Genomic DNA, 57,671 nt, shown 5'->3' with positions numbered 1-57,671 from the left:
TCATTAGTAATTAGTCATTGCTAATATTGCTAGATTGAAAAGTTGACACCATTAAATCGACAAGAATAAGTGGATCGAAGGGCTTTGCTATGACTTGGCTGATACCAAGCTGGTAAAGCACTTGTAATTGGATGTTGTGGGGTAAAGAGGTCATTAACAGTATGGGAATATTTTGGGTTTTAGACTGAGAACGAAGTCGTCGTATCATTTCAATACCATTCATTTGAGGCATATAAATATCCGAGAGAATAATATCTGGAACTTCTCTTTGTGCTTGAATCAAACCTTCTTGACCAGAGGAGCTTAAAAGCACTCGCCATTTGGTTTCTTCCTCCAAGACAAACTCAATCAGAGATAAAATATCAATTTCATCGTCCACAACCAAAACGCACACTTCTTTTAGTTTCACACCTGATTCTCCAATCTATACTACTTCGTCAACTCCTCAACACCTCATTTCCTTATCCTCGATAGTTAACCCAATTTTGAGGCTTGAGGAATTCTGTTAACTTGGCTTCTGGTGTACCTGGTTGGGGTTGATAGCAATATTGCCAACGTACCAAAGGCGGTAAAGACATTAAGATCGACTCGGTACGTCCGTTAGTTTGTAAGCCAAAAATAGTACCGCGATCGTAAACTAAGTTAAACTCTACATAACGTCCGCGACGATATAGTTGAAAATTTTTTTCTCTGTCTCCGTATTTTGTACCTTGTCTGCGTTTGACAATAGAAACATAAGCAGGTAAGAAAGAATTACCGCAACTCTGCACAAAAGCAAACAAATCTGACCAATTACGAGTTACCCGACCCACTTGATTACTATATTCCGCAGCAGCACCATCGGGATCGGGACCGCAATAGAGAGGACTGTTGCCATCTTGATAATCAAAGAAGATACCACCAATACCCCGTGCTTCCTGACGATGTTTTAAATAGAAATATTCATCACACCAACGTTTAAAAGCGGGATAATATTCTGGATGATGGCGATCGCAAGCTTGCTTAATAGTTTGATGAAAATGCACTGCATCTTCGACAAAAGGATAGTAAGGAGTTAAATCCACACCACCCCCAAACCACCAAACGGGACCCGCTTCAAAATAGCGATAATTAAGATGTACGGTGGGAACATACGGATTACGAGGATGCAGCACCATCGATGTACCTGTAGCGTAAAAACCATGTCCTGCTGCTTCGGGACGTTGCACTAAAATTGAAGGAGGTAAAGTATCACCCCAAACTTCGGAAAAGTTAACGCCACCTTGTTCAAATACTCTACCGTTTCTAATGACACGGGAACGTCCGCCACCACCTGCTTCTCTCTGCCAACTATCTTCTCTAAAGCTAGCTTTACCGTCGAGTTGTTCTAAACCAGCACAAATATTATCTTGTAATTGCTGGACAAATTGTTTGACTCGTTCTCTTGAATCTGCGAGGGGTAAGTTTTGACACTTGGATACGACCCGATCTGCTGCTTTAATACTCATTACAAATTTTCGATTGACTTTAATTTGCGTTATTTAACTATATAAGAATATATTGAATATAAATTTATAGTTTACAAAACTTTATTGCTTTTTACGGTAGATTATTAGATAAAATATACTTCATCACTAATTAGTTATACATCCAAGCAATTATGACTACTGCTGTTTCTCAACCCGTTACTAAAAAAACCTCTACAAAAGAAACTTTGCTGACTCCGCGTTTTTACACTACAGATTTTGACGCGATCGCTAATATGGATATTTCCTCTCAGGAAGAGGAATTAAAGGCAATGATTGCCGAGATGAAAACAGACTACAATCGGGATCACTTTTTACGGGATGAGGATTTTAAACAATCTTGGGAGCATATTGATGAAAATACCCGTCGGGTGTTTATAGACTTTTTGGAACGTTCTTGCACTTCAGAATTCTCTGGTTTTCTGTTGTTTAAAGAATTATCCCGCAAGCTCAAAGGTCGCAATCCGATTTTGGCTGAAATATTTCATCTTATGGCACGAGATGAAGCGCGTCATGCGGGTTTCCTTAATAAAGCCATGAGCGATTTTAATATTTCCCTCGATCTCGGATATTTAACCAAACATCGCACCTATACATTTTTTAAACCAGAGTGGGTAATTTACGCCGTCTATCTTTCCGAAAAAATTGGTTATTGGCGTTATATCCTAATGTATCGTCACTTAGAAAGACACCCCGAATATCAGTTTTATCCCCTGTTCAAAAAATTTGAAAGCTGGTGTCAAGACGAAAACCGTCACGGAGATATCTTTAAAGCCTTATTGCGATCGCAACCATCCATGTGGCAAGGTTGGAAAGGCAGATTGAGGGCGCGTTTCTTCTTATTATCTGTATTTGCTACCCATACCTTAACCGTTCACGAACGGGCGGACTTTTACGCCTCTGTCGGCTTAGATGCACGAGAATACGATCGCGAGGTAATCAGAAAAACCAATGAAACTTCAGCACGAGCATTTCCTACCATTCTTAATGTAGATCATCCTCAATTCTTTAAACGGTTAGAAAAATGTGCAGACAGAAATGAAGAGTTAAAGGCTATAGAAGCAAGTAAAGCACCGAAAATATTTAAGTTTTTCCGTAAGTTACCTTTAATTACTGGCATCTTTTGGGATTTATTGGTTTTGTATTTGATTAAACCTATTAATGCAGAGGCTTTACGGGGTACTGTGCGTTAAAAGGATAAGACTATTTAAGAGAGGAATAATTTTCCTTCTCTTAGATTTACTAATAAACAGTAGCAATTCTTTGTAATGAATTGAAATTCTGAAAATTTACTTTGTTTTCTTTAGTTTTACTTTAGTTGTGGCATGAATAGCAATTTTTAGTCGCTATCAAACTACTTTATTATTAGAGATCGATTTAAAATGAAACAATACAACTGGTTGAATTTTTATAAATTAAATGCTTTTGCTACACTTGCAATAATTTGTTTATCTCCTCAACCCAGCAAAGCGATACCATCAGGAATTCCAAATCAACAATGTTCAACTATATCTAATCCTCGTCCTGGAGATTTATGCTACGTTGTCCACGAAAATCAGGGTGGTAAAGCTAATGCCAACGACTCTCCTAAAGGTGGTGAAATTATTATTCAGCCACAGGCAGGTTATTATGTCGTAGTTGAAGCTAGGAGTGAAGTAACTAGCCAAGCAGGTAACGGTGCACTTAGTAAAAGGGTTTTGTCCATTGGAGGGGGGACTGAATCGGTAAATGGCTACAAATCACAACTTGAAGAATTAGATAAACTTGTTTATGATTATGAAAAAAAAATAAATGCTAATCTAGATCTTATTTCTTTAGATGCTAAAAGCAAACTGAATTATTTAAAAGAAAAAAGAGAGCAATATGAAGAATACTATGTAACCGCAGTAAGTGCAGGAAAGGATGCACCTAAGATTCAGTTCTCATGGAGTGCCAGTTCTAGAAAATGTGGATGGGGTGGATTAGATACGTGTGGTTCTTGGCTCAACTTTAGAGTTTATGAAGTTAGGAGGTATTTAGGAAATCCTATTGCAGAATATAATAGATTAGTAGCCCCAGCCATAAACCAGTTAAACTCAGCTCTTCAAAATTCAAATCGAACGCAACAATCTTCTAGAAATCTTTTTCTTTATACAAATGGCAAATTTATAGAACAAGGTAATGGAAATTGGATTGAAGAAAGAACTAATGGTTGTAATAGTTATTTTGTTGAAACTTTAAGAACAGATAGCTATATTGAACTATATGATGAAAATCGAGATATTAAAGTACGTCTTTTAGAAAATCAGGCTTTATGGAGCTATGTAGGCGAAAATAACTGGTATTCGTGGTCAGGATCTGATGGTCATTGGGAGAATACCACAGACGGTAAAAACTGAAGCTTCGATAAAAGTTTATAGTCCAATTAGGACAAGACCAAATGCCATGTTTCAACATCAATATGAACAGAAACGTCGTTGTGTTCTCAGTCAAATGAGAGAAGAAATTAAAAATTTAACAGATTATCATTGGCTTAAATCTGGCTAGATTTATAGAACCCATTTGGTATTTTTTTCTACGAGAAATCAGTTATTTCAAAGTTGCTTATTTTGATTTGTCGAACAAGACAATGAGGTTTGAGCCAGTTATTTTGAAACATTTTAGGTGACAGTGTTTCCAATAGGCTTATGGTTACAGACAGAGATCTCAAGTGGGTTCTATAACCTTTACCAATTGGATTTAGTATTAGAAGGATAAAACGATCTAAGAGAGAGAAAATTATCCTTCTCTTGAATTTACTGATAAACACTACCATCGGTCATAATCGCTCCTGTCAGATCTGCATTATCGAGATTTGTTCCCGTCAAGTCTGCGTTCCGTAAATTGGCTTTTGACAAAATTGCACCACTAAGATTGGCATAACTAAGATCTGCGCCCTGTAAACTAGCTTCTGTTAGATCGGTAGCTAAGCTTCCTATACCACTACTCAAATTAGCACGACAAAGTTTTGCACCATCTAATTTTGCTTGATACAAAATAGCCATACTTAGATTGGCATAGCTAAGATTAGCATGGCTTAAATCTGCCTGACTTAAATTGGCAAGATAATCAGATGCAGGATGAAAATCAGCTTCGACTGCTAAAGCATGACACAATTTAGCTCCACTTAGATTTACACCATTTAAGGCAGTTTTTAACAAGTTAGATCCCTCTAAATTTGCTTGAGTAAGAATTGCTCCACTTAGATCTGCCTCTCGCAAAATGACTCTGTTTAGATTTGCTTCAGTCAAGTCAGTTCCCCAGAGAATTGACTCGCTCAAGTCAGCTTCTTGTAAACAGGCATAGCTTAAATTAGTTCTTCCTAATCGCGATTGTCGCAAATCTGCTGCGGTTAAATCTATTTTGCTGAGGTTCATCTTGACTAATTCTGCTTCTCGTAGATTTATCTTGGCAAAAGCTCTTTCTCCAGCACTGTATTGTTGTAAAAATTGTTTGACTTCCATTAATTTTAATTTTGGTTTTGTGGCGTATATATTCAGGTTCTGCTAACAATTGAAACTGAAGCAAATAGCAATAAAGGCAATTACGAAGGTAATTAAAACTTAAGAAAGCATGAAGTATTCTTAATTTTGCTAAATTTTAAGGTCTGTAATGTATGCTATTATATTAGTATATTACTATATCGCAATTTATTTATATAAAAATTGAAAACAAAATTTGTTTTGCCTGACGCTTTTTGTATATTGTTTTTCTTACTTGAGGTATCTATAATTATTAATAAATATTTTTATTTGTAATGTGAATGACCTTATTGGAATTAAAGTCGGGGAATTTAGCTGTAGTCAAGATAATAGAGCTAAAAAGCCACAAAAAGGAATTAGGTAGTAGGCTAGCAGCAATGGGTATTATTCCTGATAAGCAAATTAAAATTCTGCGTAAAGCTTGGTTTGGAGGACCGTTACATATTAGAGTTGGTTCAACTACAGAAATTGCGATTCGCCGTCGAGAAGCTGAAATGGTGCGAGTTCGTTGTTTAGATTCCCTTCAGTAAACTTCAATATGGGCTAAATAGAAGGTTCGTGTCATATGGTGCAGCCTCCTTCTAAAACCTTTGCACAGCAAAGAATACAGCGATTGAACTTCTTTTATAAAGCGATCGCTTAAATATAAATTACATAAATGTTTCTTGGAAACGCATCTATGGCAAAAAAAACTTTGCCTGAAATGGAGATTGGGATATATCAAAACACCTATACCAAAGCATTGTAACTTCGTCCTTAATTTAAAAAACATTGCCTAAAAGAGTGCAAACTAGGCAATGTTTTAATAAGTAATTTCGATTAAAAATGGCTTCAAATGGGGTTGACAAGAGTACAATGACTTCACCCTGCACTTCGTTGCACGAACCTTCTATTACCGCCGGGATATAGTTTTTGCATCTTTTGTTTGCTCTATACTCCCTGTTTGACTACAATAGCAACCCTTTGGAATGAATCAAAATCTTGGAAATTTACTTTGTTTTCTTTGGCTTTTTCTTTAATCTTGGCGTGGGTGGCAAGTTTTGGTTTTTATCAAATTGCTTTATTGTCGGGGTTTAGATAGTTATATCGAAAGATTAGTAAAATTTGATTGGCTTGTTGTGTAACGAAAAAATGTTGAACCTATAAACAAAACATTATTTGTATTTAACTGATAAACATCGCTATCTGAAAAAATTCGCATTAAAAAGCGAGCGATCGCTCGAAAATTTATTCATAGCGATCGCCATATTAAATCCTGAGATTCGATAGCCAACACTAACAGCCTTATAAACCCAAAMAAGCCGCTAAATCGGCATTGGGAGTCGTAATTGGTTGCAGATTATATTTTTCGGACAAAAGTTGCAACACATTAGGCGAGAGGAAAGCAGGGAGCGTCGGTCCGAGACGGATATCTTTAATTCCTAAATAGAGTAAGGTAAGTAGAATAGCTACGGCTTTTTGTTCGTACCAGGAAAGAATCATTGATAGAGGTATTTCGTTGACTCCTACTTCAAAAGCATTGGCTAGAGCGATCGCAATTTGAATGGCCGAATAAGCATCGTTACACTGTCCCACATCTAACAAACGCGGAATACCCGCAATATTGCCCATGTCTTTATCAAAAAAGCGGAATTTACCACAGGCAAGAGTTAACACCACGCAGTCATCTGGTACTTTATCTACAAATTCAGCATAGTAATTGCGGTCTGGTTTTGCCCCATCGCAGCCACCAACTAAGAAGAAGTGACGGATCTTTCCTTGTTTTACGGCATCAATAACTTTATCAGCGACTCCTAAAACTGCATTGCGAGCAAAACCCGTAGTAACATCGCGGTATTCTGATTCTGCTGCAAATCCTGTCAATTTCTGGGCTTTTTGGATAACGGGAGTAAAATCGATACTGCCATCTTCTCTAGCAGGAAGATAACTCAAGCCGGCATAACCGACAGGACCTAAAGTAAATAACTTGTCTTCATAGTGTTCGTGGGGAGGCATCAGGCAATTAGTGGTTACTACCACTGCGCCTGGAAATTTCGCAAAGTCCTTGGTTTGATTTTGCCAAGCCGTACCAAAATGACCGTACAGATGGGGATAACGTTCTTTAAGTTTGGGATAACCGTGTGCGGGTAGTAATTCACCGTGAGTATAAACGGTAATGCCCTTATCTATAGTTTGTTGTAAAATCGCTGCTAACTGCTTGATGTCGTGTCCCGAAACTAAAATCGCCTTACCTGGTTTGTGATTTAGGGGAACGGCAGTCGGTACGGGATGACCGTAGGTGCTAGTATGTCCCGCATCGATTAATTCCATCGCTCTAAAGTTAATCTTACCGATTTCCAGATTCAAGTTAACCCAGTCTTCCAAACTCAAATCCGAGCTATCTATAGCAGCCAAAATCTGTTGTACGAATTGATATACCGTCTCGTCTTCTTGTCCCAATTCGTATGCGTGAAAGGTATAAGAAGCAGCACCTTTGATACCATACAAGGCAGTAAGTTTTAGAGAAAAGATATCTATATTTGTTCCCGACTGACCGATTAACTCTAAATTGTGTTTTAGACCCTGTTCGACTAAGCTTTCAGTATAATCTGGTTCGTAATTGGAAATATCCGACCAACTACTAGCTGCTACAGACTGAATTTGAGATTTGAGATTTTCTCGTAGGGCGATCGCCCGTTTGATATATACTGTAAATCGTTTGGCATCAAAGTTTACATTAGTCATAGTGGCAAACATCGCTTCACAGGTAAAGCGATCGATTTCTCTCGAATTAATGCCTAATTCTTTTGCTTGTAGCACCACAGGAGCTAATCCCCGTAAGCAATAGACGAGTAAATCTTGTACTGCATTCACCTGGGGACTCTTACCGCAAGCACCCCATTGATGACAACCGTTACCACTAGCTGTTTGTTCGCACTGTTCGCAAAACATAATGAATTTCTCCTCAACTTAATATGTATAGGGATTGGGTGTAAGGGAGATTTGCAAATCGCCCCTACGGTCAAATTGTTTGATAAATTTCTTGTTCGCGATTAATAAAAATCTCGGCTAAAGCTTGATAAGCTTCCGTCCATGCCGTCATCACATCGTCTGTTGCTGCATCTCCCAATACATCTTTGATGGCTTGTAACAAACATTCCCCCACGATAGGATACTGTTCTGGTAAAACGTGAGTGGCAACATGACGATGAGCGATTTTATTCACTGCTTCTTTTAAAGCCCCAAGGTCGTCAATATGAATAGCATAAGCATATACCGCAGTTGCCAGTTTAGCTGGTTGAGTACCATTAGCTTGTGCTGACATATCGAATTGAGATTTTACTTCAGGATGACTGGCAAACATGATTTCGTACATTCGTGAGGTAATAGTTTGACCGTGTTGTTTAATTACGGGAGCGGTGGATTTAACAATATCGATAGTTTTTTGACTCACTTTTTTCTTAACTGGCAGATGTTCGGACAAAGCCAGAGTAAATGCCAGATTTTCTCTAGCTTGCAAAGCATGGGGCGCATTAGCGGGCATAAACACAAATACCCCTGGTGCTAAAGCAATATCTTTTTCTTCCAATTCGAGGTTTCCCTTTCCTTCTATTACGGTAATGACAGCATTGCGAGTGGAAGTGTGTTCTTCGATTTCTGTATTTTTTGCCAAACAAAACAAGCTGTACTGACTGTTATTATCCTTGAGTAAAACTTTGCTGAGAATGCCGCTAGAAGGATATTTGATTAAATCCTGTAAGGTAGTGGTAAAAGAGTTGTTGGATATTGTGACTGTCATAATTTTTCTTTGGTTATTTGTCTTTTGTAGTTTGTAGTGAGTAATAATTAATGTCTACTGACTGATAAAAACGATGTAACCGATGTTTTTGCCCTTTTGTTGAAAAACACGGCGCATTTGCAGGATTCTTTGGCGTAAATGGGGGTTAGTTAAAATATTCCATATAATTTTGACTGTTCCTAATAATCCTTCATCTCTTACCATCTGACTAAAATTGAGTAATCCCATTTTTCCTGTTTGCTGTTGCTCTATAGTTAAACCCGCATCTTTACAGGCTGTTGACCACTCCGAGACAGTTAAAGGATTAGCATTGACCCGAATAGATTCAGAGAGACTTTTACGCGCTTGTTCGGCATTGTCGCGGACAAACATTTCATGGGAAAGAAACTTACCCCCTGGTTTAAGACAGTTTCTAATTCCCGATAAGATCTTGGCTTTCCCTATATCCGACTGCATGGTTAAAATCGCTTCAGCCAAGACATAATCGAATTTGTCTGTAATCTTATCTAACCGAGAGATATCCCCTTCTATAATAGTTACTCGGTCTGATAATCCCGCAGCTTTAATATTTTCCCTAGCTTTAGCCACGCTGTCTGGATTTTTCTCGATTCCTAATACACGCACGTTAAATCTTTTTGCCAATTCGATCGCACTTTCTCCGAAGCTTGCTGCTAACTCTATTACTGTCTCTTCTGGTTGAAAATTAGCCCAAGCAAACAGTCGTTCCGTTGCTTTTCTTCCCCCAGGGCGTAATATCTTCTTTCCTGCTGCTGCTAATACTTGATGACCAGGTGCGGTGGCAAAATTAAGAGTAGTTGTCATGAGTCATATCCAAACTCGATAATCTTACTTTCTCATCAAGTTTTGGTTCCGTCTTTGAGGTAGCTCATGTTTGAGAGTAAAGTTTTATCGAGAACTATTAAACTGCTTTTACATAGAAAACTATAGTTTTATTCAAAATGATTGTGAAAGGTTACTCGTCTCTGGCTCAATTAAAACAAATATTGATTTTTCAAGATGTTGCTACCACACAACTAGAAAGCCTCGTTCGCTGTAGTTACGTTAGAGAATATCTGCAAGATGAAATAATAATGCACGAAGGAGATCGCATCCCCCAACAACTCCATGGTTTAATTAAAGGAAGATTAGAAATCAAAAAAACTGCCGACAACGGTAAAGAAACAATAGTGCGCCTCATTCCTCCAGGTGAGCTGTTTGCTGCGCCAGCCATTTTTGGTAACGAAATTTCTCCTGCAACCGTAATCTGCCAAGTAGAGTCGCAAGTATTAACTATCGATCGCGAAGCCTTATTACAGGTAATTTCTCAGTCGCCAGAAATTAGCTTAAGGATACTAGAAGTATTTAACCAGCGTCTACAACAACTTCACGATACAGTACACGGACTAATTTCCGAACGAGCAATGGTGCGTTTGGTTAGATTAATCCAATATTATGGCGATCGCGATGGTACTTATTCTGTACCCCAAGGCGATTGTTTAAATATTAAACTGCCTTACTATCAAATTGCTCGCAGTATTGGTATCACCTATGAAGAATGCGTACGGTTGTTTAAAAAACTGAAAGGAATAGCGATCTATCAAAGAGGCGGAACAATTATTGTTCGAGATTGGCAACGATTGGCAGTAGCAAGCAATTTGATAGATAACTAATGCTGCTATTTGAAGTTGCGATCGCTTGGAGATAGAGAAATAAATTCGTTATCTTTTATAACAGCAAACTCAAAATTGACTGCTATTGCTTTACTTCCCGCTTATTAACAGAATTATCCTTGAAAGACAACTCTGTATACCATTGATAGGCAAGTGAGCCAATAATAAATGCAATGATAAACAGAATTGGATTCGGTATTCCCAACACTAAAGCGGTAATGCCAGGACCAGGACAGTAGCCTGCAATTCCCCAACCAATACCGAAAATCGCAGCACCGAGAATCAAGGGTAGGTCGATATCTTTTTTGGTAGGTAAATAAAACTTATTACTGTAAATTGGATGCGGCAAACGCAGTACAAAGCGAAACGCAATTACTGTAACCCCAACCGCACCACCCAAGACAAATAACAGGGTGGGGTCCCAGTCTCCTGAAACATCTAAAAATCCCAATACGCGATCGCGATCGATCATTTGAGAAAGACTTAATCCAAAACCAAATAACAATCCAGATAAAAGAGCAATTAATTTCTGTCTCATTTTCTATGACTAATGACCAATAACCAATAACTAAACAACATGATGAGTAATAAATACCGTTAGAATAGCTGTAATTATAAAAGTAATTACCGCAATTAAAGAACGGAACGATAATCGACCCAAACCACAAACACCATGACCGCTGGTACAACCATTTCCCATCCGCGTACCGACACCGACTAGAAAACCACCAACAATCATCGCTACTGGTGCAAAAGAAGATACGGGGGTAGGATCTGAGTCAAAGACATATTCGTAGATCGAACCCCCTCCGAACATTCCTGCAATAAACAGCCACCGCCAATTCTCTTCTGACTGGAATTTGATTGCACCGTTAACCATGCTACTAATACCAGCAATGCGACCATCAAAAGCAAGCAAAATCGTTGTACTCAGTCCAATCAGCATCCCACCAATTAAAGCTGAAATCCAATTAACTTCTGCCATAATAGATACTACTATGTTTTTTTTGATTAAACAACTAAATAGTTATATATTAATATAACTTTTTTTTAAATAGAAAAAGGGTATAATATTGAGTTTCTAGCTCTTATATAGCTGTCCGCACCTTCGGATAGGATAAAAAATAAATCTGAATATCTTTATTTTTCCAACTCTTCACCTGCTGCTTTCCAACCTTCAATACTGGGAGGAAAACCCCGAACGTTATCGTATCCGAGCATTTGTAGAGCCATAACTCCCATTGCAGTTCGATAACCCGTAGAGCAGTAAAGTATTACAGGACGAGTTTTCGGAATGTGATCGAAATTATCGGTCAAACTGCGTAAAGGAAGATTAATTGCTCCTTTTATATGACCAGCAGCGTATTCCTTCGGCTCTCGAACATCTACTAATAGTGCTTGCTGTTCTTTCCCCAGAGTTTTAACTTTATTTATCTGTCTAACGGTGTAATAGTCGCGGGGTATAGAAACCAAAAACTGCTGTACGGTAGTTAGGTTGCGATCGCTTAATGCCTCAACTTTATCTGTGGTTTGAGTAATATTACTAGCAGCAAAAGTAGGGCTGACTGTTATAAAAGTACCAAAATAGAGCCAAATTCCCAAACAGAAGGGAGCTAAAAGTTTTTTCATTTACTATTCTATTCTTTATAAAACAAGGGGACTAAAATACTTTTAAAAACCATAATTTTTTACTAGTAAAATCAGCGAAATTTGCTATACAGATACAGCTAGATTATCCAGATTCGGTTTAGCACCCTTGATTTTACGCAGATCGCGCCATATTTGCGTGCCAGCTAAAGCCCCATCCCCTACAGCGATTGGCGTGAGCCTGTGCGCGGAGCGCAATCGCCACTTGATTAAGTCCGATTTTGAGATCCTCAATAGCAAAGATGCGGGGATGGGAGGTGCGTCCTGTTTTATCGGTGACAAGATAATCCCGTTCTTTTTCGAGATTGAAGTTAGAGAGATAGGTATGGTGGTAACGAGAACCCATTGCTAAAAGACCTGTTTCCAACTTCACCACCGAACTATCTACTAGTTCCACTTCAGTCATGTGATGATTTTCTCCTAGAAATTGCTTAATTGGGGTTTCCACCAGACGATAACCTAACTTTTGAGATTCAGTTTTCGACGAAGAAAACATCTAAACCCACCAGGGTTGTTTTCCTGTTCGGGGATCGGTTTCAGTCCAGGGAGAAATGCGAATATAATCTCCTTCAATGTTAATATAAGCCAGTCGCAAAGGTAGAGGCGCAGGACCTCTTACTACTCTACCTTCAGGGTCATAGCGAGAACCGTGACAGGGACATTGAAATTGAGCGTCATTTTCATTCCAAGGAAAAGTACAGCCTAGATGGGTGCAGTTATCCACGATTCCCCAAGGATGCAAAGTTCCATCTTTTCTAACGGTGAGATAGGTTGGTTCACCTGCTAGTCCCGCCACTAAAGCCCGAGTTTCAGGTGGTTCTGCTAAAATTTGACTGGCAGGAATTAGATTACCGTTTATATCTTTGGCAAAAATCGAACCATCTTCACCCACTTCAGAAGGCGGGACGAAATATTTACCCACCGGATAAAGGGCTGCACCAGCAGTAGCAGCAATAGCTGCCCCAGTCAAAAAATTTAGCAATTGTCTGCGGGACATAGATGGACTTTCTAAGGAAAGTCTTTCCTCCATTGGTTGATACCTCCTTACATATTTATTGTTTAGTTTTGTTGGAAATGACGAGTATTGATATTTAATAAGCCACAAAGCATACTAAAGCACCAATCGCTAAAACCACAGCAGCATATGCGGCGTTGTTTTGAAAAGAAAGTTTATACTATTTAAAATTAATTATATAACCATTTAGTAGTTTAATCAAGAGATGGACAAGATAAACTTTATTAAATCCAGAGAATCAATTAGGTTTTACAGTGAACTTTTTTGAAGTCAATTTTTGAATTCTTTGACGAATTTCGATATTCTGTTATTATCGCTATATAATTTATTGGTTATATAAACATAAAAAATATTTGAACGCACTAAACTAAAACAAGCCATTGTTTTTAAGCATTTACAGTTGCTTAAAAGTGCAGGTGTTGTCGCTTGTCGCCGAGCCGGTATCTGTCGTTATTATCGCTCTAGATTTACTCGATTTATGCGCCCTTTTGGCAATCGCCAAAAGGGCGGTGGGCTTTAGCCCAATCGCGATAGCGACTACCGAAATTCTTGCGTAGCGCACCCTTTAGGTAATAGATAAAGCCAGAATCCCTAATTCATCTTCTTTAATAACTTCTTTAACTTATAACTATATGGAACGTCCCCAACTACCTAGTCTCTTAGCTACTACTAAAGAATTAGGTTTAGTTTAGTCATTTATTGAAAACATATTTAGAACATCGAAAATGAAGCATTTTAACCGAATTTTAATGGGATTTGCCGTTATGGTGCTGCTGTTAATTGCGAATCCTTCTCTCGCTAACACTCAAACAGATCCCGTTCAGTTAGCTAAGGCGGTACAGGAAATTGAAAATCTCGATGCCATGCGCTCTGGATTAGCTTCAACCTTAAAAGATTCAACCACCGAACCGACAGGAGAAACCTTTAAAGAAATCTGTAAACCAGTAGGCATGAGAGCCAAACAATTGAGTAAAGAAAATGGCTGGCAAGTCAAACAGATTGCTACCAAGTATCGTAACCCAGCCCATGCACCTGATAATTTACACGCTGTTATGGCATTAGCAAAGTTTGAAAAAGATCCTGAGTTGATGGGATTTTGGGATTCAGAAACCATTGATGATCTACAAGGTACTCGTTATTATCGTCGCATTAACGTTGAATCTAGCTGTCTTGCCTGTCATGGCGGTGAAGATGCTCGTCCACAGTTTGTTAAAGATAAATATCCTCAAGATTTGGCTTTTGATTTTAATGTCGGCGACTTGCGGGGAATGTATTCTGTATTTATTCCCTATCTGGAAGCTGAATAATTTAGTAGTCATTGGTCATTGGTAACAAAAGACGAAGGACAAAAGACAAATTTAAACAGGTAATTTCATAATGTGGTATCGAATTCGCGAATTTTTATCTAAGCTAGTTTTGGCAATTGCTCTAGTCTTGTTAATATTTATCGGTTTGGATAACTTTACTATTCAACCAGCTTTTGCTTCGATCCGTCAGATGGAGGAAGCACCTGAACAAGTATTAATTTAATCTCGACATACATTAAAAGATAATCGCGGTACTGCTTGGCAAGTAGTGTTATTCAAACGCACCAAAGCAGATGGTTCGAGTACGATTCATTTGCGCTTAGTAGATTTTCCAGGGTTAGCAGATTTTGCCCACCAAGTTAAAGCCAGAGGACATAATGTGATGTCCTTTACTGGATTTATCTTAGAGAAACTGCGATCTGAATATGCTCCTGCTGGCACTCAGGATTTATTGGCTCAACTGGATATTTTAATTGATGGTGCTTATATTCAATCTTTAGCCATAAATTCTCCCAATTCTCTTTCTTCCAGCAATCAACGAGTTCATGTCTTTAATCCTAATTAGTTATTCATATTGGTATATAGTACAACCATTTAGTAATATGGTTAGTAAGATAATCGTGACTATAAGTTAGCTATATTTCAATTTTGTATTAAATTGCTCGATTAAACTTATGTCTAGTAAAGTAACTACAAAACCTAAAACCCAACCAGTCAATCCCTCTAATGACTGTGGAATTGCCAAGCTATCACCTGCTGCACTCGGTTTGATGGCTAACTTTTTTAAAGTTTTGTCTGAAGTTAGTAGGCTACAAATTGTCTGTAGTTTAAAAACTGGGGCAAAGAACGTCAGTGAGATTGTGGAAGAAACGGGTTTGGGACAAGCCAATGTTTCTAAGCATTTGAATATGCTCACTAAAGCTGGCATCGTCGCTCGCGAACAGCAAGGAATTTGCGTCTACTATCAAATTACCAATCACTTCTTATTTGAGTTGTGCGATTTAGTCTGTGATGCTCTCTCTGCTCAATTTCAGCAGCAGCATCAACAGTTAGAGATGCTTAAAACCCTACGTCAATAGCTAGTAGTCTTGTTGACTAATTTTAATTGGTTAACAAGTACTGCTTTGCTCTTTGGTTTTGGTAAAAGAACTTCTATCACTATCCTTTTGTAATAGTCGGTTAACGGGCTTAAAAATATCCGCTTCAAAGGATTTTCCTTTGAGCATCCGATGCCAATAAATCCAGGGTAGAGCGTAAGCTTTAGCGAGAAACATCGAGTAGCGTTCTTTGGTCGGATCGAGGGGAAAAGACGGAGCGGGATTGCCTTCATAATCAAACTCTGCCATAATTGCCGAATGATAGCCCGTAATCAAAGGGCAACAAGTATAACCATCATATTGTCCCTTCAGTTGCCGACCATTCATTAGAGCCAGCAAGTTCTGCACCACTATGGGAGTTTGTTTGCGGGCAGCAGCAGCAGTTTTGGAGATTGGTAAAGATGAGGCATCCCCCAAACCGAACACATTGGAATAGCGATTGTGTTGCAAGGTATATTTGTGGACATCAACCCAACCTTTATCATTGGCTAGAGGGCTTTGCTCGATAAAATCGGGTGCGCTCATTGGTGGAGTGATATGAATCATGTCGTAATGGATGCTGACTTCTTTTATTCCCTTGTCAGTAGTAACATCGAAAATAGCTTCTTGGGTATCGGCTTTGATTTCTTTGAGATTGTGATTGAATCTGGTAGTAATTCTCCGTCTTTCAATTACTTTTTCTAAAGTTGCGTTGTATGCAGGAATGCTAAACATTAACGAACCCGCAGAACAAAACATAACTTTAGTATTTACACCCACTCCGCTCTTACTTTTGAAGTAATCATCTGCCATGTACATCACTTTTTGCGGTGCGCCACCACACTTTATCGGGGTATTGGGATAGGTAAAAATCGCCGTACCGCTCTTAAAGTTATTGATGGTTTCCCAAGTGTATGGGGCGTAATCTTTAGAGTAATTACTGGTGACTCTACCTTTACCCAATGCTTCTTTTAATCCTCTAACTAGATGCCAGTCGATTTGGATACCAGGACACACCACGAGATAGTCGTATTTTATCTTTAGCCCTTGAGTCAAGATTATAGTGTTGCGATCGGGGTCAAAAGTAGTAACGTAATCTTGAATCCATTTTGCTTTTTGAGGAATCACATCTTTTTCTTGCCGAATAAACTTATCTATGGGTGCGACACCACCGCCTACTAATGTCCATCCTGGTTGATAGTAATGCTTTTCATTGGGTTCGACTATCGCAATATTAAGTTTAGAATTCTGCCTGAGTAGTTGGGCTGCGGTAGTAATTCCTGCTGCTCCTCCACCAATGATGATAATCTGATAGTGTTCGTCGGATGAAATGCGATTTTTTTCTCTTAATGGCGATCGCTTGCTTGATGTTGACACAATAATTTCCTCGTAATTTTAAGTTGAATTTGAAAACTAATAAATTAGTCTTATTTATATTACTTTTATTGTACAACTATTTAGTTATATAAATAATTAAAAAATGTTGAACTCAAATCATCAGTCTTGACTTAGACACAAAGTATATTACTATATAATAATATAATGTTTTAACTGGATTAAAGCGTCAACTTAGCTCGTAATCATTACCTTGGTTTTAATGGAGAAGTTAACTATGCTATTTCGTCAACTATTCGATGAAGACACTTGGACTTACACCTATTTGATTGCAGACCGCAAGACCAAAGAAGCTGTTCTAGTAGATTCTGTTTTAGAACAGGTAGAACGAGACTTTCAATTACTCAACGAGTTTAGTCTGAAGTTGAAATACTGTCTGGAAACCCACATTCATGCCGATCATATTACTGGTACTGGTAAATTACGAGAAATGACTGGCTGCATAGGCATTGTGCCAGACAATGCCCACGCTACCTGTGCCGATCGCTATATCAAAGATGGTGAGATTTTACAGGTGGGAGATCTCGAAATCAAAGCGATCGAAACCCACGGTCATACTGATAGCCATGTAGCATATCTGGTAAATAACACCCACGTCTTAACTGGTGATGCTTTATTTATTCGGGGTTGTGGACGTACCGACTTTCAAAGTGGAGATGCGGGGACTTTGTACGATCGCGTTACTCAAAAGCTGTTTACTCTACCCGATGAAACTTTAGTATATCCAGGACACGACTACAGAGGACAGACGGTTTCCACTATCGGGGAAGAAAAACGGTTTAACCCTCGTTTTGTAGGCAAAGACCGCGACAGTTTTATCAGTTTTATGGATAATCTCAAACTGCCAAATCCCAAAAAGTTTATGGAGGCTGTCCCTGCTAACGAGCGTTGTGGCAAAGTAGCTTCCGCAATTGGTTAATGCAGTAAATATTAAGATTAGGAGTTTAACTGGTGCTACAACAAATTACTGAAGAATTGGCAATTGGCAATGCTGCCGAAGTAGAAAAACTAGAAAAAATAGCGCAGCAAGGATATCGCACATTTATCGATTTATGTCCCGCCCAGGAAGGCGATCGACTCAATGCGAGTTTAGTAGAAGCTCATGGTTTAGAATATTGTAGCGTTCCTGTATATCGTAACGATATCGATCGAAAGTCCCTGGAAACGTTTATGCAGACTATAGAGTCAGTACCGAAGCCAATTTATACTAGATGCGCTTCAGGTACTCGTGCTAGCTTGATGACTTTACTCTCACTAGCAACTAAAGAAAAATGGACGGAGTCACAATTTTTTGAACGACTAGCATCAATTGGATTTGCCTATCCTCCTAATTCTCCTCACGAGCGCTTTGCTCGTGGTTATTTACATGCCCTCAGACAAACAGTAGCAGAGTAAAGGTAAAAAATTTGCTTCTAAAATGATGAGAATTGTTGGATATATATTAGCCTTGTGTATCGGACTGAGTCTGGGCTTAATTGGCGGTGGTGGCTCGGTCTTAGCCGTCCCAATTCTAATTTATGTTATGGGACTAACACCCAAAACTGCGATCGCTACCAGTTTAGCCGTAGTGGGTATGGTTAGTATTATTGGCGCAATCTCTCATTGGCGACAGGGTAATGTAAATTTCCAAACTGCTGCGTTTTTTGCTCCTACAGCCATGATTGGGGCTTATCTCGGAGCGCGGATTGCCGATTTCCCCCTGATTACGGAAACTTTTCAACTAATTTGTTTTGGATTAGTAATGGTCATCGCTAGTGTTTTGATGATCGGAAAGAGGGGGAAAACATCTGAAAATCGAGAAGAAATTGTTGCCAGCAAGAAATATGATTTGGCAACTAAAAGTCACTGGTTAGCAATTCCCCTACAAGGCTTGGAAATTGGTATTCTTACTGGCTTCGTCGGGGTAGGAGGAGGATTCGTTATTGTTCCTGCTTTGGTACTTTTTGGTGGTATCCCGATGAAGGAAGCTATTGGCACTTCTCTATTAATTATTGCTTTCAATTCTGCTACGGGGTTTTTAGGTTATCTTTCCCAGGTTGAGTTAAATTGGAATCTGGTAATTTCCTTTACTATTGCTGCTAGTTTTGGTACTTTTACAGGTGCATATTTAACTCGCTTTATCGATGCCAAAAAACTTCAGAAAGGTTTTGGTTACTTTGTGTTAGCTGTTGCTGTGTTTGTCTTAATTAAGCGGTAATTTTCTTAGCTGGAAAAGTTGTTTTGTTTACTTTTAGGTTTAATGCTAGGAAAGCTACCAAAAGTGCCAACTAAATTTTGAAAGTTTTGAATTAATGGATGAAATAAGAACTTATTAGAATATTGACTAAAATGAAGTAAAAATTACATCATTTTAGTCAATATTTACACTAGAAGAGTCGGAGAGGTATCTTTGCGACTTGGTTTTACTATCTCCCTATCAAAGATGATGAAGGTTCGGAATGATACATCGTCGCTTCTAGTTTGCACCCGCGATAAGCTAAAGTATAAAGTTCCTGCAAGTCTTTAATTAGTGGATAGCGAGGATTAGAACCAGTACACTGATCGTCAAAGGCTTGTTCTGCCAGTGCTTCAATTTGCTCGTAAAACTCTCTTTCTTCTCCTGGTAGGGCTTCTTTTATAGTCAGGGGAATGCCAATTTCTGCCTTGAGATTGTCGATCGCACTTACTAATTTCTCTACTTTCTCATCGTGAGTATCACCGCCTAAATGTAAGTAATCGGCAATTTCGGCGTAACGTTCTTTGGCATGAGGAAATTCGTATTGCGGAAAAATTGCCTGTTTGAATGGTGCATCGGTGGAGTTATAGCGAATGACGTGGGTAATCATCAGGGCATTGGCTAAACCGTGAGGCAAATGAAAACTAGAACCTAACTTATGCGCCATCGAGTGACAAATACCTAAGAAGGCATTGGCAAATGCCATTCCTGCAATGGTAGCAGCGTAGTGAACTTTTTCTCTGGCTTCGGGATCTTTGGCACCTAGTTTATATGCCCTGGGGAGGTACTCAAGCAGTAGGGCAATCGCCTGTAATGCCAGACCATCGGTAAATTCTGTCGCCAGTACCGATACATAAGCTTCTAATGCATGGGTTAAGGCATCAATGCCACCAAAAGCCGTGAGAGATTTGGGCATATTAAGGACTAATTCGGGATCGACAATTGCCATATTGGGGGTGAGGGCATAGTCGGCGAGGGGATATTTAATTCCCGTGCGCTCGTCGGTAACGACAGCAAAGGGTGTCACTTCCGAACCAGTACCAGATGTCGTAGGAATTGCTACCATCTGTGCTTTACTACCGAGAGTAGGCAATTCGTATACCCGCTTGCGGATATCCATAAATCTGGTAGCGATGCCTTCAAATTCTACTTCGGGGTGTTCGTACATCAGCCAGATGACTTTGGCTGCATCCATAGGCGATCCCCCGCCAAAGGCAATAACCACGTCGGGCTGAAAGGTGTTGACTCTTGCCAATCCCATTTCGATGGTAGAAAGATCGGGATCTGGTTGAATATCGTAAAAAACTTGAACTTCGAGGTTCATTTCCTCTAAAACATCGGTGACTTCCTTAATCATTCCCAAGTCGAACAAGGGCTTGTCGGTAATAATAAATGCCCGTTTTTTACCCGCTAAATCTTTTAAGGCGACGGGCAGACAACCATATTTAAAATAGACTTTGGGTGGAATCCGAAACCAAAGCATATTTTCCCGTCGTTCGGATACGGTTTTAATATTAAGTAAATGATGAACGGTGACATTTTCACTCACGGAGTTACCGCCCCAGGTACCGCAGCCTAATGTTAGAGAAGGATCTAACTTAAAGTTATACAAATCGCCGATCGCTCCTTGAGATGAAGGAGTATTAATCAGTACCCTGCCAGTGGAGACGTGAGAATCAAAATAGTCGATGCGATCGCTGTTGCTAGGAGCGGTATACAATACAGAGGTATGCCCCCTTCCTCCTAGTAAAATTAGCTCTTCGGCTTTATCTGTCGCCGCTTCAAAGTCAGCTACGCGATACATTGCCAACACGGGCGATAGTTTTTCGATGGAAAATGGTTCTTGGCTGCCCACTGCCTCGATTTCCCCGATTAAAATTTTAGTACCTTTGGGGATCTCTATTCCAGCTAGTTCGGCGATTTTAGCAACCGATTGACCGACAATTGCGGCGTTGATATGTCCGTCTTTAACTAAAACTTTACTAACTGCGGTTCGTTCTTCAGGAGAGAGAAAGTATGCCCCTCTGAGGGTAAATTCCTGCTTCACTACTTCGTAAACTTCATCGACAACTATTACCGACTGTTCCGAAGCGCAAATCATGCCGTTGTCAAAAGTTTTGCTCAATAAAATCGAACTTACCGCTAGAGGAATCTCCGCAGTCTCATCGATGACGGCGGGAGTATTGCCAGCACCCACCCCTAATGATGGTTTGCCCGAAGAATATGCTGCTTTGACCATTCCCGGTCCTCCAGTAGCGAGAATTAGATTGATATTGGGATGCTGCATTAGAGCCTGGGAAAGTGCTACTGACGGTTCGTCGATCCAGCCAATAATATCTTCTGGCGCACCTGCTGCGATCGCAGCATCTAAAACTATTTTGGCTGCGGCGATGGTGCATTCTTTGGCTCTGGGATGGGGTGAGAAGATAATGGCATTGCGGGTTTTTAAGGCGATTAAAGCTTTAAATATTGCGGTCGAAGTGGGATTAGTCGTCGGTACGATCCCAGCTAATACTCCTACTGGTTCGGCGATTTTTTTAATGCCGTAGTGAGAATCAGATTCAATTACGCCACAGGTGGATTCTTGTTTGTATTTATTGTAGATAAACTCCGAAGCAAAGTGATTTTTAATTACTTTATCTTCCACCAGTCCCATATTTGTCTCTTTGACGGCTAATTTAGCCAAAGGAATTCTCTGTTCGTTAGCTGCTAAAGCGGCGTGTTTGAATATTTTATCTACCTGTTGTTGAGTAAAACTAGCATATTGAGTTTGAGCTGCTTTTACTTTTTGAATGAGGAGATTTAGCTGTTCTTGATTGGTAACTGTCATAGTTTTTATTACTATTAATTAATTGTTAGTTATTAGAAGCCAGGAGACAGGAGAAAATATACTCTTTGCAAGCTTTACCTCATGACTTAGACTAGTCAATTGTTAAAGGATGAATGACAAAATACAAATAACAAAATTAATAAGCTTTCATCCCGTATTCTTGAAAAATGTTTTTAGCAGTGGCAACTAGTTCTGGTGATGCGGGAGGGATATTTTTTAGTTGATATTCATAACCCAACCGCTCCCATTTATACTCTCCCATTTTGTGAAAGGGTAGAACTTCGACGCGTTCGACGTTGTTTAAACTAGATACAAACTTAGCTAAACCTCTAATATTGTGAGGTGGATCGGTAAGATGGGGAACTAAAACAAATCGAATCCAAACTGATTTACTAATCTCATTTAAATAGCGTGCAAAATTGAGAGTTGGTTCGAGAGATACGCTAGTGACTTGTTGATAGATTTTAGGGTCAAAAGATTTAATATCTAGTAATACTAAATCTACATACTCTAAAAGACTTTTTGCTGTAGTTAAATTGACATAACCAGAAGTATCTAAAGCCGTGTGAATTCCTAATTCTTGACAACGCCGAAAAATCTCACCGACAAACTTTGGCTGCATCAAAGGTTCGCCACCCGTTACCGTTATCCCTCCTCCAGAAAAATTCATATAGGAACGATATTTCTGGATATCTGCGATTAATTCATCAACCGTAACTTCTTTACCATCATTGGGATGGCGACAGTCGGGATTATGACAGTAAAGACATCTCAATGGACATCCTTGGGTAAAAATTACATACCTAATACCAGGTCCATCAACTGTGCCACAAGTTTCAATCGAATGAATTTTACCTTTAGTTGAAGATTGAGGAGTGGTTGTCATTACTCGATCTTTGATAGTCATCAGTCATTATTTGCGAAGGACAAATAACGAAAGACAAAGGACAAGTTAAACTTTTTGGTGGACGAGCATAATATCACAGGGAACGTGATGTGAAACATAGTTACTGACACTACCTCTCAGCATTTCGTTAACACCTTTTCTACCGTGACTGCCAATTACAATCAAGTCTGCCTCCCATTCTCGGGCAGATTGGCAGATTTGACGTTCTGGTTCGCCGATTTCCTGGACGAATTCTGCCGAAACTCCAGCCTGCATAGCTTGCTCTGCTAGAGATTGTAGATATTCTAATTTACTTTCTACTTTGAGTTGCCATTCCTGCTGCGCGGTTTCATCTACTCTGTGAGCATAATATCCACTACCTGCTAAAGCAACTGTATTGCGGTATTCTGCTTCGGCAGGAGAAATAACATTGAGTAACTGTAGTTCGGCATCAAATTTCTGAGCCAATAATAAACTCTGTTCAAAGGCTTTTTGGCTGAGTTGGCTATCATCCAAGGCGACAATAATTTTACAATACACTATTAGACTCCATTTAGTTTTGGTAACAATAGATACTTCAACTTTTTTAGCGAACTCCATAAATTTTGATTGCGTAATCAAGTCTATTTATTTATTATTTAATTTATTACATTGTAAAAAAAAATTACTGAATTAAGCATTAATTTAAGTTTTTTTTGATATTTGACATGATATATAGCTATGTTTTTTAGGGAGTACTTGAGGATCGCCTGTTGTTGACTTTTTATTTTATTGTTAACAATCTAAGACAGTTAGAGCGAGCGTGTAATAATACAAGTAGCAATAAGTTTTATTCATAATTACTATAGAAACAAATTGCTATACATATTGAAGATAGTCAATGACTAATCGAGAAAATAAAATGAGCAAAACTAAGATCGATCCCTATTTGCAACTCCTAGAAATTCCCCCAGGACATCTCAATATTATGGGCTACGTTGATGAATCGGAAGTAAACGGTCCTGGTAGCAGAGCAGTAGTCTGGTTACAGGGATGCCAGAGAGAATGCGAAGGCTGTTTCAATCCCGAATCTTGGTCATTTGAAATTAATCGATTAATTTCTATCGACCAATTAGTAGCAAAAATATTAAATAATTCTAAAAACACTGGGGTAACTTTTTCTGGTGGAGAACCTTTTTGGCAAGCAACAGCTTTAACCGAAGTTGCTAAAAAAGTTAAAGCAGCAGGACTAAATGTAATGTCATTTACTGGCTTTACTTTAGAAAGATTACAGTCAGAATATGCTCCCGCTAGTAGTAAAGAATTGCTGTCACAACTCGATATTTTAATTGATGGTGCTTTTGTCAAATCTATAGCAGTTAATAAGCCTAATTCTTTAGTTTCATCTAGTAATCAAAAAGTTCATGTTTTTAATCCCGTGCTAAAAAATAAACTCGATTGGGCGAGCGACCAAATAGAGATACATATTCAGAAAGATGGTAGTCGAATTATTACTGGTTTTAGAGGTTCTTTATGATAGATTTAGATTTTTGTTAGTAGTTAATAGTTTTTTGTTCGCCTACTAACCACTAACATCATCTTTATTGACCTATTGTCTAACTTACTTCAAACTCTTTCGTGGAAGGTACGATTGATTACATCCAACTGTTGTTCGCGGGTGAGTTTGATAAAGTTGACCGCGTAACCCGATACCCGAATGGTTAGTTGGGGATAGAGTTCGGGGTGTTCCATCGCATCGATTAAAGTTTCGCGATTTAACACGTTGATGTTGATATGGTGTCCCGTATCGTGGAAATAACCATCTAACATTCCTGCCAGGTTATTAATTTTGCTATCTTCAGTTTTGCCCAAGGCTTCGGGAACGATGGAGAAGGTGTAGGAAATGCCGTCTTGAGCGTGTTCGTAAGGCAGTTTGGCTACAGATTCTAATGCAGCGATCGCGCCTTTGGTATCCCGTCCGTGCATGGGGTTGGCACCAGGGGCAAAGGGTTGTCCTGCTTTGCGTCCATCGGGGGTGTTGCCTGTTTTCTTGCCGTAAACGACGTTAGAGGTAATGGTGAGAATTGACTGAGTGGGGACGGCGTTGCGATAGGTTTTGTGCTGGCGGACTTTGTTCATAAAGTCTTCCACTACTTTAGCGGTAATTTTATCGACGCGATCGTCATTGTTGCCGAATTTGGGATAATCTCCTTCTATGGCGTAATCTACTGCCAAGCCGTCATCGTTGCGAAGCACTTTGACTTTGGCATATTTGATTGCCGATAAGGCATCCCCCACTACCGATAAACCAGCTACCCCACAAGCCATCGTCCGATAGACATCGCGATCGTGCAGTGCCATCTCCAGACGCTCGTAGCAGTACTTATCGTGCATATAGTGGATGACGTTGAGGGTGTTGACGTAGAGTTTTGCCAACCAGCCCATCATTAAATCGAATTTAGCGGTAACTTCTTGATAATCTAAATATTCCGAAGTTATGGGGGCAAACATCGGGGCAATTTGTTCCCCTGCTTTTTCATCCTTACCACCATTAATGGCATAAAGCAAGGCTTTAGCTAAATTAACCCTGGCACCAAAGAACTGCATCTGTTTGCCGATCCGCATACCAGATACGCAGCAAGCAATGCCGTAGTCGTCGCCGTAGTAGCCACGCATCAGATCGTCGTTTTCGTATTGAATGGAACTAGTGTCGGCAGAAACTTTAGTGCAGAAGCGTTTGAAACCTACGGGCAGTCTTTCCGACCAAAGAACGGTAAGATTTGGTTCTGGCGCAGGACCTAAGTTGTATAAAGTGTTTAAGAAACGGAAGCTGCTTTTAGTAACTAAAGTTCTGCCATCTTCTCCCATCCCGCCAATAGATTCTGTTACCCAAGTGGGATCGCCCGAAAATAGTTCGTTATAAGCCGGATGGCGTAAGAAACGCACCATCCGCAACTTCATCACGAAATGATCGATAAGTTCTTGAATTTCTGCTTCGGTCACGTCCCCATTATCTAAATCCCGTTGGCAATAGATATCGAGGAAGGTAGATACCCTACCCAAAGACATTGCCGCGCCGTTTTGTTCTTTAACTGCCCCAAGATAGCCAAAATAAGTCCACTGCACTGCTTCAGTCGCATTGCTTGCGGGTAGAGAGATATCGCAACCATAACTAGCCGCCATCTCTACAAGTTCTTTGAGTGCCCTAATTTGTTCGGAAATTTCTTCCCGCAGGCGAATTACCTCTTCGTCAAAGGTATCTACTTCCAGGGACGACAATTGTTGTTGTTTGTCTGCAATTAGGCGATCGCAACCATATAAAGCTACTCGACGATAATCGCCGATAATTCTACCCCTACCGTAAGCATCGGGCAAGCCTGTAATAATCCCCGAATGTCGTGCCAACTTCATTTCACGGCTATAGGCATCAAAAACACCATCGTTATGTGTCTTGCGGTATTTGGTAAAAATTTCTTGGGTTTGGGGGTCTAACTGATAACCATAAGCTTCGAGGGAACTTTTAACTACCCTTATGCCACCAAAGGGCATAATGGCTCGTTTGAGTGGTTTATCGGTTTGCAAGCCGACGATTTTTTCTAAATCTCTATCTATATAGCCTGGGGCATGAGCGGTAATTCCAGAGGGGACTTTAGTATCTGTATCTAAAATACCTTTTTCTCGTTCTACTGCCATTAAGTCTTTGACTTTCTCCCAAAGCCGATGGGTAACTTCTGTAGTGCTGGCTAAAAATGAGCCATCTCCTTCGTAGGGGGTGTAGTTTTGCTGAATAAAATCGCGGAGGTTAATTTCTTCCGTCCATTTACCTGAAACGAAGCCTTTCCATTGCTGCAACATATTAAGATATACCTCCTATGTTTCCACTTGAGTGTATGCTCTACTAATGCTTTGTCGTTTTTTTTCTAATTTCAATTTATCATAAAAAAACAAAGTTTTTAGCATTTTTAGATTAAACAAATTGAATTTATTGAGTACATTTGAGTACATTTATTAAATCTATTAATAGATTTAACAAAAACCTTGCTCAATTTTATTTTTAGTGAAAATTTCGGTTTAACCAAAAAAGATAATGTAGACAGAATTCTTATGTCATTAAGCTTTGACTATAATTCTAAACTAGCTAAACGAAAGTTAAGTTAATTTAACATTTCTAATAAACAACTTTTATATTGTTTTAGTCAAGAAATAAAATCCATAATCGCCATCTTTTTTTTGTCCAATTTAAATAATATTTTCTTTTACGGATCTTAATAAAAAATAAAAAGCAAAATAGCCAACATTTTTCAACCAAACAATTGCTTATAATCGAGTAGAAGAATCGAGCTGGCTCCACATCAAATCTCGGAAAGTATTATGACTATCTCCATGAATCTAACCGTCGATCCCGCCCATGACATTGCCAACTATCGACGGCGACCTCTAGAGGCAATTTTTGCCCCCAAAACTGTAGCCGTTATTGGTGCGACAGACCGTCCTGGCAGTGTAGGTAGAACTCTACTCTGGAATTTAATTAGCAATCCTTTTGGCGGTACGGTATTTCCCGTCAATCCCAAACGAGATAACGTTCTCGGTATTAAAGCTTATAAAGATATAACTGCTATTAATAGCGCGATCGATTTGGCAATAATTGCTACTCCAGCCCCTACAGTCCCTATGGTGATTCGTCAGTGTGGAGCGGCTGGAGTTAAAGGAGTAATTATTCTCTCGGCAGGTTTTAGAGAAATCGGTACGGTAGGAATAGAACTAGAACGGCAAATACTCGATGAAGCACACCGCCACCAAATACGGATTATCGGACCAAACTGCTTGGGATTGATGAATCCGCGTAATGGTCTAAATGCCACCTTTGCGGGTGCTATGGCACGTCCTGGAAATGTAGGTTTTATCAGTCAAAGTGGGGCGTTGTGTACGGCAATTTTGGACTGGAGTTTTCAGGAAAATATTGGCTTTAGTGCTTTTGTTTCTATCGGTTCGATGCTGGATGTGAGTTGGGGCGATTTAATTTATCATCTCGGTGACGATCCTTATACTACTAGTATTGCTATTTACATGGAGTCAATTGGCGACGCTCGTTCTTTTCTCTCGGCAGCTAGGGAGGTGGCGTTGACCAAACCGATTATCGTAATTAAAGGGGGACGCACTGGTGCGGCAGCCAAAGCAGCAGCTTCTCATACGGGTACGCTAGCAGGTAGCGATGACGTTCTAGATGCGGCATTTCGTCGTTGTGGTGTATTACGAGTAGACACCATCGAAGACCTATTTAATATGACGGAATTGCTGGCAAAACAACCCCGTCCTAAAGGCAAACGTCTGACTATTCTGACTAATGCGGGTGGACCAGGAGTGCTAGCTACCGATGCCCTTATTAGAGAAGAAGGAATTTTAGCTACTCTATCTTCTGAAACTACTACTGAGTTAGATAAAGTCTTACCACCTCATTGGAGTCATCACAATCCTATAGATATTTTGGGCGATGCTACTGCCGAACGCTACAGTCAAGCTTTAAAGATCGCGGCAGCAGATAGTAATAGTGATGGACTGTTGGTTATTCTCACGCCCCAAGCCATGACCGATGCCACAAAAATAGCTACCCAATTACAAGAAACCCTAAAAGAGCTAAATGGTAAGCCTCTGCTGGCAAGCTGGATGGGGGGAGAAAACGTAGCCGAAGGCGAAGCAATTCTCAATCGTGCGGGGATTTACACTATACCATATCCCGATACGGCGGCACATCTGTTTAACTTGATGTGGAATTATAGCTATAACCTCAAAGGTTTATATGAAACTCCCGAACTAGCAGAAGCAGGAGACGATAATAGCAGTCATACTCAAGCGACAGTACTTTTAAATAAAGTTAGAGCTACGGGTCGTACTTTACTGACTGAATACGAATCGAAACAGTTACTTGCTGCCTATGGCATTCCTACGGTAGTTACCGAGATTGCTACCAGTGAGGATGTAGCAGTGGAAATAGCCACTAAAATCGGTTATCCAGTGGTTCTCAAACTCCACTCGGAAACTATCACTCACAAAACCGATGTTGGTGGAGTGTATCTCAACCTAAATAACGCCGATGCTGTTAGGGATGCCTATAATTCTATTAAAAACTCTGTCGAACAAAACCATCTTCCAGACTCCCTATCCCCCAATCTCCCCATCTCCCAGTCTCCTTTTCTCGGCGTTACCGTACAGCCTATGGTCAAACTCGATGGCTACGAACTAATTATCGGCAGCAGCATCGCTCCCCAGTTCGGTTCCGTACTGCTATTTGGCACTGGGGGGCAGTTAGTAGAAGTATTTAAAGACCGCGCTCTCGCCTTGCCACCATTAAATACGACACTGGCACGCCGAATGATGGAGCAAACCCGCATCTATGAAGCACTCAAAGGTGTTAGAGGTCGAAAAGCCGTAGATATGTCGGCATTAGCTAAATTGATAGTGCGTTTTAGCCAGCTAGTAGTAGAACAACCTTGGATTAAGGAAATTGATATCAATCCGCTGCTAGTCTCAGAAGATAGACTATTAGCTCTAGATGCTCGCATAGTGCTTCACGATAGCAAAACTAACGAGTCCCAATTGCCCCGCGTTGCCATTCGCTCTTATCCTACTCAATATACAGAATGTTCGACTTTAAATGATGGTAAACGAGTAACTATTCGTCCCATTCGTCCCGAAGATGAACCCTTAATCGTCAAGTTTCATCAATACCTTTCTGAGGAAAGCGTTTATTTTCGCTACTTTCATCTGATTAATCTACAAGCTAGAGTTGCTCACGAAAGATTGACCAGAATCTGTTTTATCGATTACGATCGCGAAATGGCTCTGGTAGCAGATTACCTCGATCCCGTTACGGGAGAAAGAGAAATTTTGGGTGTAGCTCGTTTGAGTAAAATATATGGTACTGATGAAGCGGAATTTGGTATGCTGGTTAGCGATCGCTATCAAGGTCGGGGATTGGGCAAGGAGTTACTAAAGACCTTAGTCGATATTGGTCGTCAAGAACAATTAAACTGTATTATTGCCGAAATTCTTCCCGAAAATCGACCCATGCAACGTTTATGTTCCAAGCTAGGATTTAGAGTCGAGCGACATGGGGATGTGGTAACAGCTTATTTAGATCTTCTTTCATAAAATAACTTGTTTGTCGATAAAGATTATTGCTAACTGTAGCGAACTGCGATTTTTAGTTTAGTAAACTAGGAATAAAAAAAATGTTTGAAAATTTACTTCCGCCACTTAACGACCACAATTTACCCTATCCCGATACCATACATCCCATAGTGGTACATTTTGTCATTGCAATGGTGTTATTTGCCTTTTTCTGTGACGTGGTAGGTTATTTCAGCAAAAACTATAAGCTTTTTGAAGTTAGCTGGTGGAATATGTTTTTTGCTACCATTTCCATCTTTATTGCAGTGGTATTTGGGCAAATAGAAGCAGGTTTGGCACTCGCTTATGATGCCGTCGAACCAGTATTAAATTTACACACTATTATTGGCTGGTCGCTATCGGGAATTATTGCGGCAGTTACAGCTTGGCGTTATGTAATTCGCTCGCAAGATCCCAAACAAATGCCTGTAGCTTACTTAGGAGTAGGGCTGTTGTTAACTGGCTTGGTCTTGTACCAAGTATACTTAGGAGATGAATTAGTTTGGGTTTATGGTTTGCACGCAATTCCCGTAGTTGAAGCAGCCAAGGAGGGACTTTTATAATTTTGTCATTTGTAACCAATGACAAATGACCAATAACTAATGACTAATAACAATGAATCCAGAATTAATCGCTCGATTAGCACTAGGGGCAAATGGGCTTCCTTACTCGATTCCCATTCATCCCAACTTAGTACATCTCACTCTAGGCTTATTTATTATTGGTATTGCTTTTGATGTCGTGGGGCTGCTATTTCCCTTTGACAAGGTGGTATTCAAATATTTAGCCATTCCCGCCACTCGCTCTAATTTCTTTGATGTCGGTTGGTACAATATGCTGGCGGCAGCGATCGTTACCTTCTTGACAGTGGCGTTTGGTTTTTACGAGATTATGCTAGTAGATACTACTCCCAATATCGAAAGTGCCTGGGGTTTGGGAGCGATGGAAACTATGCTGTGGCACGGCGTGGGCGGAGTGTTGCTTTTAGCAGCGATCGTCGGTATGACTGTATGGCGGGGKTTTCAACGCTATGTCTGGTTTAACGACACCAGCCGACAAGTACAGTGGAGCTATCTATTAGTTGGCGTAATAATTATGTTCTTCATGTATGTTCACGGCACTTTAGGGGCGCAGCTAGCAGCAGAATTTGGCGTTCACAACACCGCAGGAAATCTACTGCGTTTGGGACAAGACCCCAACAAAATATTAAGATGAGGTGGCTTAGTGAAAGTCAAGAGAATTTTAACAATTGGCGCGATCGCTTTAGTCTTGGCGGGAATTAGCGTTTGGGTGGGAGAGTTATCTTATTCCTGGTTTCCTCCCCAAGCCTCGGCTGAAGCGATTTTAATCGATAAATTATTTAGTTTGTTAACGGCGATCGGTACGTTTATTTTTTTAGGCGTTACGGTAGCGATTATTTACAATATTATTTTTCATCGGGCGGGCAGATACGATACCAGTGATGGACCGCCAATAGAAGGTAACTTGACTCTAGAGATCGTTTGGACGGCAATACCTTTGCTAATCGTTTTTGGCATTGCTGCCTTTAGCTACCAAACTTACGATCGCATGGATTTACACGGCCCGACAGAAATTGCTCATTTACCGCAGGTTATAGAAGCTGCCTATGCCGATACTGGAGCGTTGACGACCGAAGCGATGACTAATATCGAGGTAGACTCCAAACAGTGGGCGTGGGTATTTCGCTATCCAGAGAAAAATATTACCAGCACCGAACTTCATCTACCCGTAGATCGACGCGCTCATTTGACGATGCGATCGCAGGATGTCATTCACGGCTTTTATATTCCCGCGTTTCGAGTCAAACAGGATATTATTCCTCCTAAAACCGTTGATTTTGAATTTACTCCCATTCGCGTAGGCAAATATCGCCTCAGAGATTCTCAATATAGCGGTACGTACTTTGCTGCCATGCAAACCGATGTAGTGGTAGAGTCGCCAGCAGATTACCAAAGTTGGTTAGATAATGCCGCCCAGCAAGCACCTTCTCCCGCCCCCATTCCCGCAAATCTCGAATATGACAAACGAGAAGCAGACTTGGCAGCATGGCAAACCGTCGTACCTGCCCCTGTACCAGTAGTTAATTATCATCCGTAATTCAGGGAACAGAGAAAAGAACACTAGCAATTAACAATTCAGGTTCAGTGGTCGCTTTAAATTAGAAAACCTGACAAAGCTTTCAAAGACTGCACCACCAACTACTAACTACTAACCACTAACCACAATCGCCACATGACAGTTACTTCAAATCCCCAAGAATGTATCCAAGAAAAGCCACCGAATTGGCGTAAATATTTTAGTTTTAGTACCGACCATAAAGTCATCGGCATTCAATATTTAGTTACCTCGTTTTTTTTCTTTCTTCTGGCTGGTGTGTTCGCCATGATTATGCGGGGGGAATTAATTACCCCCGAACCAGATTTATTAGACCGCACCGTATATAACGCCCTGTTTACCATGCACGGTACGATCATGCTGTTTGGCTGGACATTTCCTGCTTTGGTAGGACTAGCTAACTATCTCGTTCCCCTAATGATTGGGGCGAGAGATATGGCGTTTCCCCGTCTAAATGCTGCTGCATTTTGGATGATCCCTGTAGTGGGAATTTTATTTATCCTGAGTTTTCTCGTCCCTGGAGGTCCTTCTCAGTCTGGGTGGTGGGCATATCCCCCCGTTAGTTTGCAAAATCCTACGGGTAATTTAATTAACGGTCAATTTATTTGGCTGTTGGCGGTGGCAATATCTGGTGTTTCTTCCATTATGGGGGCAGTTAACTTTGTTACTACTATTATCGGGATGCGTGCCCCAGGAATGACTTGGTTTAAAACTCCTGCTTTTGTCTGGACGGTGATGGCAGCACAAATAATTCAGCTTTACGGCTTACCTGCCTTGACTGCTGGTGCAGTGATGTTGTTATGCGATCTTGCTTTCGGTACGGCATTTTTCGATCCCGCTCAAGGGGGCAATCCAGTTTTATTCCAGCACTTTTTCTGGTTTTATTCACATCCTGCCGTATATGTAATTATTCTGCCAATATTTGGCGTTTTTTCGGAAATTTTCCCCGTCTACGCCCGTAAACCCCTATTCGGTTATAAAGTCGTAGCAGTGTCTTCTATTATAATCACTTGCTTAAGTGGAATCGTTTGGGTACACCATATGTTTGCCAGTGGTACTCCAGGCTGGATGCGGATGGCATTTATGTTTACTACCATGTTAATTTCAGTGCCGACAGGAATTAAAGTCTTTGCCTGGGTGGGAACGATTTGGGGCGGTAAACTGCGTTTGGATACCCCGATGTTATTTGCTTTAGGCGGGCTAATAAACTTTGTCTTCGCGGGCATTACAGGCATCATGCTATCTTCCACCCCCATCGACATTCACGTTAACAATACCTATTTCGTTGTAGGACACTTCCACTATGTCCTTTACGGTTCGATGGTTTTCGGTTTATTTGCTGCCATCTATCACTGGTTTCCCAAAATGACAGGGAAAATGTACTACGAAAGTCTAGGGAAACTCCACTTCTGGCTATCCTTTATCGGTACAGCCCTCAATTTTCTACCCATGCACCCCGTAGGTTTAATGGGAATGCCCCGCCGAGTCGCTTCCTACGATCCCGAATTTGCCTTCTGGAACGTGCTGGCTAGTATTGGCGCATTTATTCTGGGCATCTCTACCATTCCTTTCCTGTTAAATATGGTCAGTTCTTGGATTTCGGGCAAACCAGCAGGAAACAACCCCTGGCGGGCAATTGGCTTGGAATGGCTGGTTTCTTCTCCCCCTGACGTGGAAAACTTTGAAGAAATTCCCATTGTTGTCTCCGAACCTTATGGCTATGGGAAAGATGAACCGTTAACGGAGAATTTAGGGTAGTCATTTGTTGTTAGTTGTTTGCGATCGCTCTTGATGTTTAATGACAAAAAACAAATTCAAACCCGATAATTATCAGCTAGTAGGTTGGGTTGAAGAATGAAACCCAACAAACATTATTAATTTATAGATGGGTTTCGCGATCCCTCTACCCATCCTACTAATAAATCAACAATTAATAATTATGACCAGTTTAGACCCTACTTTAAACCAAGAAGAATTAGCTCAATCCAGTCACGTAGCCCACGAACATGAAGATAATAGAATGCTGGGCTTTATTATCTTTCTGCTTTCTGAAAGTGTTATTTTCCTCAGTTTTTTTGGGGGATACATTATCTATAAAACTACCATGACGGATTGGCTTCCTCCTGGCGTGGAGGGGTTGGAAGTTAGAGAACCAGCTATTAATACTGTAGTGTTAGTCTCTAGCAGTTTTGTAATTTATATCGCTGAAAGGTTTTTACACAAAGAAAATCTCTGGGGTTTCCGCATCTTTTGGCTGTTAACAATGGCAATGGGTAGCTATTTTCTCTACGGACAAGCTGTGGAATGGAATAGCCTGGAATTTGGTTTTACCTCTGGTGTTTTTGGTGGAACTTTTTACCTGTTAACAGGCTTTCATGGTTTGCACGTTTTAACAGGAATTCTCTTACAAACCATCATGTTAACTCGTTCTTTTTTACCAAATAATTATGAAGGTGGACAATTTGGGGTAGAAGCTACTTCTTTGTTTTGGCACTTTGTTGATGTGATTTGGATTGTTTTGTTTATTTTGATTTATGTTTGGCAGTAGTAATAAATATGACTCAAGAAGATCTACCAATCAGCGAAATCAACAGCCACATTGAAGAATATCTAGATTATTACTGCGGTTTATCTCATGCGCCAGGCTTTGCAGTTTTACTCAAAGGTGAATGGGGCTGTGGGAAGACTTGGTTTATCAACAAATATCGTGAAAAGTTTGAAAACAAAAAACAAAAATTTTTATATGTAAGCTTGTACGGAATGACTAGCTTTACTGAAATAGAAAATTCGTTTTTCCAGCAGCTACATCCTTTGTTGTCCTCAAAAGGAATGGCAATAACAGGAAAAATTCTTCAAGGAGTTCTAAGAACTACGCTTAAAATCGATCTGAATAGTGACGGGAAAGATGATGGTAGTGTAAGTTTGCAAATTCCTAAAATCGATATACCTGAATCTTTTAAAAAAGCTGATGAACGTATTTTAATTTTTGATGATTTAGAACGCTGTCAAATAGATGTTGGAAATCTTTTAGGATATATAAATTATTTTGTCGAGCATCAAGATTTTAAAGTAATTTTAGTCGCTAATGAAGCAAAACTTATTAGCAATAATAATTATACAGAAATAAAAGAAAAGCTTATTGGTAAAACTTTTGATATTAATCGCGATCTTGATGGTGCATTAAAAGACTTTATTAAAGAACTTAATAATTTAGAAATAGAAAAATTTTTGTTTAGCAATACAGAATTAATAGAAGACATATATTATAAAGCTGAATATGAAAATCTAAGAACCTTAAAACAAATCATTTTAGATTTTGAGAGAATTTTTAAAGTATTACCAGAGAAAGCGAAAGCTAAGCCTGAGTTGTTAAAAGAAATTTTAAAGTTACTAATGGCTTTCTCTATTGAAATCAAACGTGGTAATTTATTGCCCAAAAGTATTAGTATCTTTCAGCAAGCATCTGTTTTCAAGCTGACTGAAGCTAAGCGCGATTATATAGAACAAAGAGCTACAAATAACCAAGATAGTTTATCTAATTCATCTGAGGAGAATAATAAGAAAACAATTATTTCTCTTACAGAAATAATTGAACGATATACATTTTTAGATTCATTTGTGTACCAACCTTTGCCTAATTTAGCATGGTGGCAGTCATTCCTAGATAAAGGTGATACGAATCCCTCTGTTTTAAATAAGTCAATATCAAATAGTAAATATTTTCAAGATGAAAACACACCAAACTGGATTAGATTGTGGCGATTTTATGATTTAAGTGATGAAAATTTTGATACATTACTTAAAAAAGTAGAATCAGAGTATGAAAGGAGAGAATTTACCGATATCAGAGATATAAAGGATGTCACGGGTCTTTTCATGAAATTATCTGATATTGGATTATATTCTAAGAGTAAAGAAGAATTATTTCAGAATTCAAAGAATTATGTTGAAGATTTGATAGGATTAAATCGCTTAAACTTAAATCTTGACTCGGATTGTACCCTAAATTTAAGAAAAGAATCTAAGGACTTTAAAGAAATAATCGAGTATCAAAAGTTATGTGTTTTTATCAAAGAAGTTAGACAGGCTAGTTTTAAAAAAAGCTTGCCAAATTTGGGTTTGAAATTGCTTGATATTATGGTGAATGAACCATATCAATTTTACAGTATAATTTGCTCAAAAGATTCTGACAATACAAACAATAATTCACATCGGGTATACTCTGAGATTCCGATATTTCAACATATTAAAGTAGATGACTTTTTTGAAAAATTTTTGTCATTAAATTTTGATGCTCAAAGAACTTGTTTTTATGGCATTGAAATGCGTTATAAATTTCATGACATCAATAAAAAGCTATTTAACGAACTACAATGGCTTTATAAACTACGTAGTTTATTAGTAGAACACGCAAACTTTGGAAGAGGAAAGCCTAGTGGATATCGTTTTGAATTATTGATAAATGTCTATTTAGATAGAGCAATTGAAAATCTTTTAGCATCATTTGAGATTTGGCTCACAAAACACCTATTAAATAAAGTATCTAGCTTGAAAATATTTTACTGGACTTATATGAACGAAGTATTTGAGAACAAAATAGCATTAGCTTTACAAGATGAGATGACAAACAACCAGTAACAAAGAAAAGGACAAATAATATGATTATAGATGACCAATTTTACGATGTAATTATTGTTGGCAGTGGTGCGGGTGGTGGTACGCTGTCTCGTAAACTGGCAGAAGCTGGAAAAAAAATTTTAGTACTAGAAAGAGGAGAATTTACCGAAAAAGAAAGTTCGGAATTAGTAGAAGTAGAAGTTTTTAAAAAAGAAGATTATCACGCTCCCGAACAATGGTACGATCGCGAGGGCGAACCCTTTCATCCTCAAACCAGTTACTGTGTGGGGGGCAATACTAAAATTTATAGCGGTGCGTTATTGCGCCTTAGAGAAAAAGATTTCGATCGAGTACAGCATCAAGAAGGAATTTCACCTGAATGGGGCTTAAAATACCAGGATTTTGAACCCTACTACACCGCTGCCGAAAAACTCTATCGCATTCATGGTAGAGCAGGAGACGATCCCACAGAACCCCCTAGAAGTGAAGATTATCCCTATACGCCAGTCGATCGCGCCTCACAAATCCAAGAAATTGGCGATCGCCTGTCCAAGCACGGTTTGCATCCCGCCTATCTTCCCATTGGTATTGGCGACGAAGGACGCACTGACTCGGAAGATACTGGTATAAGTCCTGTCATTCGTGCGGGTAAAGACGTAACTTTAAAAACTGGAGCGAAAGTAGTCGCTTTACATACCAATTCTTCAGGTAAAGAAGTCAAAGCGGTTGAGGCGCAGATTAAAGGACAATCCTATTTGTTTATGGGTCATATTATCGTACTTTCCTGTGGTGCGATTAATTCTGCTGCTTTATTGTTGAGATCGGCGAATGAAAAGCATCCCCAAGGATTAGCTAATAGTTCCAACTTGGTGGGACGTAATCTGATGAAACAGCTAATGACGGTAATTCTTCAGCAGTCCCCTCAACCTAATTCGGGTTTGTTTCAACGCACTATGTATATCAATGATTTCTACTGGGGCGATAGAGATTTTTCCTATCCTATGGGACATATTCAGGATGCGGGGGGCATTTTGCAAGACGTGATTTTTTCCGAATCTCCGCCGATTTTGTCTGTGGCTGCCAAAATAATGCCAGGTTTTGGCTTAAAGCAGTTGGCAAAACGTTCTATCGGCTGGTGGCTGCAAACAGAAGATTTACCCGATCCCAACAACCGAGTTTATCTCAAAGGAGAGAAACTTCATTTAGACTATACTCCCAACAACACCGAAGCACACGATCGCCTGCTTTATCGTTGGCAAGAAGTCCTTAAAGCTACAGATAAACAGTCTCGCGGCATTCATCCTTATGGCAGTACTCCCATTCAAGTAGTGGCTCATCAATGCGGTACCTGTCGTTTTGGCGAAGCTCCCCAAGATTCCGTTCTCGATCTCAATTGTCGCACCCACGATGTCGATAATCTCTATGTAGTAGATAGTAGCTTTTTTCCTTCCAGTGCGGCGGTAAGTCCCGCTTTGACGGTTATTGCCAATGCTTTGAGGGTGGGAAATATATTAATTGCAAGATTGGGTTAGCTAAAAGATCGATCTTTTTAGGAAGAGCGATCGTGTTTCAGCATGATGCTAGCAACTACGATGCCCGCTATTGCTAGCAGTGCCATAGGATAAAAAGCATAGGTATAGAAACCAAACCAATCGCGAATTCGTCCTGTAACTAAAGTTCCCAGCAAGGCACCCACCCCATAAGTCGTGAACACGATCCCGTAATTTTGGGCATAGTTGTCGGGGTTAAAGAAACGAAGGGTAGTAGTAGGAGCGATCGCCAGCCAGCCTCCCAAACAAAACCAAAACAGACAGAAGGCAACAACGTAAATGGCAACTTGTCCCTCTTTGGCATTTACCATTAACACACAAGCAGTTAATATTAGGGCATAATTGGCGATCGCCACATAGTGGGGTTTGAAGCGATCGCTCAACCAGCCAAACAAGGGACGACTAACTCCATTAAATAGAGCGAATAAAGAAACACTGCTTGCTGCCAGTCTGGGATCGATGTCGATTGTTTCCTCTCCTACCGAACTCGAAATACCAATAGCACTCAAACCGATAGCAGTTCCAATGGCGTAACAGATCCATAAGCCATAAAATGAGCGACTCCGAAAGAGATTTGTCGGGTAGGCTACAGAGGCAATAGACTGAGATTTGGCGAATAAATGGCGGTGGGGATGCCAGTCTTGAGGGGGCAACTCTAAAACCAGGGCAATTGCTAAGATAATTAAGGTAAAGACAATTCCTAAAATCTGCAAAGTTGGTTTGACGGAATAAGCGTTGATTAAACTATTAGCCAAAGGAGCAGTAACTAAGGGAGAAAGCCCAAACCCAATAATTGTCAAACCTACTGCTAGTCCCTGGCGATCGGGAAACCACTTGGCTACTACCACCATCGGTACGCCGTAAGCAATTCCCACCCCCGATCCAGCAATGACTCCGTAAGTAAGGGTCATTGTCTCAATGTTAGTGGCAAAGCTAGAAAGAATATAGCCCGTACCGACCATGATGCCACCGATCGCTGTAGTAATTCGAGTCCCAATTCGGGGGATATAAAATCCCGCGATCGGCATGAGTGCAGCATAAAAGACTAGGGCGATAGTATAGGGTAACAGACTTTCCGTCGCATTAATCTTAAATTCTCCTTCTAAGGGAGTTCTAAAAACGCTCCAAGAATAAACGCTCCCCAAACAGAGCAAAACGCTCGTACCTAGAGGAATTAGTAACCATCTTCCCCGCTCTGCTGGTAGTTTAAATACCTTGAAGTTCAAGTTAAAATCTGTCATAGGTGAAGCATGATGACTACAAAATTTATTGGTGTGGATATGGCAGTAGGCAGGAGGCAGAAGTAAATTCCTACTTAGAAAGCTTAGGGCTTATAGCTCACAGCTATAATATTTTTCATTTATCTGAGGTTATTTAAAGAATAGAGATTACTTTGCCATCAAGACTACAGAACTACGAGCCTCTACTTGATATTGCTGCTGATTAACTATTGGTGCTGTTCGGGGTTCGCAAAAATCATCTGGCGTGGGTAAAGCAGTATCTATAACGCGATGCCAGTTATGTCCAGAGCGTAGTTGGGGCAACTCGTAGCTTAAAGTCTCCCAATAGGCGTTAAACATGACATGCAGATACTCGCCTAACTGGGGATGTGCCAGAGTAAAAGCTAAATGGCGAGATTCGTCGTTCCAATTGGGCTGATGGAGTTTTAGTCCGTGCCAGACCAAATAAGGCTTAATGCCTTCGGTAGTGGCTAAGGCTTGTTCTAAACGAAACACTTCTAAGCCTTGAATTAGCGCGATCGCATTTTTAACAAAGCGAAATAAGCCTAGATTAGACTCAATGTCACTCCAGTCAAACCAGCTAAGTTGGTTATTTTGACAGTAGGCGTTGTTATTTCCCTGCTGAGTTCTTTTTACCTCATCTCCCATGGAAATCATGGGCGTTCCCTGAGACATGAACAACACGGTAAAAAAGTTTTTAATCTGCTTGAGCCTTAGCCGTTCGATTTCTGGATCTACTATCGTTCCTTCATAACCACAGTTCCAGCTATGATTATCGTTGGCACCGTCGCGATTGTTTTCTCCATTAGCCTGATTGTGTTTGTGGTTGTAAGTTACCAAGTCATTAAGAGTAAAGCCATCGTGACAGGTAATAAAGTTAATACTGCGGTTGATATCGGTATCGGCGCGAAAATACATATCGGGACTGGCTAAAATTCTGTCTGCCAGACGTTTGACCATTCCGCGATCGCTTTTAATAAAACGACGCACATCATCGCGAAAAGGACCATTCCACTCGGTAAACCAGTCTCCTAAATCTACAAAGCGACCTACGCCATATAGCCCCGCAGCGTCCCAAGCTTCGGCAATTAACTTAGTTCCAGCCAGTACGGGATCGGATTCGATCGCCCATAAAACATTAGCGGTAACAATAGAGGTATGCCATAAAGAGGCTCCCGCTGCATCCCTTGCCAATACCGAAGCCAAGTCAAAACGGAAACCATCGACGTGCATTTCTGTTACCCAATAGCGCAAGCAGTCGAGTATAAATCTACTGACTACGGGGTGGTTGGCTCTCAGACTGTTACCACAACCGCTGTAGTTGTGATAGTAAGCTGGATTTTCTTCCAACATATAGTAGGTTTGATTGTCCAAACCGCGAAAGGAAATAGTTGCCCCTTGGTGGTTGCCTTCGGCAGTGTGGTTAAAGACCACGTCGAGTATTACTTCGATACCTGCTCGGTGTAACGCTTTGACCAAATCGCGAAATTCATCGATTGCTCCTACAGCGTCGGTACGAGAACTATAGCCGTTGTAGGGAGCAAAAAAGCCGATGGTGCTGTAACCCCAATAGTTTTTTAATTCTTTGGGAGCATCATTAACATCAAAATAGTGAATGGGTAGCAGTTCTACCGCCGTAATTCCCAGTTGTTGGAGATAGGGAATTTTTTCTATTAAGCCTGCAAAAGTTCCCCGTTTGAGATCGCTAACGCCAGAGTTGGGATGGGCGGTAAACCCGCCTACGTGCAGTTCGTAGATAATGCTGGTGGCATAGGGAGTACGGGGATGAACATCGCCTTCCCAATCATAATCGCTGGTGTCCACTACTACACTTTTCAAAGCGCGATCGCAATTATCTCCAGGTTGACTGGCAGAGGTGCGATCGTATATTTGCTCTCCTGCGATCGCTTTGGTATAGGGATCGAGCAGCACTTTAGTCCCGTCAAAGCGCAGTCCCTTTTCTGGGGCATACTCACCATAAGCGCGATAGGCATATACCTGACCCGATTTCATACCCCTAATAAAAACGTGCCAGTAATAACAGCTACAGTGTAGTTTGGGATCTAAACTAATCACTCGTTTAGGTTCGGGATCGGGGGCGCGATCGAATAACAGTAGTTCGAGAGTATGGGCGCGGGAAAAAATACTAAAGTTAACCCCATCTGGGTAAACAGTAGCACCCAAGGGAAAAGTTTCTCCAGGTAAAACATCGTTTCTAAACTCGCGATCGCTCCGAAAATTGGTTTGAGTGGTCAATAACTTGTTGGACATAGTTTGATAATTTGTCGTTAGTCATCAGTCATTTATTCAACTAACGACTAACTATCTACGATAGAATTAATAACTCCACTTCCAGTTAACTACTTCGGGTTTGTCCATCCCTTCAGCATGAGCGTAAGCCAGGTTATCGATAATTTCGTTTCTCATTCTTTCTCTGACATAAGCAGCACGAGAACCTAATTGTGGAACGCGATCGATTACGTCAATCACTAAGTTAAAGCGATCGATCTGGTTGAGAATTGCTAGTTCCAAAGGCGTGTTGATATTACCCCGTTCTTTATAGCCGCGAACGTGGATGCGTTCTTGATTGGTACGGCGGTAAGCTAGCTTGTGAATTAGCCAGGGGTAGCCGTGAAAGTTAAAGATTACGGGTTTGTCGGCAGTAAAGAGAATATCAAATTCGTGATTAGATAGACCGTGGGGATGTTCGGTTTCGGTTTGTAGGCGATACAGATCGACCACATTAATAAAGCGGACTTTGAGTTCGGGAAATTCTTCGCGCAAAATAGCCGTTGCTGCCAGAGACTCCATCGTGGGAATGTCGCCACAGCAAGCCATAATCACGTCTGGTTCATCTGGTTCTTTACCACAGTCGTCGTTACTCGCCCATTCCCAGATACCAATACCTTTAGTGCAGTGTTTGACTGCTTCTTCCATCGTTAAATATTGCAGGTGCATCTGTTTGTCCGCCACGATGACGTTGACGTAATCTTTACTCCGCAAACAGTGATCTGCAACCGATAGCAAACAGTTGGCATCGGGTGGAAAATAAACTCTGGTAACGTCAGCACTCTTGTTAGTTACCAAATCGACAAAACCAGGATCTTGGTGAGAAAATCCATTGTGATCTTGTCGCCACACCAAAGAAGACAGCATGATATTGAGGGAAGAAACCGAAGCACGCCAGGGTACGTATTTTTTGCAGATATCCAACCATTTGGCATGTTGGTTAAACATGGAGTCGATGACGTGAACAAAAGCCTCGTACGTGTGGAAGAAACCGTGTTTGCCAGTCAGTAAATAACCTTCTAGCCAACCTTCTAAGGTATGTTCGCTCAACATCTCCATTACCCGTCCATCGGGAGCCAGCATACTGCCGTCTTCATCTTCGGGTAGGTAGTCTGCCAGCCAGGTTTTTTTGGTTACTTCATAAATAGCCGACAGACGATTGGAAGCGGTTTCATCGGGACCAAAAACGCGGAAATTCTTCATATTCTTTTTCATCACGTCCCGCAAAAACTGACCCAATACTTTGGTATTTTCTACCTGCACCATTCCTGGCTTATCCATTGGTACGGCATAGTCGCGAAAGTCGGGCATTTTTAGTTTTTTGCGAACCAAGCCGCCATTAGCTAGGGGGTTGGCACTCATGCGGCGGTCGCCTACGGGAGCGAGGTCTTTTAATTCGGGGATTAAAGTGCCATTCTCGTCAAAGAGTTCTTCTGGCTTGTAGCCTTTCATCCACTCTTCTAAGAGTCTGACGTGTTCTAAATTGCTGTGCATGGCACCCATTGGCACTTGGTGCGCTCGCCAAAAGCCTTCAACTTTATGTCCGTCTACGTCTTTCGGTCCCGTCCAACCTTTGGGAGTGCGAAGAATAATCATCGGCCAACGAGGACGAAAGGCTTTATTTTGACTGCGGGCTTCAGTTTGAATTTCCCGAATTTTGACGATGCACTCTTCCATAACCACTGCCATTTTTTGGTGCATCATTTCGGGATCGGAACCTTCTACCATATAGGGAGTATAGCCATAGCCTTTAAAAAGGTCTTCTAATTCTTGGGAGCTAATGCGAGAGAGGATAGTAGGATTGGCAATTTTATAGCCATTGAGGTTGAGTATGGGTAAAACTGCCCCATCGCAGACGGGATTGAGGAACTTATTAGAGTGCCAAGCGGTGGCTAAGGGTCCTGTTTCTGCCTCGCCATCACCTACCACACAGGCAACAATTAAATCGGGATTGTCGTAGGCTGCACCATAAGCATGAGAAACACTGTAACCCAATTCACCTCCTTCGTGGATCGAGCCTGGAGTTTCAGGGGTACAGTGACTGCCTATATGTCCTGGGAACGAGAACTGTTTGAAAAACTTCTGCATTCCCTCTGCGTCTTCGCTTTTATCGGGATAAATTTCTGAATAGGTACCTTCAAGATAGACGGGTCCTAATACCCCAGGTGCGCCATGTCCTGGACCTGCAACAAAGAGGGCATTGAGGTCGTATTTTTTAATCAGTCGATTGAGGTGAATATAGCTAAAGCTAAGAGCGGGAGAAGATCCCCAATGTCCGAGCAATCTTTTTTTGATTTGTTCTGGTTTTAAGGGTTCTTTGAGTAGAGGATTATCGCGCAGATAAATCATCCCCACGGCGAGATAGTTACAGGCTCGCCAGTAGGCGTGAATTTTGCGGAGTTCTTCGGAAGTTAGAACTGATTCTGATGCTGGAGTTTTGTTAATTGGTGTTGTAACCATAATATTTTTTGGAAGTGAAGAGTTGCAAAAATCAAAATGGAGCAGCAGTAAAAAATTCTAACTGCGTATTTTTAAAGCATTTAATGGTGAATTTGAGTACATTTTGAACTAGTTAGGCACTAATTGTTTTGAGGTTCATTATTTGCTGTTAATTTGTACTCAAGCGAGCTAAAAAATGCTACAGAGATTATAAGTCTCAAAGATTAACAACTTATTAAAACAAAGAAAAGCTCAATGTAAAGCAAAAATTGCTACGGTTTACTAAAAATTTGAGTACAACTAGATAGTAAAGAGTATTTGGGTCGGCAATCGATCGTATTTAACAGCTTAAGAGTAATAATTTTTTAAGATTCTGGAGTTCGACCGTATAAGTTTTTCGATTTTTTTACGCTCGATCGACTAATAGTTATGGCTATTGGAAAATGTCTATAGCAAACATTTATTATAACGCATACTATAAATATAATTGCCGAGAATACTTATTAGAATGTACTCAAAAATTTATCAGTTTTAAGCTCTTTAAAAATAAGCTTGGCTATCTATGATGTCCTGGCTTGGAGAAGACAATTACCAGATTAGTTGCCAGTTAGATTTTTAACCTCATAACTCTAAGACTATTCTTGAAATTGGACAACCATTAAACTTTAGCTACTCGTACATCGGGACGAAACTCACTTGACATCTCTTCTAAATGAATGACTTCATCGACAGTAGAAGCAGAGTTATTTAAAACGTGAATATATTTGAGCTTACGTTCGACATCTTTGAGTTTTTGTTTTAAATCCTCGGTATTTTCTGGCATATCGGTATATTCTAATTCGCTGATTAACTGTCCTTTAAGAATTTTGTAATAAGATTGTAAATCTCTAAAGTAGCAGTGTAAGGAACTTACAACCGAGGTTATAGAAGATTTATCCTTGGTCGAGAAAATTGGTTTTTGACAATCCATATTATTGAAACCTGAAGATAGTGAATAACTTACTAAAAATAAACTATCATCTATCAATAAGTTATATGTTGCATCGGTAACATTTATAGCAAATTTTTAGTTTTATCGAGCGATTAAATCTTAGCTTCATTGAGTACAATACTCTATTATCTTTATTACGAAGCTTTTGGTTTTATAAATTAATAAAGTAAAAATTAATAAAGTAATTTTATGTATAATATAAAAAGTTTAAATATCTTGCCTAATATTGGAAATATTTAATTTTCTAATGGCATAATTCGTAGCGGTTCGAGTTGAATTGTCCAGGGTAAGGTACGCTCTTTTAACTCTAGCCATTTGCCCTTAAAAACTTCTGCCTGTAGATGATAATCTTCAGGATTATTAGCGGGACGGTGCAACTTGAGATATAAAGTCATACGGTGTTGAGTTTCGCTGATAGTTGCCAACCAACAAGAAAATGTATTTGCCCCGTCGTCGGTTGCGGGAAAGTTTAACTGATGGGCGCGAATACCAACATAGTCTAAAGTTGGTGGTATTGATTCGATTACTTCTAAATTGCATTCCCAGTCGATCGCTTTAATTCGATGTTCGCCAATTGCCACAGCACGAGAAAAGTTTTTACAGCCAGTTACTTGAGCGGTTTTAAAGTTGCAGGGATGCTCGAAAATATTTTGTTTTGTGCCACTGGCGATCGCTCGTCCACGATCTACTACCATCAAATTTGGGCATACTCGATAGGCTTCTTCTAGATTATGGGTAATGAATAAAGTTACGCCCCGATAGTGTATTAGATTGTTTCTGAGCAGTTTTTCCTGTTTATCCCGTAAATAAGTATCCAATGCGGAAAAAGGCTCATCCAAAAGCAGGATACCTGGTTCGCTTGCCTTTGCCCTAGCTAATGCCACCCGTTGTTGCTGTCCGCCAGAAAGTTCTTCTGGATAGCGATCGCCAATACCCGATAAGTCTACGGCAATTAACTGCTTTTCTATCTCTTGTTTTATTTCTCGATAAGTTCTTCCTGAAGGCATCCCAAAGGCAATATTTTTAGCAACAGTTAAATGAGGAAATAGGGCATAATTTTGAAACAAAATACCACAGGCGCGATCGCGTGGCGGTAAATTAATTCCTTTAGCCGAATCAAATAGTACCCTACCGTTTAACACGATACGTCCTTTATCGGGAGTTTCTAAGCCAGCAATACAGCGCAAAATCAGGCTTTTACCCGCTCCAGAAGCCCCTAGTATTCCTAACGGCGTTTGGTCGGTTTGCAAGGCAATATATAAGGAAAATTCAGGTAGCTGTTTGTGTATATCGACAATTAACTCAATTTTGTCTTGGGGTACGGGGTAATCTAGGATTTTTTTTCGTTTTATAGATGCGATCGACATAATTGTAGGGGCAATTCGTGAATTGCCCTTACTACGGGGTTTGGTTTTGTATACTCCATTTTTTTTGGTGCCGTAATTAACTGCCGTTATTACTCCTAGAGAAATTGCCAGCATAATAACTACCAGCAATAATGCCCGCTCCATCGCTCCACCTTCCGATGCTAAGAAGATAGCGATAGGAATAGTTTCGGTTTTGCCAGGAATCGAACCAGCCAACATTAAAGTCGCGCCAAATTCACCCAAAGCCCGTGCAAATGCCAGTAAAGTACCAGCAATTAATCCTGGTTTGGCTAAAGGCAACATAATGCGCCAGAAAACCGTCCCTTCTGTAGCTCCTAGAGTTCTGGCACAGGCAAGTAAGTTACTATCGATCTGCTCGAATGCTCCTAAAGCAGTTTTGTACATCAAAGGAAAAGCTACCACTGTCGAAGCGATAACGGTAGCGTACCAAGAGAAAATAACCGTAACGCCAAAGTAATCTAGTATTTGCCCGATAAAGCCATTTCTACCCAATAGCAGCAATAACAGAAAACCTACTACCGTTGGGGGAAGTACCAAAGGAGCAGTAAGCAAACCTTCTATTATTCCCTTAGCTTTACCTCGATAGTCCAGCATCCATCGCGCCGCCATAATGCCTAGAAAAAAGGTAATTATCGTGGCAGTAGTGGCGGTTTTGAGGGAAATCCAGATGGGGGTTAGGTCAGTCATTTTAGTTAGGGACGATACTCATACGAGAAGGCTTACGCCAACGCGAACCGCCCGTACGCTATTTAGGCAAATTCATATTTTCCTGGCAACGATATGAAAGATGTGCCAGTATCTATCTTCACCCAGAGGAGTTGTACCTGGATGTTCTTCTTCTTCTAGTAATTCGATCGCGTATGGTTTGAGTAAAGTTGTTACTTGTTGCAGTGTAAAAGTATTAATTAATTTATTATTCCGCCAAGAATCTCGTTCTCCGAATAAATGTCCGCAGAATCTGCCGCCTGTAATTAAGGAATTATAGATTTGATTCCATAAGGTAGGAAAAACCTCTGGAGAACAAAAGGGTAGGGAAAAACTGGCATTAATTAAATCTACCGATTTTGGCAGCTGTAATTCTTCAAAGCTAATTGTTTGAGTGGTTAATTGAAGAGAATTGATATTAGGACGAGTCTGTAAACGGGCAATTGCTTCTGGTTCTTTATCGATCGCCAGTACCTGCCAATTTTGTCGTAATATTTCTACTGTATCTCTACCATCCCCACAACCAAGATCGAGCGCAATTCCTGGTTTTTGAAATGCGTCTAATGCAGTCAGAATCGTTTTTCTCGGCGGACGATTGGCAACGGCATTGTAGTAGGCTTTCCAATCTCGTTTTATGGTTAGTTGTTCGTTGTTCATTGCTCATTGTTTATTGTTACAAATCCATTCTCCTTAAATACTTCTTTTGCTTCGGGAGTAGTGAGAAACTCGATTAAATCTTTTGCTTCTTCGGGATGTTGGCTATCTTTAATAACGGCAATGGGATAAACAACGGGGGAATGGCTGTTTTCTGGTGCAGTAGCTACTATTCGGACATTATCGGCAGCTCGAACATCGGTACGATAGACAATTCCTGCATCCACATTACCCGTAGTGACATAGCTAACTACCTGATGAACATCTTTACCATAAACCGCTTTAGCCTCAACCTTATCGGCAATTTTAAAAGAAGTCAGCACTTCCTGGGCGTATTCACCCGCAGGAACGCTTTCTGGTTCGCCAAGGGCGATCGCCTGAATATTTTCATCGGTTAAATCGTTAAAATTATCGACTTTGAGATTAGCTTTCGATACATTTTTTGGAGTGACTAAAACTATCTGATTTTTTAATAAATTCCTACGAGTTTCTATTAGCAATAAATCTTCTTTTGCTAAAGCATCCATCTGTTTACTAGCGGCAGAAATAAAAACGTCTACAGGTGCTCCTTGCTCTATTTGTCGCTGTAACGAACCAGAAGAGCCAAAATTGTAAGTAATATCTGTTTTAGGATGTAGTTGCTGATATAAAGGTTCGATTTTTTCCATTACATCTTTAAGGCTAGAAGCTGCCGATATGGTTAGTTGGTTTGTAGCCTCAGCTTGACTTGGTCTTTCTAGTTTGATATTGCTTAGATTATTGCATCCTATTGTTAGAAAGCAAACGAGCGTACTAATACTAAAATTTTTTAACTTGTCTTTAGTTTTCATTATTTTTTTTATCTAAATACATTTTAAAGCAAGATCTATATATAATGTTTCTTAGTTTATTTTTTTAACTAAAAAATGAGGTTTTTCATGAAATTAAGTACTCGTAATACTTTAAAAGGTACGATAAAAAAGCTAGAGTTGGGAGCAGTAAATGCCGAAATAACTTTAGAATTATCTCCAGGTATAGAAATAGTTTCTATAATTACTAAATCTTCAGCAGAAAGACTCAATTTAGCAGAAAGCATAGAAGCTTACGCTTTGATTAAAGCTTCCGACGTGGCTATTGCTGTAGATTAAACTTATTAGTCATTAGTTGCTAGAATAAAAAATTAATAACCGACGACTAATGACTAACAATCGATATTTGCTAAGTTGTAACTCTAACTCTAATAGAACTGGCAATACTTTTATCGATCGCAATTCGAGTTTGTCCAACTCTAATTACAAAAGAAGGAAATCTTTGTTCTAGAGTAATCTGCATTCCTGTATGAACTCCCATTGCCAGCAGTTTTTTAACGATGCGATCGTCTTTATTGCTAATAGCAGTGATTACTCCTTGGGTTTTAGTTCCCATATAATCTAAGGGTGAATAATGAACGGAAAAACCTTGAGTTAGCATTTTAAAAAATCTCCATAATAGTTAATAATTGATTGAGAGCGTAGCCCAAAGAAAAAGCAAAACCAACAACAAAAGCAGCGATCGCGATGGTAGTTTTAACGCCGCGTTCTTTAAACATAAATTGCAGTTGTGCCACACAGGGAATAAATAGCGTCAGGGTTACTGCGGCTACTACTAATTGTTGTCCGACTAAAATTCCCGAAGTGTGCAAGTCAAACATTCCTGCCGCCCCATAGTCGCGACGGAAAAAGCCATAAAGAAAAGTAGGTGCAGCTTCTTTAGGCAATCCCAACCACAGCATTACTGGTTCTAAACCTCCGACGATGACATCGAATAATCCTGTAAGTTTGCCCGCCCAAATTAATACCGAAGCCATAATAAACAGAGGTAAAATTTCGGCAAAGTACCATTTTAGACGGACATAGGTTTTGGTAAGAATGGCTGAGAAACGGGGCAATCTTAAAGGAGGAATTTCCATATAAAAACAGGCAGCCTCTCCTGGTACGATTTTTCCTGCCAACAAACCAATAAATAAAAAAATTGTCACCATCACACTTGCCCAAACCAACAAAGCCGTAGGTTCTTGGGAAAGCAAGCCTAAAATTACCCCCAGTTGCGCCGAACAGGGAATAGTCAAAGCCAAAAGTAAGGTAGCAATGATTCTTTCGCGTTTGCTTTCTAAAGTGCGAGTAACCAAAGTTGCCATTGTACCGCAGCCCAAGCCCAAAATTAAAGGAATAATCGATCGCCCCGAAAGTCCGATAAATTTAAACAGGCGATCGACTAGTAAAGATAGACGAGGTAGATAGCCGCTATCTTCTAATAGGGAGAACATCAAAAAGAAAGTGGTAACTACTGGTAAAACAATTGCCACGGCGTAACGAACGCCTAGAGTAATGATGCCATAGTCGTTAGCAAGTAAGTCTCGAACCACTTGCCAGGGAATAATAGCCGCGACAGCATTATTGACGAAGGGATTAATTTGAGATTCAAACCAACCTTCAATGCCATCGACGAGAGTACCGCCGCCAAATACCCCAACAAACTGATAGATCCCGAAGTAAAGGACTAAAAGTAAAATTGGAATACCAGTAAGGGGATGAACGGTTAGGTAGTGCAACCACTCATGCTGAAAAGTTTTTTGTCGCTGCGGTTGAATCGTTGCCTCTGCTTCGATTGCCTTTGCTAGTTGATGGCGAGATTCGGCGATCGCATAAGATAGGGATTCGGGCAAACTTGCCTGTGTCTCGATAACGATCCGTTCGATCTCTGGAAAATATGGTTCTGCCTGTAACTGAGATCTCAAGGAAGGATCTTGCTGTAGCAATAACAAAGCCATGCTGCGCCGCGAAATGGTATCTTGCCAGCGATCTTCGAGTAAAGCCTCGATACGTCTAACTGCGGCTTCAATAGGTGGTGCATAAAGAAGTTGACTGGACATAATCGGCTAACTTAGCGGTTAATTTTTTGAATCCTGTTTTTTTGGCTGCTGACATAACGACAACGGGAATACCCAATTTGTATGCTAAACGCTCTTCGTCTACCCAAATACCTAATTTCTGTGCCTCGTCGATCATGTTGACTATTAGCAAAACGGGTAATTGAGTTTCGATTAATTGCAGGGTAAGGTTGAGCATTCTTCCTAAATGCTTGGCATCGACAACGTGAATTACTAAATCTACTATTTCGTTAGTAATTAAATTTCTAGCGACGTTTTCTTCTTCGGTAATGGGAACTAGAGAATACATCCCTGGAGTATCTAGAAAAGTTACTGTCTCTCCAGCTATAGTTGTGTTACCTTTGGCTACTTCTACTGTGGTTCCTGGATAGTTGGAAACCGTAACGTAGGTACCCGTCAGCAGATTGAACAACAAACTTTTACCTACATTAGGCGAACCGACTAAAGCAACATTAATTTTCGAGTCGAGTGAAAAACTCTTTTTTGCCGCTCTAAAGTTAAATAATTTCCAACCTCGATTCTTTCGTTTTGGATGACAGCTTTGATGACAATCGTGACAATCCATTTTTTTATACCTAACTATTAGTTTTAACTTAATAAAAAATATGCTAAAAAAACGTATTTTTGTATACAAATTATTATTATTTAATTTTTTAAAACTATTAATTTTCACAAACCAAAAAAACAAAAGCTATTAGTAATACAGCAATCATTTATAGATAGGAAATTTTATACAACCGAAGGTCAGAACTCCCAGACTTATTAACGCTTTTATCGTCGGTGGAATTAAAATAAAAATACAAGTACAAGCAATTATTGCCGATAGAAACGCAACTAGTTGATGGATTTCATCGCCTCCATGAATAATTAATAAGATCGTGCCAATACATATTGATAACATTAGTAAACTAACTATTAACATTTTTATTTCTCCTTAAAATAATCGATCTTCGTAATGGGCGAGCCAATGAAGCTCTAGCCAAAAGCGAAAATCTTGTTGTCTGAGTGTAGAGCGCGGATCTCTAAGCAAACGATTGGCATTGATAAACACAACTTCTACCAATCCCATGTTTTCTGCGGCATCCTTAAAAATATCTTGCTGTTCAAACAAGCGATCGCCTACTCGATTGGGATAGTAAATACATAAATAATATAAATATTTATTGGTGCGATCGGTTTTAAAATCTAAAATTTTTACCAAACAATGGCGCAGCAAACTACTCGATTTCGGATAATAATTATCAATAATATTAATATATTCTCTGGCTAAGCGTTCGCGACTAATCATTTGAGTTAGTTAGTAATTAATAGTTAGAAGTTATCTATAAATCCAAACATACAAAGCAAAAAATTAAATAATGCTTTTTAATTACTTACATCTCAATCTATGTTGAGACACATTATTTTGAGACAGGGTTTAGCTAGCTGCTGGCATTTATGTTTGTAAATTTTCGCTTTTGCCTGACAACTATCTACTTCAAGATCTTTAGGTTTGGTTGCTGCCCCTGGAAGTGGACAAAAATCATCTATTTGAGGACAAAACTGGGGTGGATATTCAGTAACTTTTACCGTTCTACGATTTTTAAGATTCAAGTCTATATCGTTAGCAAAAACATACTCGCTGTAATCGGCAATGTTATCCAAACCAATAAGATTGAGCCAAATTTCAGCTGCTAGCCACACCCCAGTTTTATAACAAACTCGTCTCCACTCGGAAGATTTTTTAGTCATCGATCTGTTTTTTATTCGTTCTTTGTTGTTAATCATTTTTCTTCGATCCTTGATGAATTTGGAGATGATTTTCAAACCCGCCCGAACGATCGATGACAATTTACTTAGACTAAATATGCTTCTTGATGAGTTTTAATGGTGCAATCGGATTTAGGATATGCCACGCACAGTAGTACATACCCTTTATCAATTTGCTCGTCATCTAAAAAGCTTTGATCCTCTTGGTCTATTTCCCCTTCGACGATTCTGCCGACGCAACTAGAACAAGCTCCCGCACGACAAGAAGATGGTAGATCTAAGTCTTGTTCTTCTGCCGCATCTAAAATGTACTCATCTTCGGGAACATCGATCGTTAAATCAATTTCGGGGGGTTTTTTCTTTTTGCCTTTGATCAGACGAACTTTGTAAGTAGTACCCATGATTTTTAGTTAGTAATTAGTGGTTAGTAGTTAGTGGGTAGGGTGGGCAAATAGAGTAATTTAACTCAAACAACTTAGCTAAAAAATAAACTTGCCCACCTTACAGTTAGTAATGAGTAGTTGTTAGATTGCCGATTACTATTAGCTACAGGGAACGGCTTCGGGGGTGGCATCTCCTACAGAGAAAGACTTGCCACAGCCACAGCCACCAGTTGCGTTGGGATTTTCAAAAGTAAAGCCAGCTTGGGTTAGGCTTTCGACAAAATCAATTACGATGCCGTTTAGGTATGGTTCGCTTTGGCGGTCGAGGTATATTTTTACCCTATCTTGTTCGTAAACTAGATCGTCGGCTTCGGGGCGATCGACGATATCCAGAGCGTATTCAAAGCCGCTACATCCGCCATCAACTGCTGCAACTCGAACTCCTTTTTCGGCACTGGTTTCATCGGCGCGGATAAAAGTACGCAAACGGAAAGCTGCTTTTTCGGTTAAATAAACGGTCATGATGGTTCTCCTTGTGTTAGGTGTTTAAAGGAATAAATAAGGAAATGGGGTAATGGGGGTTTAGGGGGTAGGTCAATTGGTGACTGATAACGTCGCGCTTACTTCTGCGCTCCCCTGATAACTGATAACTGTTGACTGTTTACTGTTACCGCATACGGGACATTCGGGATCTTTATAGAGGCGAAGTTTGTGAAACTCGACATTGGCAAGATCCATATTGAGTAACTGACCCATGAGAGGTTTACCCAATCCCGTAATCAGCTTGATAGCTTCTAAGGCAGTCAAACAGGCAAGGGTGCCAGAAACTGCACCAAGTACGCCAAATGCCCTCCGATCCCAGTCGGGTTTTTCGGGGAAGATGCAAGAAAGACAGGGGGTTTTACCAGGAACGATCGCAGTAACGTAAGCTTCCATGCTGTTCATGGCAGCTTCAATCATCGGCTTGTTCCAGCGTACGCAGGCGGCGTTGAGTAAATCTCGTTCGGGAAAATTGTGAGCGCAGCTGAGGGCGATGTCGGAACGTTGGAGGAGAGCATCGACATTTTCGGGGGTAACATATTCGGCGATCGCCTCAACTTCCACATCGGGGTTTATTTGGCTAAGAGTTTCTTTAGCCTTAATAACTCTAGGTTTGCCTACCCAATCATCGCTCATCAAAATCTGACGATTCATATCGTCGAGACGCAACTCACCACCTCGAACTAGAATTAACTTGCCAATGCCTGCAACCGCGAGATAGAGAGCCACTGTTCCCCCCAAACCACCGACTCCAGAAACTAGAGCAGTAGTATTTTTAAGGGCTTCCTGTCCCTCTTCTCCCAAACCTGAAAGCTGGATTTGTCGGCTGTAGCGTTCTAGTTCTTTTGCTGTGAGCATAGTCATCCTCTGTTTTTTGTCATAAATGGCAATTGATGACAATTATTTTGCCTCTGCTTTCTTACTTAGGTCGTCTAATGAAACAAAGTTTTTCGGTTTGGTTTGAAATACTTTAAATAACTTGGTTTCTAAAGGACTGGAAGTTAAGAAAACCTCATAGGCTTCTTCTAAAGCGAGACGGTACTTTTCTAGTTTTTCGGCTTCGCTAACGTCGGGGAAAGCTTTATCGACCTCGCTAATTAATAGGGAAAACTGTTTTAAAATATGGAGGCGATTGATATTAACAAAATCGCGATCGTATTCGATGTCGAAAAATTGTAAATAATCTTCCGCATCGGTTAGCGTTTTGAATTGAGCTAAAGTTTTTGGCGTAGTGTCAGTTACGGTCATGATAGTTGTTGCTCCCAAATTTTTAATTGTTGTTTGAGTTTGGCTAAACGACTGTAAATATCGTAGGTTTGAGTTGCTGCTGCGATTAGCTTTTCGTAATCTGTAGGCAAACCTTCAGCGAGATCGTGCAAGTCCATCTTCATTTGTCCTGCTCTGCTGTTAAGTTTTTTAATAATTTTCTTCAACTCGGCAACAGCTTCGGGGGTTGGGGGGTTGATTGTAGTAGTCATATATTTATTAGTTGTAAGTGTTGGAGGCAGGAGGGAAAAAGTGATTATCCGTCCGCAGCATCGGGAAACTTCTCGATAGTTTTAATACCAGACTCGACCAATCTTTCTCCTTGTGCTGCCAATTTCTTAAGTGAAGGATAGCCAAAGCGTTGAGCATCCCGTAAAGTGCGCGATAGCACCATCAAGCGACCAGTCCAGACGATCGCCCAGCCAAAGCCTTCGTGAGAAAGATCGATAACGACTTGGCAGAGTTTGCCCGTTTCTTTTTCGATACAAGCCGCGATCGCCCGATAGAAACAGAGAATTCTCAATTGAGTTGCGGGATCGACATCACCTTCTACAGAAATCTGGCTTTTCTTTTCTTTGCTAACCACATATTTAGCCAGCACCAATTCATCTTTCCAACTACGATAAACGCCATAATGATCTTGAGCGCGTACCTGTTGTACTAATGCTTGAAGAAAGGCACTCTCTTCAACAATACTGATATTAGTTTCAGGACTGGTAGTGGTAGTGGTAGTTGTAGTTGTAGCCATAATTATTAATTTTTAGATGTAGGTTTTGCTGCGTAATCTTGAGTTTTTTGTATTTTGTTCTTCGTTCTTTGTCAAAAATAAAATTACCTCCTGCCCCCTGCCTTCTAATCACTATTCCTCTTCATCATCGAAATCGAAACTTTTTGTCTTTTGTCCTAAAGCTTTACGCAACCAAGCGGGAGGATTGCCTAAAGTTTTGACCAAACTATTAAGAACATCGGCAATTTCATCGTTTTGATTTTCTGCTTTAAGAGGCGTAATTTTGTTCTGTAACAAACGGGATGCGGCACTGCCTCCGATCGCCGAAACGTAGACGATCGTACAGTCGGCAACTGCCTTAATTTTTGGGATTAACTTATCTTCGTTGCCATCTTCTTTGAGGTTTCCCCCAAATTCGACTGTGTTGAGAAATTTATATCCTTCAGCAGAAACATCATAAACATCAACTTTTTTTGCCCAACCAAAGTGAGCATTTATATGAATGTTATCTTGGGTAGCAAAGGCGACTTTCATCTTTTTTGTTATTGGTTAATGGTTAGTAGTTAGTAACTGGTTTTTATTAGTCATAAATCATTAATCGGTGTACGTTATAGACAAAGAAAGAATAAAAAAATTAAAAATTAAAGTAACAAATAGCTTTGGCTAAAGCATGATGAATATAGTTATCAGCTATGTCGGCTAACTCTTTTAGAGTTGTAAAACAGAAACTTTTGCGATCTAAAGATAGGGAATATAAAACCATAACTCCGCCACAAAAAATAACTGCTGAATCAAATTCTTCACTGTTCAAATGTACAAAAGTTTTTGTAGAATGCCCTGTAGTCTTCTCGACAACTGCTCCGATCGCTTGGTAAAAAGCAGTAATTAATAGCTCATCGAGAGGATCGAGATTGTTTTTTTCTGAGTCAACTGGTTGAGATACAGAACAAATAACTAATTGTTCGATTAGCTGTAGATCTGTCCAATCTTGATATTTGTTAGCAGTATCTGTTAAACGAATTTTTTTAGTTAATTCTTGGAGAAAATCAAATTGAAGCTGATTCAATCGCGATGTGGCTTCTCTGGTTAAAAGTTGACTCATTTTTCTACTCTCTGGCTAATGACAAATGACCGACAATTATACGGGGGATTCGCGAATCGCCTCTACTAATGACCAATTTCAATAAAAATATTGCCGAGGTCAAATAGAAACTGCATGGTACCTCGATAACCGACCAGACAACGAGAACCATTACCCAGGCGATCGTAAATGGGATAACCCATACGATATAGGGGAATATGGAGTTTATCGGCAAGTGTTTTTCCTTGGGAATTAGTAATAATTAAATCCGAACCAGAGGCTAAGTCTTCTAGGTCTTCTAAGTCTCCAATAGTTACGCTGTCAAAAGGTAGATCTTTAAGTATTGGCGACTTAGTTGTAGTTACGGCAGCGTTTATTTCTGCTCCCATTTCTGTTAGCAACCAACTAGTTTGATAGAGCAAATCTGGTTCTAATGCCAGTGAAACTTTTTTACCACCTAGATAAAAGTGAGTGTCTAAAATAGCATCTTGTAATTGGCGACGCTGACGTTCGTATTTTGCTGGAATTTGAGGATTGAATTTCCAATCGGGATCGCTTTTGTAGTTGTTAATCTGTGCTAACAGCCACAAAAACTTATCTACTGCTGCCAATCCTGCCAGACGGGGTGTAACTTCAAAGTTAGTACCAAATTTTTGTTGTAAAATTTCGGCAGCAGGACGCATACTTTCCCCAATAGCAATGGTAAAAAGCGATCGCTCTAACTGTTGCAACTGCGCTTTGTCAGTACCTCCAGGGGTTTTGCTGTTGTAGTCATCATCTAGGTGTCCGTCCACTGATTCAGATAAATCGGGGATAACCAAAGGTGTCAAACCGAATGCCCCGACGATTTCTTTGATTTCTGCCACATCTCCAGGGGCGAGTAGAGAACCAGAAGCGACGGGACTGGGAATAATTACCGAGGTAATGGATACAGCCGATCTCGACAAGGTCGCAGAGATAGCCGACATTCTGCAAATTGGTGCCAGAAATATGCAGAACTTCTCGCTACTTAAAAAGGTAGGAGCGCAAGATAAACC

The 57,671-nt window shown here is 40.2% G+C and carries 55 protein-coding genes and 5 pseudogenes; 23 read left to right on the top strand and 37 right to left on the bottom strand.

All coding sequences use genetic code 11. The annotated features are described in order from the left end of the window. Positions 1 to 10: 10 nt before the first annotated feature. Both KV40_RS30850 and hemF read right to left on the bottom strand, forming a co-directional pair. Complete coding sequence (locus KV40_RS30850; RefSeq protein ID WP_172657369.1) at positions 11 to 379, bottom strand: response regulator; 369 nt, start codon at positions 377 to 379, stop codon at positions 11 to 13. A gap of 82 nt (positions 380 to 461) precedes the next feature. Next, a complete protein-coding gene (gene hemF, locus KV40_RS30845; protein ID WP_036489436.1) occupies positions 462 to 1,487 on the bottom strand; it encodes an oxygen-dependent coproporphyrinogen oxidase in 1,026 nt (341 codons plus the stop codon). 152 nt (positions 1,488 to 1,639) lie between these two features. On the opposite strand from hemF, the gene acsF reads away from it, so the two are divergent. Further along, the gene (gene acsF, locus KV40_RS30840; RefSeq protein ID WP_036489434.1) at positions 1,640 to 2,698 is read left to right on the top strand and encodes a magnesium-protoporphyrin IX monomethyl ester (oxidative) cyclase; all 1,059 of its coding nucleotides are present in this window, start codon (positions 1,640 to 1,642) and stop codon (positions 2,696 to 2,698) included. Positions 2,699 to 2,887: 189 nt separating this feature from the next. Next, positions 2,888 to 3,883, top strand: coding sequence for a hypothetical protein (locus KV40_RS30835; protein ID WP_036489432.1), 996 nt, complete (start codon positions 2,888 to 2,890; stop codon positions 3,881 to 3,883). A 396-nt stretch (positions 3,884 to 4,279) separates the two neighbouring features. Here KV40_RS30835 and hetL read toward each other — a convergent pair whose 3' ends face one another. Beyond that, on the bottom strand, positions 4,280 to 4,987 hold the full coding sequence (gene hetL / locus KV40_RS30830) for a heterocyst differentiation pentapeptide repeat protein HetL (protein ID WP_036489431.1): 708 nt from the start codon (positions 4,985 to 4,987) through the stop codon (positions 4,280 to 4,282). A 299-nt stretch (positions 4,988 to 5,286) separates the two neighbouring features. On the opposite strand from hetL, the gene KV40_RS30825 reads away from it, so the two are divergent. Both KV40_RS30825 and KV40_RS37530 read left to right on the top strand, forming a co-directional pair. Continuing rightward, positions 5,287 to 5,535, top strand: a complete 249-nt coding sequence (locus tag KV40_RS30825; protein ID WP_036489429.1) for a FeoA family protein — start codon at positions 5,287 to 5,289, stop codon at positions 5,533 to 5,535. 371 nt (positions 5,536 to 5,906) lie between these two features. Continuing rightward, positions 5,907 to 6,086, top strand: a pseudogene (locus KV40_RS37530) (hypothetical protein); the annotation flags it as partial. Positions 6,087 to 6,289: 203 nt separating this feature from the next. Here KV40_RS37530 and hcp read toward each other — a convergent pair. The 3 genes from hcp to KV40_RS30810 all read right to left on the bottom strand — a co-directional run bounded on the left by hcp (position 6,290) and on the right by KV40_RS30810 (position 9,605). Further along, positions 6,290 to 7,936, bottom strand: a complete 1,647-nt coding sequence (gene hcp, locus KV40_RS30820; RefSeq protein ID WP_036489428.1) for a hydroxylamine reductase — start codon at positions 7,934 to 7,936, stop codon at positions 6,290 to 6,292. Positions 7,937 to 8,006: 70 nt separating this feature from the next. Then, positions 8,007 to 8,783 (bottom strand): globin domain-containing protein, encoded by a 777-nt coding sequence (locus KV40_RS30815; RefSeq protein ID WP_036489427.1) that lies wholly within the window; start codon positions 8,781 to 8,783, stop codon positions 8,007 to 8,009. A 54-nt stretch (positions 8,784 to 8,837) separates the two neighbouring features. Continuing rightward, positions 8,838 to 9,605 (bottom strand): cyclopropane-fatty-acyl-phospholipid synthase family protein, encoded by a 768-nt coding sequence (locus tag KV40_RS30810; protein WP_036489425.1) that lies wholly within the window; start codon positions 9,603 to 9,605, stop codon positions 8,838 to 8,840. A gap of 137 nt (positions 9,606 to 9,742) precedes the next feature. On the opposite strand from KV40_RS30810, the gene KV40_RS30805 reads away from it, so the two are divergent. After that, positions 9,743 to 10,453 carry a Crp/Fnr family transcriptional regulator gene (locus KV40_RS30805; protein WP_036489423.1) on the top strand — a complete coding sequence of 237 codons (711 nt, stop codon included), beginning with the start codon at positions 9,743 to 9,745 and terminating at the stop codon, positions 10,451 to 10,453. Positions 10,454 to 10,535: 82 nt separating this feature from the next. Here KV40_RS30805 and KV40_RS30800 read toward each other — a convergent pair whose 3' ends face one another. From KV40_RS30800 to petC, 5 genes and pseudogenes are all read right to left on the bottom strand, one after another. Beyond that, complete coding sequence (locus KV40_RS30800) at positions 10,536 to 10,991, bottom strand: YeeE/YedE family protein (protein WP_036489422.1); 456 nt, start codon at positions 10,989 to 10,991, stop codon at positions 10,536 to 10,538. 30 nt (positions 10,992 to 11,021) lie between these two features. Further along, on the bottom strand, positions 11,022 to 11,438 hold the full coding sequence (locus KV40_RS30795) for a YeeE/YedE family protein (protein ID WP_036489421.1): 417 nt from the start codon (positions 11,436 to 11,438) through the stop codon (positions 11,022 to 11,024). Between the two features lie 155 nt (positions 11,439 to 11,593). Further along, complete coding sequence (locus KV40_RS30790; protein ID WP_036489419.1) at positions 11,594 to 12,082, bottom strand: rhodanese-like domain-containing protein; 489 nt, start codon at positions 12,080 to 12,082, stop codon at positions 11,594 to 11,596. 84 nt (positions 12,083 to 12,166) lie between these two features. Beyond that, positions 12,167 to 12,581, bottom strand: a pseudogene (locus KV40_RS30785) (FAD-dependent oxidoreductase); the annotation flags it as partial. 15 nt (positions 12,582 to 12,596) lie between these two features. Further along, entirely contained in the window at positions 12,597 to 13,130 is a 534-nt protein-coding gene (gene petC, locus KV40_RS30780) for a cytochrome b6-f complex iron-sulfur subunit (protein WP_036489417.1), read from the bottom strand. 710 nt (positions 13,131 to 13,840) lie between these two features. On the opposite strand from petC, the gene KV40_RS30775 reads away from it, so the two are divergent. The 4 genes and pseudogenes from KV40_RS30775 (at position 13,841) to KV40_RS30760 (ending at position 15,501) form a co-directional block, all read left to right on the top strand. After that, positions 13,841 to 14,422, top strand: coding sequence for a DUF3365 domain-containing protein (locus KV40_RS30775; RefSeq protein ID WP_036489415.1), 582 nt, complete (start codon positions 13,841 to 13,843; stop codon positions 14,420 to 14,422). A gap of 70 nt (positions 14,423 to 14,492) precedes the next feature. Then, on the top strand, positions 14,493 to 14,645 hold the full coding sequence (locus tag KV40_RS35475) for a hypothetical protein (protein WP_156114269.1): 153 nt from the start codon (positions 14,493 to 14,495) through the stop codon (positions 14,643 to 14,645). 12 nt (positions 14,646 to 14,657) lie between these two features. After that, a pseudogene (locus tag KV40_RS30765) lies at positions 14,658 to 14,981 on the top strand (DUF3122 domain-containing protein); the annotation flags it as partial. Between the two features lie 115 nt (positions 14,982 to 15,096). After that, positions 15,097 to 15,501, top strand: a complete 405-nt coding sequence (locus KV40_RS30760; RefSeq protein WP_036489413.1) for a metalloregulator ArsR/SmtB family transcription factor — start codon at positions 15,097 to 15,099, stop codon at positions 15,499 to 15,501. A 30-nt stretch (positions 15,502 to 15,531) separates the two neighbouring features. Here KV40_RS30760 and KV40_RS30755 read toward each other — a convergent pair whose 3' ends face one another. After that, positions 15,532 to 16,875, bottom strand: coding sequence for an FAD/NAD(P)-binding oxidoreductase (locus tag KV40_RS30755; protein ID WP_072013952.1), 1,344 nt, complete (start codon positions 16,873 to 16,875; stop codon positions 15,532 to 15,534). Between the two features lie 235 nt (positions 16,876 to 17,110). On the opposite strand from KV40_RS30755, the gene KV40_RS30750 reads away from it, so the two are divergent. The 3 genes from KV40_RS30750 to KV40_RS30740 are packed head-to-tail and all read left to right on the top strand — an operon-like array spanning position 17,111 to position 19,090. Next, the gene (locus KV40_RS30750; protein ID WP_036489410.1) at positions 17,111 to 17,812 is read left to right on the top strand and encodes an MBL fold metallo-hydrolase; all 702 of its coding nucleotides are present in this window, start codon (positions 17,111 to 17,113) and stop codon (positions 17,810 to 17,812) included. A gap of 32 nt (positions 17,813 to 17,844) precedes the next feature. After that, entirely contained in the window at positions 17,845 to 18,288 is a 444-nt protein-coding gene (locus tag KV40_RS30745; RefSeq protein WP_036489408.1) for a beta-lactamase hydrolase domain-containing protein, read from the top strand. A 22-nt stretch (positions 18,289 to 18,310) separates the two neighbouring features. After that, positions 18,311 to 19,090, top strand: a complete 780-nt coding sequence (locus tag KV40_RS30740) for a sulfite exporter TauE/SafE family protein (RefSeq protein WP_036489405.1) — start codon at positions 18,311 to 18,313, stop codon at positions 19,088 to 19,090. Positions 19,091 to 19,298: 208 nt separating this feature from the next. Here KV40_RS30740 and adhE read toward each other — a convergent pair whose 3' ends face one another. The 3 genes from adhE to KV40_RS30725 all read right to left on the bottom strand — a co-directional run bounded on the left by adhE (position 19,299) and on the right by KV40_RS30725 (position 23,424). Continuing rightward, positions 19,299 to 21,938, bottom strand: a complete 2,640-nt coding sequence (gene adhE, locus KV40_RS30735) for a bifunctional acetaldehyde-CoA/alcohol dehydrogenase (RefSeq protein WP_036489402.1) — start codon at positions 21,936 to 21,938, stop codon at positions 19,299 to 19,301. Positions 21,939 to 22,074: 136 nt separating this feature from the next. Beyond that, a complete protein-coding gene (pflA, locus tag KV40_RS30730) occupies positions 22,075 to 22,845 on the bottom strand; it encodes a pyruvate formate-lyase-activating protein (protein WP_253274436.1) in 771 nt (256 codons plus the stop codon). A 45-nt stretch (positions 22,846 to 22,890) separates the two neighbouring features. Further along, positions 22,891 to 23,424 carry a universal stress protein gene (locus KV40_RS30725; protein ID WP_081942975.1) on the bottom strand — a complete coding sequence of 178 codons (534 nt, stop codon included), beginning with the start codon at positions 23,422 to 23,424 and terminating at the stop codon, positions 22,891 to 22,893. A gap of 301 nt (positions 23,425 to 23,725) precedes the next feature. Here KV40_RS30725 and KV40_RS30720 point away from each other — a divergent pair, with 301 nt between their 5' ends. Further along, complete coding sequence (locus tag KV40_RS30720) at positions 23,726 to 24,340, top strand: 4Fe-4S single cluster domain-containing protein (RefSeq protein WP_036489500.1); 615 nt, start codon at positions 23,726 to 23,728, stop codon at positions 24,338 to 24,340. An 89-nt stretch (positions 24,341 to 24,429) separates the two neighbouring features. Here the strand turns inward: KV40_RS30720 and pflB are convergent, their stop codons facing one another. Next, complete coding sequence (pflB, locus tag KV40_RS30715) at positions 24,430 to 26,658, bottom strand: formate C-acetyltransferase (RefSeq protein ID WP_036489396.1); 2,229 nt, start codon at positions 26,656 to 26,658, stop codon at positions 24,430 to 24,432. A gap of 516 nt (positions 26,659 to 27,174) precedes the next feature. Here pflB and KV40_RS30710 point away from each other — a divergent pair. From KV40_RS30710 to KV40_RS30675, 8 genes are all read left to right on the top strand, one after another. Continuing rightward, the gene (locus tag KV40_RS30710; protein ID WP_036489394.1) at positions 27,175 to 29,952 is read left to right on the top strand and encodes a bifunctional acetate--CoA ligase family protein/GNAT family N-acetyltransferase; all 2,778 of its coding nucleotides are present in this window, start codon (positions 27,175 to 27,177) and stop codon (positions 29,950 to 29,952) included. Between the two features lie 80 nt (positions 29,953 to 30,032). After that, complete coding sequence (locus KV40_RS30705) at positions 30,033 to 30,533, top strand: DUF2231 domain-containing protein (protein ID WP_036489392.1); 501 nt, start codon at positions 30,033 to 30,035, stop codon at positions 30,531 to 30,533. A 52-nt stretch (positions 30,534 to 30,585) separates the two neighbouring features. Next, a complete protein-coding gene (locus tag KV40_RS30700) occupies positions 30,586 to 31,185 on the top strand; it encodes a DUF2231 domain-containing protein (protein ID WP_036489390.1) in 600 nt (199 codons plus the stop codon). A 9-nt stretch (positions 31,186 to 31,194) separates the two neighbouring features. Next, positions 31,195 to 32,088, top strand: coding sequence for a cytochrome c oxidase subunit II (locus tag KV40_RS30695; RefSeq protein WP_036489388.1), 894 nt, complete (start codon positions 31,195 to 31,197; stop codon positions 32,086 to 32,088). 135 nt (positions 32,089 to 32,223) lie between these two features. Next, the gene (gene ctaD, locus KV40_RS30690) at positions 32,224 to 33,864 is read left to right on the top strand and encodes a cytochrome c oxidase subunit I (protein ID WP_036489387.1); all 1,641 of its coding nucleotides are present in this window, start codon (positions 32,224 to 32,226) and stop codon (positions 33,862 to 33,864) included. Positions 33,865 to 34,045: 181 nt separating this feature from the next. Further along, entirely contained in the window at positions 34,046 to 34,654 is a 609-nt protein-coding gene (locus KV40_RS30685) for a heme-copper oxidase subunit III (RefSeq protein ID WP_036489385.1), read from the top strand. Between the two features lie 8 nt (positions 34,655 to 34,662). Next, a complete protein-coding gene (locus KV40_RS30680; RefSeq protein WP_072013951.1) occupies positions 34,663 to 36,744 on the top strand; it encodes a P-loop NTPase fold protein in 2,082 nt (693 codons plus the stop codon). Positions 36,745 to 36,764: 20 nt separating this feature from the next. Beyond that, positions 36,765 to 38,255 (top strand): GMC oxidoreductase, encoded by a 1,491-nt coding sequence (locus tag KV40_RS30675; protein WP_036489382.1) that lies wholly within the window; start codon positions 36,765 to 36,767, stop codon positions 38,253 to 38,255. A 17-nt stretch (positions 38,256 to 38,272) separates the two neighbouring features. On the opposite strand, the gene KV40_RS30670 is transcribed toward KV40_RS30675, so the two are convergent. From KV40_RS30670 to modA, 7 genes are all read right to left on the bottom strand, one after another. Then, a complete protein-coding gene (locus tag KV40_RS30670) occupies positions 38,273 to 39,514 on the bottom strand; it encodes an OFA family MFS transporter (protein ID WP_036489381.1) in 1,242 nt (413 codons plus the stop codon). A gap of 147 nt (positions 39,515 to 39,661) precedes the next feature. After that, entirely contained in the window at positions 39,662 to 41,785 is a 2,124-nt protein-coding gene (gene glgX, locus KV40_RS30665) for a glycogen debranching protein GlgX (RefSeq protein WP_072013950.1), read from the bottom strand. A 66-nt stretch (positions 41,786 to 41,851) separates the two neighbouring features. Then, positions 41,852 to 44,263 (bottom strand): phosphoketolase, encoded by a 2,412-nt coding sequence (locus KV40_RS30660; protein ID WP_036489378.1) that lies wholly within the window; start codon positions 44,261 to 44,263, stop codon positions 41,852 to 41,854. 637 nt (positions 44,264 to 44,900) lie between these two features. Then, entirely contained in the window at positions 44,901 to 45,212 is a 312-nt protein-coding gene (locus KV40_RS30655; RefSeq protein WP_036489375.1) for a hypothetical protein, read from the bottom strand. Between the two features lie 257 nt (positions 45,213 to 45,469). Next, positions 45,470 to 47,308 carry a molybdate ABC transporter permease subunit gene (gene modB, locus KV40_RS30650; RefSeq protein ID WP_036489373.1) on the bottom strand — a complete coding sequence of 613 codons (1,839 nt, stop codon included), beginning with the start codon at positions 47,306 to 47,308 and terminating at the stop codon, positions 45,470 to 45,472. 72 nt (positions 47,309 to 47,380) lie between these two features. Beyond that, positions 47,381 to 47,983: a class I SAM-dependent methyltransferase gene (locus tag KV40_RS30645; RefSeq protein WP_036489372.1), complete on the bottom strand. Its 603-nt coding sequence runs from the start codon at positions 47,981 to 47,983 to the stop codon at positions 47,381 to 47,383. Then, positions 47,980 to 48,810 (bottom strand): molybdate ABC transporter substrate-binding protein, encoded by an 831-nt coding sequence (modA, locus tag KV40_RS30640; protein WP_036489370.1) that lies wholly within the window; start codon positions 48,808 to 48,810, stop codon positions 47,980 to 47,982. Before modA ends, KV40_RS30645 begins: the two co-directional genes overlap by 4 nt. An 87-nt stretch (positions 48,811 to 48,897) precedes the next feature. On the opposite strand from modA, the gene KV40_RS30635 reads away from it, so the two are divergent. Continuing rightward, a complete protein-coding gene (locus KV40_RS30635; protein WP_036489368.1) occupies positions 48,898 to 49,107 on the top strand; it encodes a molybdopterin-binding protein in 210 nt (69 codons plus the stop codon). A 70-nt stretch (positions 49,108 to 49,177) separates the two neighbouring features. Here the strand turns inward: KV40_RS30635 and KV40_RS30630 are convergent, their stop codons facing one another. The 14 genes and pseudogenes from KV40_RS30630 to nifN all read right to left on the bottom strand — a co-directional run. Then, entirely contained in the window at positions 49,178 to 49,429 is a 252-nt protein-coding gene (locus tag KV40_RS30630; RefSeq protein WP_036489367.1) for a FeoA family protein, read from the bottom strand. Position 49,430: 1 nt separating this feature from the next. Next, positions 49,431 to 50,870 (bottom strand): ferrous iron transporter B, encoded by a 1,440-nt coding sequence (locus tag KV40_RS30625; RefSeq protein WP_036489365.1) that lies wholly within the window; start codon positions 50,868 to 50,870, stop codon positions 49,431 to 49,433. Then, entirely contained in the window at positions 50,836 to 51,453 is a 618-nt protein-coding gene (locus KV40_RS30620; protein ID WP_036489494.1) for a FeoB small GTPase domain-containing protein, read from the bottom strand. The genes KV40_RS30625 and KV40_RS30620 overlap by 35 nt, the downstream gene beginning before the upstream one ends. Before the next feature lie 369 nt (positions 51,454 to 51,822). Further along, positions 51,823 to 52,176: a hypothetical protein gene (locus KV40_RS30615; protein WP_036489364.1), complete on the bottom strand. Its 354-nt coding sequence runs from the start codon at positions 52,174 to 52,176 to the stop codon at positions 51,823 to 51,825. 92 nt (positions 52,177 to 52,268) lie between these two features. Then, positions 52,269 to 52,619: a hypothetical protein gene (locus KV40_RS30610; protein ID WP_156114268.1), complete on the bottom strand. Its 351-nt coding sequence runs from the start codon at positions 52,617 to 52,619 to the stop codon at positions 52,269 to 52,271. A gap of 104 nt (positions 52,620 to 52,723) precedes the next feature. After that, positions 52,724 to 53,038, bottom strand: a complete 315-nt coding sequence (locus tag KV40_RS30605; RefSeq protein ID WP_036489360.1) for a 2Fe-2S iron-sulfur cluster-binding protein — start codon at positions 53,036 to 53,038, stop codon at positions 52,724 to 52,726. A 141-nt stretch (positions 53,039 to 53,179) separates the two neighbouring features. Continuing rightward, positions 53,180 to 53,542: an iron-sulfur cluster assembly accessory protein gene (locus KV40_RS30600; protein WP_036489358.1), complete on the bottom strand. Its 363-nt coding sequence runs from the start codon at positions 53,540 to 53,542 to the stop codon at positions 53,180 to 53,182. 72 nt (positions 53,543 to 53,614) lie between these two features. Then, the gene (locus KV40_RS30595) at positions 53,615 to 54,424 is read right to left on the bottom strand and encodes a HesA/MoeB/ThiF family protein (RefSeq protein ID WP_036489355.1); all 810 of its coding nucleotides are present in this window, start codon (positions 54,422 to 54,424) and stop codon (positions 53,615 to 53,617) included. A 36-nt stretch (positions 54,425 to 54,460) separates the two neighbouring features. Next, a complete protein-coding gene (gene nifW / locus KV40_RS30590) occupies positions 54,461 to 54,808 on the bottom strand; it encodes a nitrogenase-stabilizing/protective protein NifW (protein ID WP_036489353.1) in 348 nt (115 codons plus the stop codon). Beyond that, positions 54,805 to 55,038 (bottom strand): CCE_0567 family metalloprotein, encoded by a 234-nt coding sequence (locus KV40_RS30585; protein ID WP_036489351.1) that lies wholly within the window; start codon positions 55,036 to 55,038, stop codon positions 54,805 to 54,807. Before KV40_RS30585 ends, nifW begins: the two co-directional genes overlap by 4 nt. A 44-nt stretch (positions 55,039 to 55,082) precedes the next feature. Next, positions 55,083 to 55,574: a NifX-associated nitrogen fixation protein gene (locus KV40_RS30580; protein ID WP_036489349.1), complete on the bottom strand. Its 492-nt coding sequence runs from the start codon at positions 55,572 to 55,574 to the stop codon at positions 55,083 to 55,085. A gap of 111 nt (positions 55,575 to 55,685) precedes the next feature. Next, complete coding sequence (nifX, locus tag KV40_RS30575; protein WP_036489347.1) at positions 55,686 to 56,087, bottom strand: nitrogen fixation protein NifX; 402 nt, start codon at positions 56,085 to 56,087, stop codon at positions 55,686 to 55,688. Positions 56,088 to 56,187: 100 nt separating this feature from the next. Then, positions 56,188 to 56,655 (bottom strand): DUF269 domain-containing protein, encoded by a 468-nt coding sequence (locus KV40_RS32855; protein ID WP_052056127.1) that lies wholly within the window; start codon positions 56,653 to 56,655, stop codon positions 56,188 to 56,190. Positions 56,656 to 56,720: 65 nt separating this feature from the next. Then, positions 56,721 to 57,533, bottom strand: a pseudogene (gene nifN / locus KV40_RS30565) (nitrogenase iron-molybdenum cofactor biosynthesis protein NifN); the annotation flags it as partial. On the opposite strand from nifN, the pseudogene KV40_RS36870 reads away from it, so the two are divergent. After that, positions 57,526 to 57,671: pseudogene (locus KV40_RS36870) on the top strand (3-deoxy-7-phosphoheptulonate synthase); the annotation flags it as partial. The pseudogenes nifN and KV40_RS36870 sit on opposite strands and share 8 nt — an antisense overlap.

This window comes from Myxosarcina sp. GI1, from assembly GCF_000756305.1.
Classification (GTDB): Bacteria; Cyanobacteriota; Cyanobacteriia; order Cyanobacteriales; family Xenococcaceae; genus Myxosarcina.
The sequence above is the reverse complement of the archived record's forward strand: the minus strand, read 5'-3'. Positions and strand labels throughout refer to the sequence as shown.

What these genes read in the sequence shown, in the direction of transcription:
- hemF (WP_036489436.1), bottom strand. Translation starts at nt 1,487, where the DNA reads ATGAGTATTAAAGCAGCAGATCGGGTCGTATCCAAGTGTCAAAACTTA.
- acsF (WP_036489434.1), top strand. Translation starts at nt 1,640, where the DNA reads ATGACTACTGCTGTTTCTCAACCCGTTACTAAAAAAACCTCTACAAAA.
- KV40_RS30835 (WP_036489432.1), top strand. Translation starts at nt 2,888, where the DNA reads ATGAAACAATACAACTGGTTGAATTTTTATAAATTAAATGCTTTTGCT.
- hetL (WP_036489431.1), bottom strand. Translation starts at nt 4,987, where the DNA reads ATGGAAGTCAAACAATTTTTACAACAATACAGTGCTGGAGAAAGAGCT.
- KV40_RS30825 (WP_036489429.1), top strand. Translation starts at nt 5,287, where the DNA reads ATGACCTTATTGGAATTAAAGTCGGGGAATTTAGCTGTAGTCAAGATA.
- KV40_RS30815 (WP_036489427.1), bottom strand. Translation starts at nt 8,783, where the DNA reads ATGACAGTCACAATATCCAACAACTCTTTTACCACTACCTTACAGGAT.
- KV40_RS30810 (WP_036489425.1), bottom strand. Translation starts at nt 9,605, where the DNA reads ATGACAACTACTCTTAATTTTGCCACCGCACCTGGTCATCAAGTATTA.
- KV40_RS30805 (WP_036489423.1), top strand. Translation starts at nt 9,743, where the DNA reads ATGATTGTGAAAGGTTACTCGTCTCTGGCTCAATTAAAACAAATATTG.
- KV40_RS30800 (WP_036489422.1), bottom strand. Translation starts at nt 10,991, where the DNA reads ATGAGACAGAAATTAATTGCTCTTTTATCTGGATTGTTATTTGGTTTT.
- KV40_RS30795 (WP_036489421.1), bottom strand. Translation starts at nt 11,438, where the DNA reads ATGGCAGAAGTTAATTGGATTTCAGCTTTAATTGGTGGGATGCTGATT.
- KV40_RS30790 (WP_036489419.1), bottom strand. Translation starts at nt 12,082, where the DNA reads ATGAAAAAACTTTTAGCTCCCTTCTGTTTGGGAATTTGGCTCTATTTT.
- petC (WP_036489417.1), bottom strand. Translation starts at nt 13,130, where the DNA reads ATGGAGGAAAGACTTTCCTTAGAAAGTCCATCTATGTCCCGCAGACAA.
- KV40_RS30775 (WP_036489415.1), top strand. Translation starts at nt 13,841, where the DNA reads ATGAAGCATTTTAACCGAATTTTAATGGGATTTGCCGTTATGGTGCTG.
- KV40_RS35475 (WP_156114269.1), top strand. Translation starts at nt 14,493, where the DNA reads ATGTGGTATCGAATTCGCGAATTTTTATCTAAGCTAGTTTTGGCAATT.
- KV40_RS30760 (WP_036489413.1), top strand. Translation starts at nt 15,097, where the DNA reads ATGTCTAGTAAAGTAACTACAAAACCTAAAACCCAACCAGTCAATCCC.
- KV40_RS30750 (WP_036489410.1), top strand. Translation starts at nt 17,111, where the DNA reads ATGCTATTTCGTCAACTATTCGATGAAGACACTTGGACTTACACCTAT.
- KV40_RS30740 (WP_036489405.1), top strand. Translation starts at nt 18,311, where the DNA reads ATGATGAGAATTGTTGGATATATATTAGCCTTGTGTATCGGACTGAGT.
- adhE (WP_036489402.1), bottom strand. Translation starts at nt 21,938, where the DNA reads ATGACAGTTACCAATCAAGAACAGCTAAATCTCCTCATTCAAAAAGTA.
- pflA (WP_253274436.1), bottom strand. Translation starts at nt 22,845, where the DNA reads ATGACTATCAAAGATCGAGTAATGACAACCACTCCTCAATCTTCAACT.
- KV40_RS30725 (WP_081942975.1), bottom strand. Translation starts at nt 23,424, where the DNA reads ATGGAGTTCGCTAAAAAAGTTGAAGTATCTATTGTTACCAAAACTAAA.
- KV40_RS30720 (WP_036489500.1), top strand. Translation starts at nt 23,726, where the DNA reads ATGAGCAAAACTAAGATCGATCCCTATTTGCAACTCCTAGAAATTCCC.
- pflB (WP_036489396.1), bottom strand. Translation starts at nt 26,658, where the DNA reads ATGTTGCAGCAATGGAAAGGCTTCGTTTCAGGTAAATGGACGGAAGAA.
- KV40_RS30710 (WP_036489394.1), top strand. Translation starts at nt 27,175, where the DNA reads ATGACTATCTCCATGAATCTAACCGTCGATCCCGCCCATGACATTGCC.
- KV40_RS30705 (WP_036489392.1), top strand. Translation starts at nt 30,033, where the DNA reads ATGTTTGAAAATTTACTTCCGCCACTTAACGACCACAATTTACCCTAT.
- ctaD (WP_036489387.1), top strand. Translation starts at nt 32,224, where the DNA reads ATGACAGTTACTTCAAATCCCCAAGAATGTATCCAAGAAAAGCCACCG.
- KV40_RS30685 (WP_036489385.1), top strand. Translation starts at nt 34,046, where the DNA reads ATGACCAGTTTAGACCCTACTTTAAACCAAGAAGAATTAGCTCAATCC.
- KV40_RS30680 (WP_072013951.1), top strand. Translation starts at nt 34,663, where the DNA reads ATGACTCAAGAAGATCTACCAATCAGCGAAATCAACAGCCACATTGAA.
- KV40_RS30675 (WP_036489382.1), top strand. Translation starts at nt 36,765, where the DNA reads ATGATTATAGATGACCAATTTTACGATGTAATTATTGTTGGCAGTGGT.
- KV40_RS30670 (WP_036489381.1), bottom strand. Translation starts at nt 39,514, where the DNA reads ATGACAGATTTTAACTTGAACTTCAAGGTATTTAAACTACCAGCAGAG.
- glgX (WP_072013950.1), bottom strand. Translation starts at nt 41,785, where the DNA reads ATGTCCAACAAGTTATTGACCACTCAAACCAATTTTCGGAGCGATCGC.
- KV40_RS30660 (WP_036489378.1), bottom strand. Translation starts at nt 44,263, where the DNA reads ATGGTTACAACACCAATTAACAAAACTCCAGCATCAGAATCAGTTCTA.
- KV40_RS30655 (WP_036489375.1), bottom strand. Translation starts at nt 45,212, where the DNA reads ATGGATTGTCAAAAACCAATTTTCTCGACCAAGGATAAATCTTCTATA.
- modB (WP_036489373.1), bottom strand. Translation starts at nt 47,308, where the DNA reads ATGACTGACCTAACCCCCATCTGGATTTCCCTCAAAACCGCCACTACT.
- KV40_RS30645 (WP_036489372.1), bottom strand. Translation starts at nt 47,983, where the DNA reads ATGAACAACGAACAACTAACCATAAAACGAGATTGGAAAGCCTACTAC.
- modA (WP_036489370.1), bottom strand. Translation starts at nt 48,810, where the DNA reads ATGAAAACTAAAGACAAGTTAAAAAATTTTAGTATTAGTACGCTCGTT.
- KV40_RS30635 (WP_036489368.1), top strand. Translation starts at nt 48,898, where the DNA reads ATGAAATTAAGTACTCGTAATACTTTAAAAGGTACGATAAAAAAGCTA.
- KV40_RS30630 (WP_036489367.1), bottom strand. Translation starts at nt 49,429, where the DNA reads ATGCTAACTCAAGGTTTTTCCGTTCATTATTCACCCTTAGATTATATG.
- KV40_RS30625 (WP_036489365.1), bottom strand. Translation starts at nt 50,870, where the DNA reads ATGTCCAGTCAACTTCTTTATGCACCACCTATTGAAGCCGCAGTTAGA.
- KV40_RS30620 (WP_036489494.1), bottom strand. Translation starts at nt 51,453, where the DNA reads ATGGATTGTCACGATTGTCATCAAAGCTGTCATCCAAAACGAAAGAAT.
- KV40_RS30615 (WP_036489364.1), bottom strand. Translation starts at nt 52,176, where the DNA reads ATGATTAGTCGCGAACGCTTAGCCAGAGAATATATTAATATTATTGAT.
- KV40_RS30610 (WP_156114268.1), bottom strand. Translation starts at nt 52,619, where the DNA reads ATGACTAAAAAATCTTCCGAGTGGAGACGAGTTTGTTATAAAACTGGG.
- KV40_RS30605 (WP_036489360.1), bottom strand. Translation starts at nt 53,038, where the DNA reads ATGGGTACTACTTACAAAGTTCGTCTGATCAAAGGCAAAAAGAAAAAA.
- KV40_RS30600 (WP_036489358.1), bottom strand. Translation starts at nt 53,542, where the DNA reads ATGACCGTTTATTTAACCGAAAAAGCAGCTTTCCGTTTGCGTACTTTT.
- KV40_RS30595 (WP_036489355.1), bottom strand. Translation starts at nt 54,424, where the DNA reads ATGACTATGCTCACAGCAAAAGAACTAGAACGCTACAGCCGACAAATC.
- nifW (WP_036489353.1), bottom strand. Translation starts at nt 54,808, where the DNA reads ATGACCGTAACTGACACTACGCCAAAAACTTTAGCTCAATTCAAAACG.
- KV40_RS30585 (WP_036489351.1), bottom strand. Translation starts at nt 55,038, where the DNA reads ATGACTACTACAATCAACCCCCCAACCCCCGAAGCTGTTGCCGAGTTG.
- KV40_RS30580 (WP_036489349.1), bottom strand. Translation starts at nt 55,574, where the DNA reads ATGGCTACAACTACAACTACCACTACCACTACCAGTCCTGAAACTAAT.
- nifX (WP_036489347.1), bottom strand. Translation starts at nt 56,087, where the DNA reads ATGAAAGTCGCCTTTGCTACCCAAGATAACATTCATATAAATGCTCAC.
- KV40_RS32855 (WP_052056127.1), bottom strand. Translation starts at nt 56,655, where the DNA reads ATGAGTCAACTTTTAACCAGAGAAGCCACATCGCGATTGAATCAGCTT.